At 72.2% G+C, this 53,888-nt stretch carries 55 protein-coding genes; 19 read left to right on the forward strand and 36 right to left on the reverse strand.

All coding sequences use genetic code 11. The features are described from left to right. Positions 1-356: 356 nt before the first annotated feature. Positions 357-1,106, reverse strand: coding sequence for a sulfite exporter TauE/SafE family protein (locus tag MNZ39_RS01835; protein WP_242333590.1), 750 nt, complete (start codon positions 1,104-1,106; stop codon positions 357-359). Between the two features lie 299 nt (positions 1,107-1,405). Here MNZ39_RS01835 and MNZ39_RS01840 point away from each other — a divergent pair, with 299 nt between their 5' ends. The 4 genes from MNZ39_RS01840 (at position 1,406) to MNZ39_RS01855 (ending at position 6,310) form a co-directional block, all read left to right on the forward strand. After that, positions 1,406-2,632 (forward strand): ABC transporter substrate-binding protein, encoded by a 1,227-nt coding sequence (locus MNZ39_RS01840; protein WP_242333594.1) that lies wholly within the window; start codon positions 1,406-1,408, stop codon positions 2,630-2,632. 93 nt (positions 2,633-2,725) lie between these two features. Then, on the forward strand, positions 2,726-3,604 hold the full coding sequence (locus MNZ39_RS01845) for a branched-chain amino acid ABC transporter permease (protein WP_242333596.1): 879 nt from the start codon (positions 2,726-2,728) through the stop codon (positions 3,602-3,604). A 16-nt stretch (positions 3,605-3,620) separates the two neighbouring features. Continuing rightward, entirely contained in the window at positions 3,621-5,582 is a 1,962-nt protein-coding gene (locus MNZ39_RS01850) for an ATP-binding cassette domain-containing protein (RefSeq protein ID WP_242333599.1), read from the forward strand. Positions 5,583-5,593: 11 nt separating this feature from the next. Continuing rightward, positions 5,594-6,310: an ABC transporter ATP-binding protein gene (locus tag MNZ39_RS01855; protein WP_242333602.1), complete on the forward strand. Its 717-nt coding sequence runs from the start codon at positions 5,594-5,596 to the stop codon at positions 6,308-6,310. Between the two features lie 6 nt (positions 6,311-6,316). Here MNZ39_RS01855 and MNZ39_RS01860 read toward each other — a convergent pair whose 3' ends face one another. Continuing rightward, a complete protein-coding gene (locus MNZ39_RS01860) occupies positions 6,317-6,754 on the reverse strand; it encodes a response regulator (RefSeq protein WP_242333606.1) in 438 nt (145 codons plus the stop codon). 316 nt (positions 6,755-7,070) lie between these two features. Between MNZ39_RS01860 and MNZ39_RS01865 the strand changes: the two genes are divergently transcribed. Further along, positions 7,071-9,407 carry a CARDB domain-containing protein gene (locus tag MNZ39_RS01865; protein ID WP_242333609.1) on the forward strand — a complete coding sequence of 779 codons (2,337 nt, stop codon included), beginning with the start codon at positions 7,071-7,073 and terminating at the stop codon, positions 9,405-9,407. 298 nt (positions 9,408-9,705) lie between these two features. Further along, positions 9,706-10,425 (forward strand): MBL fold metallo-hydrolase, encoded by a 720-nt coding sequence (locus MNZ39_RS01870; protein ID WP_242333612.1) that lies wholly within the window; start codon positions 9,706-9,708, stop codon positions 10,423-10,425. Between the two features lie 14 nt (positions 10,426-10,439). Here MNZ39_RS01870 and MNZ39_RS01875 read toward each other — a convergent pair whose 3' ends face one another. Then, positions 10,440-10,742 carry a hypothetical protein gene (locus MNZ39_RS01875; protein WP_242333614.1) on the reverse strand — a complete coding sequence of 101 codons (303 nt, stop codon included), beginning with the start codon at positions 10,740-10,742 and terminating at the stop codon, positions 10,440-10,442. 55 nt (positions 10,743-10,797) lie between these two features. Here MNZ39_RS01875 and MNZ39_RS01880 point away from each other — a divergent pair, with 55 nt between their 5' ends. The 3 genes from MNZ39_RS01880 to senB are packed head-to-tail and all read left to right on the forward strand — an operon-like array spanning position 10,798 to position 13,750. Beyond that, a complete protein-coding gene (locus MNZ39_RS01880) occupies positions 10,798-11,442 on the forward strand; it encodes a TetR/AcrR family transcriptional regulator (RefSeq protein WP_242333617.1) in 645 nt (214 codons plus the stop codon). 54 nt (positions 11,443-11,496) lie between these two features. Further along, complete coding sequence (gene senA, locus MNZ39_RS01885) at positions 11,497-12,777, forward strand: selenoneine synthase SenA (RefSeq protein WP_242333620.1); 1,281 nt, start codon at positions 11,497-11,499, stop codon at positions 12,775-12,777. Positions 12,778-12,802: 25 nt separating this feature from the next. Further along, entirely contained in the window at positions 12,803-13,750 is a 948-nt protein-coding gene (gene senB / locus MNZ39_RS01890) for a selenoneine biosynthesis selenosugar synthase SenB (RefSeq protein WP_242333623.1), read from the forward strand. Between the two features lie 17 nt (positions 13,751-13,767). Here senB and MNZ39_RS01895 read toward each other — a convergent pair whose 3' ends face one another. Beyond that, on the reverse strand, positions 13,768-14,136 hold the full coding sequence (locus tag MNZ39_RS01895; RefSeq protein ID WP_242333626.1) for a DUF4865 family protein: 369 nt from the start codon (positions 14,134-14,136) through the stop codon (positions 13,768-13,770). Positions 14,137-14,338: 202 nt separating this feature from the next. Between MNZ39_RS01895 and MNZ39_RS01900 the strand changes: the two genes are divergently transcribed. Further along, on the forward strand, positions 14,339-15,976 hold the full coding sequence (locus tag MNZ39_RS01900) for an ATP-binding protein (RefSeq protein ID WP_242333629.1): 1,638 nt from the start codon (positions 14,339-14,341) through the stop codon (positions 15,974-15,976). A 16-nt stretch (positions 15,977-15,992) separates the two neighbouring features. Here MNZ39_RS01900 and MNZ39_RS01905 read toward each other — a convergent pair whose 3' ends face one another. Both MNZ39_RS01905 and MNZ39_RS01910 read right to left on the reverse strand, forming a co-directional pair. After that, positions 15,993-16,277 carry a hypothetical protein gene (locus MNZ39_RS01905; RefSeq protein ID WP_242333632.1) on the reverse strand — a complete coding sequence of 95 codons (285 nt, stop codon included), beginning with the start codon at positions 16,275-16,277 and terminating at the stop codon, positions 15,993-15,995. A 109-nt stretch (positions 16,278-16,386) separates the two neighbouring features. Continuing rightward, on the reverse strand, positions 16,387-17,289 hold the full coding sequence (locus MNZ39_RS01910) for a LysR substrate-binding domain-containing protein (RefSeq protein ID WP_242333635.1): 903 nt from the start codon (positions 17,287-17,289) through the stop codon (positions 16,387-16,389). A gap of 168 nt (positions 17,290-17,457) precedes the next feature. On the opposite strand from MNZ39_RS01910, the gene MNZ39_RS01915 reads away from it, so the two are divergent. After that, positions 17,458-17,937 (forward strand): cyclic nucleotide-binding/CBS domain-containing protein, encoded by a 480-nt coding sequence (locus MNZ39_RS01915; RefSeq protein WP_242333638.1) that lies wholly within the window; start codon positions 17,458-17,460, stop codon positions 17,935-17,937. Between the two features lie 170 nt (positions 17,938-18,107). Then, a complete protein-coding gene (locus MNZ39_RS01920; RefSeq protein ID WP_242333641.1) occupies positions 18,108-18,923 on the forward strand; it encodes an alpha/beta fold hydrolase in 816 nt (271 codons plus the stop codon). Positions 18,924-18,945: 22 nt separating this feature from the next. Here MNZ39_RS01920 and MNZ39_RS01925 read toward each other — a convergent pair whose 3' ends face one another. Together MNZ39_RS01925 and MNZ39_RS01930 are read right to left on the reverse strand one after the other, a co-directional pair. Continuing rightward, positions 18,946-19,527 carry a response regulator gene (locus MNZ39_RS01925; protein ID WP_242333644.1) on the reverse strand — a complete coding sequence of 194 codons (582 nt, stop codon included), beginning with the start codon at positions 19,525-19,527 and terminating at the stop codon, positions 18,946-18,948. 127 nt (positions 19,528-19,654) lie between these two features. Continuing rightward, entirely contained in the window at positions 19,655-20,413 is a 759-nt protein-coding gene (locus MNZ39_RS01930; RefSeq protein ID WP_242333647.1) for a DUF554 domain-containing protein, read from the reverse strand. Positions 20,414-20,649: 236 nt separating this feature from the next. On the opposite strand from MNZ39_RS01930, the gene MNZ39_RS01935 reads away from it, so the two are divergent. The 5 genes from MNZ39_RS01935 (at position 20,650) to MNZ39_RS01955 (ending at position 25,206) form a co-directional block, all read left to right on the forward strand. After that, positions 20,650-21,771 (forward strand): branched-chain amino acid ABC transporter substrate-binding protein, encoded by a 1,122-nt coding sequence (locus MNZ39_RS01935; RefSeq protein ID WP_242333650.1) that lies wholly within the window; start codon positions 20,650-20,652, stop codon positions 21,769-21,771. A 66-nt stretch (positions 21,772-21,837) separates the two neighbouring features. Continuing rightward, the gene (locus tag MNZ39_RS01940) at positions 21,838-22,740 is read left to right on the forward strand and encodes a branched-chain amino acid ABC transporter permease (protein WP_242333653.1); all 903 of its coding nucleotides are present in this window, start codon (positions 21,838-21,840) and stop codon (positions 22,738-22,740) included. Continuing rightward, the gene (locus tag MNZ39_RS01945; protein WP_242333656.1) at positions 22,740-23,711 is read left to right on the forward strand and encodes a branched-chain amino acid ABC transporter permease; all 972 of its coding nucleotides are present in this window, start codon (positions 22,740-22,742) and stop codon (positions 23,709-23,711) included. The genes MNZ39_RS01940 and MNZ39_RS01945 overlap by 1 nt, the downstream gene beginning before the upstream one ends. Beyond that, on the forward strand, positions 23,708-24,475 hold the full coding sequence (locus MNZ39_RS01950) for an ABC transporter ATP-binding protein (protein WP_242333659.1): 768 nt from the start codon (positions 23,708-23,710) through the stop codon (positions 24,473-24,475). Before MNZ39_RS01945 ends, MNZ39_RS01950 begins: the two co-directional genes overlap by 4 nt. Further along, on the forward strand, positions 24,475-25,206 hold the full coding sequence (locus MNZ39_RS01955; RefSeq protein ID WP_242333662.1) for an ABC transporter ATP-binding protein: 732 nt from the start codon (positions 24,475-24,477) through the stop codon (positions 25,204-25,206). Before MNZ39_RS01950 ends, MNZ39_RS01955 begins: the two co-directional genes overlap by 1 nt. Before the next feature lie 78 nt (positions 25,207-25,284). On the opposite strand, the gene MNZ39_RS01960 is transcribed toward MNZ39_RS01955, so the two are convergent. From MNZ39_RS01960 to MNZ39_RS02035, 16 genes are all read right to left on the reverse strand, one after another. After that, the gene (locus tag MNZ39_RS01960) at positions 25,285-25,974 is read right to left on the reverse strand and encodes a P13 family porin (protein WP_242333665.1); all 690 of its coding nucleotides are present in this window, start codon (positions 25,972-25,974) and stop codon (positions 25,285-25,287) included. A gap of 131 nt (positions 25,975-26,105) precedes the next feature. After that, complete coding sequence (rarD, locus tag MNZ39_RS01965; RefSeq protein ID WP_242333668.1) at positions 26,106-27,005, reverse strand: EamA family transporter RarD; 900 nt, start codon at positions 27,003-27,005, stop codon at positions 26,106-26,108. After that, positions 27,002-27,949, reverse strand: coding sequence for a DMT family transporter (locus MNZ39_RS01970; protein ID WP_242333672.1), 948 nt, complete (start codon positions 27,947-27,949; stop codon positions 27,002-27,004). The genes rarD and MNZ39_RS01970 overlap by 4 nt, the downstream gene beginning before the upstream one ends. Positions 27,950-28,029: 80 nt before the next feature. Then, positions 28,030-28,662 carry a LysE family translocator gene (locus tag MNZ39_RS01975; protein WP_242333675.1) on the reverse strand — a complete coding sequence of 211 codons (633 nt, stop codon included), beginning with the start codon at positions 28,660-28,662 and terminating at the stop codon, positions 28,030-28,032. Positions 28,663-28,675: 13 nt separating this feature from the next. Continuing rightward, positions 28,676-28,990 carry an AzlD domain-containing protein gene (locus MNZ39_RS01980; RefSeq protein WP_242333678.1) on the reverse strand — a complete coding sequence of 105 codons (315 nt, stop codon included), beginning with the start codon at positions 28,988-28,990 and terminating at the stop codon, positions 28,676-28,678. Further along, a complete protein-coding gene (locus MNZ39_RS01985) occupies positions 28,987-29,703 on the reverse strand; it encodes an AzlC family ABC transporter permease (RefSeq protein WP_242333681.1) in 717 nt (238 codons plus the stop codon). Before MNZ39_RS01985 ends, MNZ39_RS01980 begins: the two co-directional genes overlap by 4 nt. Positions 29,704-29,758: 55 nt before the next feature. Continuing rightward, positions 29,759-30,481: an ABC transporter ATP-binding protein gene (locus tag MNZ39_RS01990; RefSeq protein ID WP_242333684.1), complete on the reverse strand. Its 723-nt coding sequence runs from the start codon at positions 30,479-30,481 to the stop codon at positions 29,759-29,761. Continuing rightward, positions 30,478-31,287: an ABC transporter ATP-binding protein gene (locus MNZ39_RS01995; protein WP_242333687.1), complete on the reverse strand. Its 810-nt coding sequence runs from the start codon at positions 31,285-31,287 to the stop codon at positions 30,478-30,480. The genes MNZ39_RS01990 and MNZ39_RS01995 overlap by 4 nt, the downstream gene beginning before the upstream one ends. Beyond that, complete coding sequence (locus MNZ39_RS02000; protein WP_242333690.1) at positions 31,284-32,330, reverse strand: branched-chain amino acid ABC transporter permease; 1,047 nt, start codon at positions 32,328-32,330, stop codon at positions 31,284-31,286. The genes MNZ39_RS01995 and MNZ39_RS02000 overlap by 4 nt, the downstream gene beginning before the upstream one ends. Continuing rightward, positions 32,330-33,265 carry a branched-chain amino acid ABC transporter permease gene (locus MNZ39_RS02005; protein WP_242333693.1) on the reverse strand — a complete coding sequence of 312 codons (936 nt, stop codon included), beginning with the start codon at positions 33,263-33,265 and terminating at the stop codon, positions 32,330-32,332. Before MNZ39_RS02005 ends, MNZ39_RS02000 begins: the two co-directional genes overlap by 1 nt. 89 nt (positions 33,266-33,354) lie before the next feature. Continuing rightward, the gene (locus tag MNZ39_RS02010) at positions 33,355-34,533 is read right to left on the reverse strand and encodes an ABC transporter substrate-binding protein (protein ID WP_242333696.1); all 1,179 of its coding nucleotides are present in this window, start codon (positions 34,531-34,533) and stop codon (positions 33,355-33,357) included. Between the two features lie 228 nt (positions 34,534-34,761). Further along, complete coding sequence (locus MNZ39_RS02015) at positions 34,762-36,003, reverse strand: DcaP family trimeric outer membrane transporter (protein ID WP_242333699.1); 1,242 nt, start codon at positions 36,001-36,003, stop codon at positions 34,762-34,764. Between the two features lie 208 nt (positions 36,004-36,211). Beyond that, the gene (locus MNZ39_RS02020) at positions 36,212-37,132 is read right to left on the reverse strand and encodes a DMT family transporter (protein WP_374109394.1); all 921 of its coding nucleotides are present in this window, start codon (positions 37,130-37,132) and stop codon (positions 36,212-36,214) included. 104 nt (positions 37,133-37,236) lie between these two features. After that, entirely contained in the window at positions 37,237-37,974 is a 738-nt protein-coding gene (locus tag MNZ39_RS02025; protein WP_242333705.1) for an amino acid ABC transporter ATP-binding protein, read from the reverse strand. Next, entirely contained in the window at positions 37,971-38,702 is a 732-nt protein-coding gene (locus MNZ39_RS02030; protein ID WP_242333708.1) for an amino acid ABC transporter permease, read from the reverse strand. Before MNZ39_RS02030 ends, MNZ39_RS02025 begins: the two co-directional genes overlap by 4 nt. A gap of 15 nt (positions 38,703-38,717) precedes the next feature. Next, positions 38,718-39,497, reverse strand: coding sequence for a transporter substrate-binding domain-containing protein (locus MNZ39_RS02035; protein ID WP_242333711.1), 780 nt, complete (start codon positions 39,495-39,497; stop codon positions 38,718-38,720). Positions 39,498-39,663: 166 nt separating this feature from the next. Here MNZ39_RS02035 and MNZ39_RS02040 point away from each other — a divergent pair, with 166 nt between their 5' ends. Continuing rightward, entirely contained in the window at positions 39,664-40,719 is a 1,056-nt protein-coding gene (locus MNZ39_RS02040) for a methionine ABC transporter ATP-binding protein (protein WP_242333714.1), read from the forward strand. Next, positions 40,688-41,365, forward strand: a complete 678-nt coding sequence (locus MNZ39_RS02045) for a methionine ABC transporter permease (protein ID WP_242333717.1) — start codon at positions 40,688-40,690, stop codon at positions 41,363-41,365. Before MNZ39_RS02040 ends, MNZ39_RS02045 begins: the two co-directional genes overlap by 32 nt. A gap of 99 nt (positions 41,366-41,464) precedes the next feature. On the opposite strand, the gene MNZ39_RS02050 is transcribed toward MNZ39_RS02045, so the two are convergent. The 12 genes from MNZ39_RS02050 to MNZ39_RS02105 form a co-directional block, all read right to left on the reverse strand. Then, positions 41,465-42,259 carry a MetQ/NlpA family ABC transporter substrate-binding protein gene (locus MNZ39_RS02050; protein ID WP_242333720.1) on the reverse strand — a complete coding sequence of 265 codons (795 nt, stop codon included), beginning with the start codon at positions 42,257-42,259 and terminating at the stop codon, positions 41,465-41,467. A 117-nt stretch (positions 42,260-42,376) separates the two neighbouring features. Continuing rightward, positions 42,377-43,537 carry a benzoate/H(+) symporter BenE family transporter gene (locus MNZ39_RS02055; RefSeq protein WP_242333723.1) on the reverse strand — a complete coding sequence of 387 codons (1,161 nt, stop codon included), beginning with the start codon at positions 43,535-43,537 and terminating at the stop codon, positions 42,377-42,379. 143 nt (positions 43,538-43,680) lie between these two features. Continuing rightward, positions 43,681-44,394: an ABC transporter ATP-binding protein gene (locus tag MNZ39_RS02060; RefSeq protein ID WP_242333726.1), complete on the reverse strand. Its 714-nt coding sequence runs from the start codon at positions 44,392-44,394 to the stop codon at positions 43,681-43,683. After that, the gene (locus tag MNZ39_RS02065) at positions 44,394-45,155 is read right to left on the reverse strand and encodes an ABC transporter ATP-binding protein (protein ID WP_242333729.1); all 762 of its coding nucleotides are present in this window, start codon (positions 45,153-45,155) and stop codon (positions 44,394-44,396) included. The genes MNZ39_RS02060 and MNZ39_RS02065 overlap by 1 nt, the downstream gene beginning before the upstream one ends. Continuing rightward, positions 45,142-46,221, reverse strand: a complete 1,080-nt coding sequence (locus MNZ39_RS02070) for a branched-chain amino acid ABC transporter permease (RefSeq protein WP_242333732.1) — start codon at positions 46,219-46,221, stop codon at positions 45,142-45,144. The genes MNZ39_RS02065 and MNZ39_RS02070 overlap by 14 nt, the downstream gene beginning before the upstream one ends. A gap of 4 nt (positions 46,222-46,225) precedes the next feature. Then, a complete protein-coding gene (locus MNZ39_RS02075; protein ID WP_242333735.1) occupies positions 46,226-47,119 on the reverse strand; it encodes a branched-chain amino acid ABC transporter permease in 894 nt (297 codons plus the stop codon). Positions 47,120-47,192: 73 nt separating this feature from the next. Beyond that, a complete protein-coding gene (locus MNZ39_RS02080) occupies positions 47,193-48,341 on the reverse strand; it encodes an ABC transporter substrate-binding protein (protein WP_242333738.1) in 1,149 nt (382 codons plus the stop codon). Positions 48,342-48,463: 122 nt separating this feature from the next. Next, positions 48,464-49,954: a DcaP family trimeric outer membrane transporter gene (locus MNZ39_RS02085; RefSeq protein ID WP_242333741.1), complete on the reverse strand. Its 1,491-nt coding sequence runs from the start codon at positions 49,952-49,954 to the stop codon at positions 48,464-48,466. 59 nt (positions 49,955-50,013) lie between these two features. Further along, on the reverse strand, positions 50,014-50,787 hold the full coding sequence (locus MNZ39_RS02090) for an amino acid ABC transporter ATP-binding protein (RefSeq protein ID WP_242333744.1): 774 nt from the start codon (positions 50,785-50,787) through the stop codon (positions 50,014-50,016). 17 nt (positions 50,788-50,804) lie between these two features. After that, positions 50,805-51,590 (reverse strand): amino acid ABC transporter permease, encoded by a 786-nt coding sequence (locus MNZ39_RS02095; RefSeq protein ID WP_242333746.1) that lies wholly within the window; start codon positions 51,588-51,590, stop codon positions 50,805-50,807. A gap of 40 nt (positions 51,591-51,630) precedes the next feature. Further along, a complete protein-coding gene (locus MNZ39_RS02100; RefSeq protein ID WP_242333749.1) occupies positions 51,631-52,392 on the reverse strand; it encodes an ABC transporter substrate-binding protein in 762 nt (253 codons plus the stop codon). A gap of 224 nt (positions 52,393-52,616) precedes the next feature. Next, a complete protein-coding gene (locus MNZ39_RS02105) occupies positions 52,617-53,882 on the reverse strand; it encodes an MFS transporter (RefSeq protein WP_242333752.1) in 1,266 nt (421 codons plus the stop codon). Between the last annotated feature and the right edge of the window lie 6 nt (positions 53,883-53,888).

Genomic DNA, 53,888 nt, shown 5'->3' on the forward strand with positions numbered 1-53,888 from the left:
GCGGCGGCCGCGCAGGGAACTCCCGCGGCGGAGCGCCGCGCGGTGTGGCCCACGCATGTATCGGCGCCCGGAGCGAGACCAGGTCGCGTCATCGGTTGGTTGGGTCGTAAGCGGACGCTGGGTGCCGGCCGAGAGATCGCCCACGGAACGAACGGACCGGGCACGCTCCGGGCGCCCGGGTGGGCGAGATCGGGCGCCGTGTCCGTGATCGCCCGTAGCCTCGATGGGCGAGGTCGCCGCGGTGTCCGTGATTGCACGGAGCCTCGATGGCGTGCTCGTGCTCCGTGCCCCGAGCGCACTTCACCGGCTCCGGATGTTTGACCGGCGCGCGTGCTCCGGTGCGGGCGGCGGCGCCCTCAGGCGCGCAGCCAGAAGAGCGCCGCCATCAAGAGGCCCGTCGCCACGATCCCTCCGCGCAGCCACGCGCCCGGGACCCTGCGAGCGGCTCGCGCTCCCAGGTAGCCGCCCGCGATCGAGCCCACCATCATGAGCGCCCCCTCGCGCCACAGGACGATCCCGCCGAAGGCGTAGAGGCCCACCGCGATCGCGGAGAGGACCGCGGACAGGAGGTTCTTGAGCCCGTTCATCGCGTTCAGGTTCGTCTGCCCGAGCACCGCGAACAGCGCGAGGAGCAGCACGCCGAGCCCGCCGTTGAAGTACCCGCCGTAGACCGAGACCGCGAGCACGCCCATCGCCGCTCCGCGCGCTCCGGCGCCGCCGCCCGCGCGCGCCGCGCGCAGGAGCCGCGGCGCGGCGGCGAAGAGGGCGGTCGCGGCGAGGAGCAGCCACGGGACGATGCGGCGGAACGCGGGCGCCGGCGTGAGGAGGAGGAGCGCCGCGCCGAGCGCGCCCCCCGCCGCGCCGAGCGCGAGGAGCGCCGGGAACGACAGCCCCGGGGGCGGGCGTAGCTCCTCCCGGAAGCCCCAGGTGCCCGACAGGTAGCCCGGCAGGAGCGCGAAGGTGCCGGTGGCGTTCGCGGCGAGCGGTGCCGCTCCGGTGAGGACGAGCGCCGGCAGCGTGAGGAAGCTGCCGCCGCCGGCCACCGCGTTGAGCGCGCCGGCCACGAACGCGGCGGACGACAGCAGGGCGACCTCACCGAGGCTCATGCGCGTCGCACCCGCGCCTGCGCGCAGCATTCGCGTGCCCCGCCTCCCCTGGGGCGCCCGCGACCCATGGGCCGCCACGGCGGTCGACCGTGAGTCCAGAGCCGTCGCGATCCGTCGAGAACATCCGTGTTCACGCTCGAATCCCTCGCCGTTTTCCCAGGCTCCGATCCCTCGTCGAACCCGCTGCGCGCTCCCGCGCGCCGCGGATCTTTCGTGTTACCGTACCGCGCCGCTGCTGGATTTGCGTCTCCCGAACCCGTTTTTTGCGCTCCTCGCGTTCACCCGCTCCAGGGGATCACATGACGAAGCTCTTCGGAACGCTGCTGCTCTGCGCCCTCTCCCTCCCAGTCTCCGCCGCCGACTCCGTGAAGATCGCCGTCACCGGCCCGTTCACCGGCGGCTCCGCCCCGATGGGCGCGTCCATGCGCGACGGCGCCAAGCTCGCCATCGCCGAGATCAACGCCGCGGGCGGCATCCAGGTCGGCGACAAGAAGCTCAAGATCGAGGCCGTCGAGCGCGACGACGAGGCGAAGAACGAGCGCGGGGCGCTCATCGCCCAGGAGCTCGCCGCCATGCCGGACCTCTCCGGCGTCATCGGCTCCGTGAACACGGGCGTGGTGCTCGCGGGCGACAAGCACCTCCAGGACCGGGGCATCGTGAAGATCATCACCCCTGCGGCGGGCTCCGCCTCGATGACCCAGTGGGCGAAGGGCGCAGAGGGCCCGAAGACGCTCTCCATGTTCCGCTTCGCGGCGCACGACGGCATCCAGGCGGCCATGGTGGTCGAGGAGGCGGTCAACCGGAAGTACACGAAGGTCGCGCTGCTGCACGACGCGACGAACTACGGCGTCTCCGGCCGTGACGACCTCGTCCGCCAGATGAAGCTGCAGGGCGACAAGCTCCAGGTGGTCGCCACCGAGAAGTTCAACATCGGCGACAAGGACATGACCGCCCAGCTCCTCCGCGCGAAGGCCGGCGGCGCCCAGGCGATCCTGATCTGGGGCATCGGACCCGAGATGGCGGCCGTCGCGAACGGCATGGCCAAGCTCGGCATGAAGGTGCCGCTCATCGGCGGCTGGACGCTCTCCATGTCGAACTTCATCGACAACGCCGGCAAGAACGGCAACGGCACGCTCATGCCGCAGACGTTCATCGAGGAGCCCATCACCCCGAAGGCCAAGGCCTTCATCGCGGCCTACCACAAGGCCTACGGCGTCACGCGCATCCCCTCCCCCGTGTCGGCCGCGCAGGGCTACGACGCGGTGTACGTGTTCGCCGCGGCGGTCAAGCAGGCGAAGAGCACCGACAGCCAGAAGATCCGCGAGGCGCTCGAGGACCTGACGGAGCCGGTGAGCGGCGTCATCGCCACCTGGAAGAAGCCCTACTCGAAGTGGGATCCGTCGAACGTCGAGACCCACGAGGCGTTCCGCCGCGAGCAGGTCGTGATGGGGATGATCCAGGACGGCCGCGTCGTGTTCGCGAACGAGCGCGATCGCGCCCGCCTGCAGAAGAACGGCAACATGTAGCCTCCGGCGAGGGGGAGGAGGGCCGCCCTCCTCCCCTCCCCCGTTCTCCTCGTTCTCCTCCGGTCTCCTCCCCGCACCTCGGATCCCGCGCCCGTGCCCGCCTCGATCGTCGCCCAGATGGCCATCAGCGGGGCGCTGATGGGCCTCGTCTACGCCCTCATCGCCTACGGCTTCCAGCTCACCTACGCCACGAGCAAGAGCATCAACTTCGGGCAGGGCGAGCTCGTGATGGTGTCGGCGTTCTTCAGCCTCACGCTCCTCGACCTGGGCCTCTCCTACTGGCTCGTGCTCCCCGCCGGCCTCCTCTTCGGCGCGGCGCTCGGCCTCGTGGTCGAGCGCGCCGGCGTGCGGCTCGCGCTGGAGCAGAAGAGCGAGGGCTGGATCCTGCTCACCATCATCCTCGGCCTGTTCTTCTTCTCGGCCGCGGAGAACATCTGGGGCCGCGACGACCGGCCGTTCCCGACGCCCATCCCCTCCGACTCCATCCACGTGCTCGGCGTGGACGTGACGCCGCTCGAGCTGTCGGTCGCGGTCGGCGTCCTCGCCGTGATGGGCCTCATCGAGCTCCTCAAGCGCAGGACCCTGCTCGGGAAGGCGTTCGAGGCGGTGTCGGTGGATCGCGACGCCGGGGAGCTCATGGGCATCTCCGCGAAGCGGACGGTGATGCTCTCGTACGCGCTGTCCGGCGCGGTGGCCGCCCTCGCCGGCATCCTCGTCTCGCCCATCACCACGGTCGGGCCGACGATGGCCTCGGCGCTCGTGCTGAAGGCGTTCTCGGTGGCGGTGGTGGCGGGCCTCGACTCCGGGTTCGGCGTGGTGCTCGTCGGGACGTTCCTCGGCGCCCTCGAGACGCTCGCGAGCTTCTACGTCGGGAGCGGCTGGCGCGAGGCGCCCGGCCTCGTCCTCCTCATCCTGGCCCTGGCCGTGCGCCCCACCGGCGTGTTCGGCAAGGCCGCCATCCGCAAGGTCTGACGGGAGCGCTCGCGCCATGTGGAAACGGCTGTTCCTCGTCCGCGGTGCCGAGCTCCTGCTGTTCGCGTCCCTCGCGGCGCTCCCCCTCGCCGTGGCGAGCCCGTACGCGCTCGGGCTCCTCACGCTCCTCGCCATCTACGGCATCCTCCTCATCGGCCTCGACGTCACGGTCGGCTACCTCGGCCAGGTGAACCTCGCCCAGGCGGCGTTCCTCGGCCTCGGCGCGTACGCCGCCGCGATCGTCGTCACCCACACCGGCCTGGGCCTGGTCGGCGCGCTCCTCGTCGCGCCCACCGTGTGCTTCGTGCTCGGCGCGCTCCTCGCGCTCCCGGCGCTCCGGCTCGAGGGGCCGCAGTTCGCGCTCGCGACCCTGAGCTTCACGGCGCTCGCGACCACCGCCCTGAACGAGCTCGAGTGGCTGACGCAGGGCGCCCAGGGCTTCAGCCTCTCCCGCCCGCCGCTCCTCGGCCACGCCCTCGGGGCGCGCGCGTTCTACTGGATGTGCGTGGCGCTCCTCGCGATGGTCTGGATCGCGATGCGGAACCTGCTCTCGTCGCAGTGGGGCCGCGCGTTCGAGGCGCTGCGAGACAGCCCCATCGCCACCGACGCGATGGGCGTCGGCACCTACCGCCACAAGGTCGCCGCGTTCGCGTTCGGCTCCGGGCTCGGCGGCCTCGCGGGCGCGCTCTACGCGTTCAACTTCCAGTACCTCCAGCCGCAGAGCTTCGTGTACGAGCTCACGGTGATCCTGCTGCTCGGGGTCGTGCTCGGCGGGAGGAAGAGCCTGTGGGGCGCGTTCGTGGGCGCCTCGCTCGTGGCGCTCCTCCCGAACCTGCTCTCCAACCGGACGCTCTTCCAGGCGTTCTCCGCGCTCGGGCTCGCCGTCGCCCTCGCCGCGGGCGCGCGCGGGCTCTTCCGGCGCACGATGCGGCCGTTCCAGGCGATCGCCCCGGTGGTCGCGACCTCCGCGCTCGTGGTGGGCGGGCTCGTCGTCGAGAACACCGAGGACTGGCGCAAGGCGATCTTCGCCTTGATGCTGTTCTCGGTGGTGGTGGGGCTGCCCGAGGGGCTCATGGGCTTCGCCACCCGCTTCCTCGCGCAGCTCCTCCGCATCGCCCCGCCGCCGCTCCCGCCCCCTTCGCCCCTCGACGAGGTCCTCCCGGCCCGGCTCGCCGACGGCGCCGTGCTCCTCGAGCTGCGCGACCTCCGGCGGCACTTCGGCGGCGTGAAGGCGGTCGACGGCGTCTCCCTCGCGGTGCGCGCCGGGCACGTCCACGGCCTCATCGGCCCGAACGGCTCCGGCAAGAGCACGCTCGTGAACGTGATCTCCGGCCTCTACACGCCGACCTCGGGCGAGGCGCTGCTCAGGGGCAGCCCGCTCCCCCACGGCAGCCTCGTCCGCGTCGCCCGTGCGGGCGTCGCCCGCACGTTCCAGAACCTCCAGCTCTTCACCGGGCTCACCGCGCTCGAGAACGTGATGGTCGCGCTCACGGGCGTGTACCGGGCTCCCCTGCCGTTCGTGCTGCTCGGCCTCGGCCGCGCGGAGGACCGGCGCGCGCGCGCCGACGCCCTGGCGCTGCTCGAACTCGTCGGGCTGCGGGAGCAGGCGCGCACCCCCGCGAAGGACCTCACCTACGGCGCGCAGCGCTTCCTCGAGATGGCCCGGGCCCTCGCGCGGAAGCCCGAGGTCCTCATCCTCGACGAGCCCGCCGCCGGCCTCGCTCACCCGGACGTGGTGAAGCAGGTGGAGGTCATCCGCCGGATCCGCGAGCGCGGCGTGACCATCGTGCTCATCGAGCACCACATGGACGTGGTGACGCAGCTCTGCGACGTGGTGACCGCGCTCGACGGCGGCAAGCTCATCGCGGAGGGCTCGCCCGACGAGGTGAAGCGCCACCCCAAGGTCATCGAGGCCTACCTCGGCAACGTCGGGGACGCCGCCCTGCCCGCGCCGCCCGCCGGCGCACGGATCTCGTGAGGGAGAGCGCGATGCTGCTCGTGGAGGACGTGTACGCGGGGTACGGCCTGAGCGAGGTGCTGCTCGGGACCTCGCTCGCCGTGAAGCCCGGGACGGTGGTCGCGCTCATCGGCGCGAACGGCGCGGGCAAGACCACGACGATGCGCGCCATCTCGGGGCTCATCCGGCCGGCGCGCGGCCGCGTGCTCCTCGACGGGGAGCCCGTCGGCGGCCTCCCGGCGTCGCGGATCGCCCGGCTCGGGCTCGCGCACGCGCCGGAGGGGCGCAAGGTGTTCGGCACGCTCTGCGTGGAGGACAACCTGCTCCTCGGCGCCTACGGCCGGCTGCCGCGCTTCTTCGGCTTCCGCCGCCGGGCGGCGGCCGATCTCGAGCGCGTGTACGGGCTCTTCCCGCGCCTGCGCGAGCGGCGCAGGCAGCTCGCCGGGACCCTCTCGGGCGGCGAGCAGCAGATGCTCGCCATCGGCCGGGCCCTGATGGCACGGCCCAAGGTGATGCTGCTCGACGAGCCTTCGATGGGGCTCGCGCCGGTGATCGTGCAGGAGGTCTTCCGCACGATCCGCCAGCTCAAGGCGGAGGGCATGACGATGCTGCTCGTCGAGCAGTTCGCGAAGACGGCGCTCGAGGTGGCCGACTACGCCTACGTGATGGAGCGCGGCCGCATCGCCATCGAGGGCACCCCCGCCGAGCTGCGCCGCGACGAGCGGCTGCTCGCGGCGTATCTCGGGTAGCGGGCTTCAATCTCCCGAGACGAGCCGCGCGAGCTCGCGCTCGAGCAGGTCGGGCCGGAACGGCTTCGCGAAGGTCCGGTCCGCGTCGAGGGCCGGCTCGTCCTCGAGGTAGGCGCTCGCGACGATCACCCGTCGGTCGCGGTGCTTGGGCTCCGAGCGGAGCCAGTCCAGGAAGGCCCGACCGTCCATCCGCGGCATCGTCAGGTCGAGCAGGATCACGTCGGGCTCGAGGCCCGCCTCGAGCAGCTCGACCGCGTCCTGCCCGTCGGCCGCCTCGACCACGTGGTAGCTCTTGCTCTCGAGCCAGCGCGCGATGAGCTCGCGCAGCTCGTGCTCGTCCTCCACCACGAGCACGCTCGCTCGGGGGTCGAGGCGCGGTTCGTGCTCCTCGACTCCGGCGGTCGAGGTCTCGGCCCCCGGTTGAGCTTCCTGCTGCTGGATCACGGTTCGTCGCCCCCTTCGCCGAACCGTGGCGACTCGACGCGCGCGGCGCAAGGGCAACGGGCGCGGGAACGGGCGCCTGCCTGATCGGGCGGCCACCCTGCTCTGTCGAGCGCTCGCCCGCCTTCTTCCAGCGGTTGTCCGGGGGCAAAGTCGCGCGTCGGGACGGCGCGGCTTTTCGCCGCACGGTGCGCGAACATTGACCCACAGCAAACGCGTTCGGGGTAGGCGTCCGTGAGAGCAGGTACGGTATACGCCGGACACCGACCGTGAACGTCGGCAGGCGCCGCAAGGGCGGCGCGCGAAAGGGGTCTCGACGATGAGCTCTCGATGGATGGTCTACCTCGCGGCGCTGGCGCTCGCCGGCACCGCCTCCGCGGCGCCCGGCGACTTCATCGCCCAGATCGGCAGCTCCGGCGCGGGCGCGGGCCAGCTCGACGCGCCCTCGGGCGCGGCGGTGGACAGCGCCGGCAACGTCTACGTGACCGACACCGCCAACGCGCGCGTGGAGGTCTTCTCGCGCGACGGCCAGTTCCTGCGCGCGTGGGGGAGCCTCGGCAGCGCGAACGGGCAGCTCGACGGCCCGACCGGCATCGCCGTCTGCGAGCCGACCGTCTTCGTCGCCGACACGAACAACAACCGCGTCCAGGTGTTCGACACGGCCGGGAACCTTTCCGCCGTGTACGGGGGCATGAACGCTCCGCACGGCGTCGCGTGCGACGACATGTTCCTGTACGTCGCGGACACCGGGAATCACCGCATCGCGGTCATGATGCTCGCCGACTACGGACAGGACTTCCCGCCGGTCCCGAACGGCGGCCACGGCAGCGGACCGGGCCAGTACGACTCCCCGACCGACATCGCGCTCGGCCCCGACGGCTCGATCTACGTCGCGGACACCGGGAACGACCGGATCGTCGCCTCGCGGAACGGGGTCTTCGACTTCGGCGGGACCGGCACCGCCGAGGGGCAGCTCCAGCGGCCCACCGGCGTGGAGGTGGACGCCGGCGGCAACGTCTACGTGGCGGACAGCGGCAACGCCCGCGTGCAGGTCTTCGCGCCGTCCGGCGCCTTCGAGACCGCGTTCGGCACGCCGGGCGCGGAGGCGGGCCAGCTCGCGTCGCCCTCGGGCATCGCGTTCGACCGGGGCGGGGCCCGCGTCGTCGTCGCCGACTCCGGCAACGATCGGCTGCAGAGCTTCCAGGCCATGAGCTCGGATCTCGCGGTGACCGGGATCGTGGCCCCGGCGGCCGCGAGCACCCTGCAGCAGCTCTCCTACGCGGTGACCGTCCGGAACGTCGGCCCGGGCGCGCAGGGGTACGTCTGGTTGTACGGCTACCTCTCCAGCGATCCGGTCCTCTCCTCCAACGACGTGCAGACCTGCACCTCCGCCCTCGCGACCCTCGACCCCGGCGCCGAGCAGACGCTGACGGCGAACTGCACGGTCTCCGCCTACGCCGCCGCCGTCTCCGGCCCCGCGTACCTCATCGTCAGGGCGGCCTCCGCCGCCGGCGTGCTCGACCCGAATCCGGCGAACGACACCGCCGCGGTGGCGATCCAGGTCAACGCCCCCGATCTCGCCGTCTCCTCCGTCGCGGCGCCGTCCGCCGCCGGCACGCTCCAGACGATCACCGTGAGCGCCACGGTCGTGAACCAGGGGGCCGGGAACGCGAATCCGTCCGCCCTCTCGCTCACCCTCGTCTCTGCCAGCACCGGCACGATGTTGGTGTCGCTCGGCAACTTCCAGGTCGGCGCGCTCGCGGCCGGCGGGCAGCAGACGGTGAGCACCACCTACACGCTCCCGTCCAACCTCACGGAGGGCTCGTACCTCATTCGCGCCACCGCCGACGGCACCGGGGCGGTCCCGGAGAGCGACGAGTCCAACAACTCCACCTCCCGGCCGCTCACCATCGGCCTGCCGGACCTGACCTTCGGGCCGGTCTCGTTCCCCGCCTCGGCCGCGCAGGGCGACACGGTCCCGGTGACCGTCACCATCGTGAACCAGGGCGCCGGGGACTCGAAGGCGTTCAGCGTGAGCATCGTGCTCACGCGCGACGGCAACGTCTGCACGCGCCGCACCACCTGCGACGAGTCGGACGACGACTGGTGGCTCGGCTACGTCTCCGTGCCCGGCCTCGCCGCGGGGGCACAGGTCACGCTGACCATCCCGACGCCCCTCCCCGCGGACTTCGTGCCGCTCTCGTGGCCCGTGATCGGCCTCATCGACTGGGACAACCGGGTCGCGGAGTCGAACAACGGCAACAACATCATCACGATCGGGTCGATCTCGGTCCTCCCTTCCGCGAGCACGATCATCGTCGGCGTGGACATCAAGCCGGGCAGCTCCCCGAACAGCATCAACCTCGGCTCGAACGGCGTCGTGCCGGTCGCCATCCTCAGCAGCCCGATGTTCGACGCGACGACGGTGGATCCGCTCACCGTGACGCTCGCGAGCTCGCCCATCGTCCTGCGCGGCAACGGGACGCCCTCCGCGTCCGCCGAGGACGTGAACGGTGACGGGCTCCTGGACCTCGTCGTGCAGGTCCAGACCGAGGCGCTCCAGCTCACGACGACGTCCACGTCCGCGGCGCTCCAGGGGCGCACTTACCTGGGGCAGGCGATCGCCGGCAACGACGACGTGAACGTGGTGCCGTAGCCACGAACGAGGGCGCGCAGGCCGGCTCGCGGCGACGCGGGCCGGCCTGCGGTCCTCATCCGATCGCCGGACCGTCCGCCCGCCGGCCAGGTCCCCGGTGGAGACCGGACGGCGAGCCCCCTCCGGAGAGCGACGGCTCCCTGCGGACCCTCCGGCGCGTCCGGGGCTCCGCCCCCCGAGCGAAACGAGGCGCTCGACCGTGCTCGCACGGGCGCGCGCCATTACGCGTCCACCGAGCGACGCCTCGCTCCGCGGCCATGAGCGGCCGCCGCGAGGCGGCGGCGAGGGGGAGCGCGAGATGAGCGAGCTCGAGACCCGCATCGACGAGATCGCGGACGGCATCCACCGGATCAGCACCTCCGTCCCGGCCATCCCGGGCGGCTTCACCTTCAACCAGTACCTCGTGGTGGACGACGCGCCGCTCCTGTTCCACACCGGCCTCCGCCGGCTCTTCCCGGCGGTCCGCGCCGCGATCGCCCGGGTCATGCCCGTCGAGCGGCTCCGCTGGATCGCCTTCTCGCACTTCGAGCAGGACGAGTGTGGCGCGCTGAACGAGCTCCTCGCCGCGGCCCCGCAGGCAGAGGCCGCCTGCAGCACGATCGGCGCGATGACCTCGGTCGGCGACCTCGCGATCCGCCCGCCGCGCCCGCTCCCCGACGGCGAGCGGCTGTCGCTCGGCCGTCACGAGGTGGTGTGGCACGACGCGCCCCACGTGCCTCACGGCTGGGACTGCGGGTTCCTCTCGGAGACGACCACGCGGACGCTCCTCTGCGGCGACCTCTTCACCCAGCCAGGCGCGAGCCCCCCTCCGCTCACCGAGGAGGACATCCTCGGGCCCTCCGAGGCGCTGCGCGGCGCGCTCGACTACTGGGCGCACGCCCCCGCGACGCGCGCCACGCTCGAGCGGCTCGCGGCGACCTCACCGCGCACGCTCGCGTGCATGCACGGGGCCGCCTGGCGCGGGGATGGGGCGGCGCTCCTGCTCGCGCTCGCGGAGGCCCTCGAGCGGCCGGCGTGATCGCCGCCGGCGGGTCAGGCCGGGAGCGGCGCGCCGGCCCAGACCTCCCGCACGGTGATCGGCTGGGTCGTGGGCTCCCCCGCGCGCGCGACGCCTGCCCGCGCGAGCACGCGCGCGACGATCGGGTGGAGGGTCGTCTCGACGAAGCGTCGGTGCGCCTCCTGCGACTCCCACACGTCGAGGTAGCGGAGGCCCTTCTCCAGCTCGATCACCACGTGCACGACGAGTCCGGGCGGCGGCCGGTCGCCGAGCTCCGCGCGGATCTGCCGGTAGACCTCCATGCCGATGGGGACGTCCTGCGTGAACGCGTACGCCATGGAGCGCCTTCCTTTCATCCGAAGCGACCTCGGATTAATCTTCGAGGTAGTGACGATGGGACCTCGGCGCAAGCGCAGGCGCTACGACGCGACGCGTCGCCGCGAGGCCGCGGAGCGGACCCGGCACGACATCCTCGAGTCGGCCCAGCGGCTGTTCACGAGCCGCGGCTACGGCGCGACCGCGATGGCGGACGTCGCCCGCGAGGCCGGGGTCGCGCTCGACACGGTCTACGCCTCGGTCGGGCGGAAGCCCGCGCTCATGCGGCTCCTGCTCGAGCGCGCGATCTCCGGCGTCGACGCGCCCGTGCCGGCGGAGCAGCGGGACTACGTGCGCGCGATCCAGGCGGAGCCGGACCCCGCCCGCAAGCTCGCCCTCTACGCCGCCGCGATCCGGCGCATCCACGAGCGGCTCGCGCCGCTCGTGCGCGCGATCCAGGCGGCCGCGGCCGCGCACCCCGAGGTGGCCGAGCTCTGGAGCGAGATCTCGGCGCGCCGCGCGCGGAACATGCGCCTGCTCGCCGCGCATCTCGCCGAGACCGGTGCGCTCCGGCCCGCGCTCGGCGTGGACGAGGCGGCGGACGTCATCTGGGCGACGAACGCGCCCGAGCTCTACCTCCTGCTCGTCGGCGATCGGGGCTGGTCGCCGGAGCGGTTCGAGGTCTGGCTCGCGGACGCGTGGCGCAGGCTCCTGCTCGCCTGACCCCAAGCGAGGGCTCTCCGAGCCCGGCGGCCACAGGCGCGCTACATCTCCCGGATGAGGACGCACCGGCTCGTCGGATCCATCGCCGAAGCCAGGCGTCGCACCCTGGAGCTCGCGTCGGCGCTGTCCGAGGCGCAGCTCCTCGGGCCGCGGCTCGCCATCGTGAACCCGCCCCTGTGGGAGCTCGGGCACGTCGCCTGGTTCCAGGAGCGCTGGGTGCTGCGCCACGCGGCCGGCAGCGCGCCTCTCCGCGCCGACGCCGACGCCCTCTACGACTCGTCCGCCGTCGCGCACGACACGCGCTGGGACCTCCCGCTGCCCGGCTTCGCCGAGACCACGGCCTACCTGCGGGACGTCGAGACGCGCGTGGCGACGCTCGCCGCGCGCGGCGAGGCGGACCCCTACTTCGTCGCGCTGAGCGTCTTCCACGAGGACATGCACTTCGAGGCGATGGCCTTCACGCGACAGACGCTCGGGTACGCACCGCCTCCGCTCTCCGGCGAGGCGCCCGCTGCGCCCCGGGAGACCGGCGATCTGCCGGGGGACGTCGCCGTGCCGGGGGGCGAGCTCCGGCTCGGCGCCGAGCGCGGGGACGGCTTCGTGTTCGACAACGAGAAGTGGGCGCACCCCGTCGAGCTCGCGCCCTTCCGGATCTCCCGGGCGCCCGTCACGCAGGCCCGCTTCGCCGAGTTCGTGGAGGACGGCGGCTACCGCCGGCGCGAGGCGTGGAGCGAGGCGGGCTGGCGCTGGCGCTCGGCGGCGGGGGTGGACGGGCCCGCCTACTGGGAGCGCAGGGACGGGCAGCTCGTCCGGCGCGACTTCGACCGGTGGGTGCCGCTGGAGCCGAATCGACCGGTAGTGAACGTCAGCTGGTTCGAGGCGGAGGCCTTCTGCCGCTGGGCCGGGCGGCGGCTCCCGAGCGAGGCCGAGTGGGAGGCGGCCGCCGCGGGCGAGCCCGGGTCCGACGGTCGCCTCTCGCGCACGAAGCGGCGCTTCCCGTGGGGCGACGCGCCGCCCGACCCCCGCCGCGCGCACCTCGGCGCCCGCCGGCTGCACGCCGTGGACGTCGCGGCGCTCCCCGCGGGAGACAGCGCCTTCGGCTGCCGGCAGCTCGTGGGGAACGTCTGGGAGTGGACGGCGAGCGACTTCGTGCCCTACCCCGGCTTCTCGCCCGACCCGTATCGCGAGTACTCTCAGCCCTGGTTCGGCACGCACAAGGTGCTGCGCGGCGGCAGCTTCGCCACCCCGGCGCGCCTCGTCTCGAACACCTTCCGCAACTTCTACACGCCCGATCGACGCGACCTCTGGGCCGGATTCCGCACGTGCGCCGCATGACGGCATCCCCGAGGCGACGGACCCCGTGAACATCCTCGTCACCACCCCAGCCCCGCGCGGCTCGCACAAGGGCAACCGCGTGACCGCGCTGCGCTGGGCCGGGCAGCTCCGCGCGCTCGGCCACCACGTCGGGCTCGCCGAGGCCTGGACGGGCCAGCGGTGCGACCTCCTCGTCGCGCTGCACGCCACGAAGAGCCACCCGTCCGTCGTGCGGTACCGGGAAGCCAGGCCCGACGCGCCGCTCGTCGTCGGGCTCGCCGGGACGGACCTGTACCAGGATCTCCCCGCGTCGCCCCTCGCCCGCCGCTCGCTCGAGCTCGCGACGCGCCTCACCCTGCTCCAGCCGCTCGGGATGGAGGCGCTGCCGCCCGAGGTCCGGCACAAGGCGCGCACGATCTTCCAGTCGGCGCACCCCGCCAGGCCGGCGCCGGCGCCGCCCGGCGTGTTCAGGGTCTGCCTGCTCGCGCACATCCGCGCGGTGAAGGACGCGTTCCTCGCCGCGGACGCGGTGCGGCGCCTCCCGGCCCGCTCTCGCGTCGAGCTCGTCCACCTCGGCGCCGCGCTCGACCCGGGCGCGGACACGCGCGCCCGGCTCGAGACGGAGGAGAACGGCCGCTACCGCTGGCTCGGCGAGCGCCGCCGCTCCGACGCGCTCGCCACGCTCGCCGGCAGCGCGCTGCTCCTCGTGACCTCGCGGCTCGAGGGTGGCTCGAACGCCGTCTCGGAGGCGCTCGCGTCGCGCGTACCGGTGCTCTCCACGCGCGTGGACGGGTCGGTGGGCGTGCTCGGCCCGGACTACCCCGGGTTCTTCCCGGTCGGCGACGCCGGCGCGCTCGCGGAGCTGCTCCTCCGCGCGGAGGAGGACGCCGCGCTCGCGGCCGCCCTCCGGGCCGGCGTGGAGCGCGCGCGCCCGCTCGTCGAGCCCGCCCGCGAGCGCGCGGCGTGGCGCGACCTGCTCGCCGAGCTCTGGTGAACCCTCCCGGACGCGGGTCAGGCCGGGGGGCTCGGTGAGGCGCCCTCGCCCTGCGACACGGAGGGCATGAGGTCGTAGTCCGGCGGGAACACCAGGTCGCCGTCCTCGACGTACGCGCAGATCTCCGCGCGCTCGACGCGCGGCTCCCCGTACATCGAGATCGCCGTGCGCCAGGCGTCGGAGCGCAGGAACGCCTCGGCGTCGTCCTGCGTCTCCCACACGTAGTTGCCGCCGTACTCGCCCCGCTCCGGCGCGAAGATGAACGCCTTCGCGTGGAGCCCAGGCATCCCGCGATACAGATCGAACGCGCGCCGGATCGCGATCTGCCGGAGCCGCTCCCAGTCCGTGTCCGCCGGCAGGGTGAAGCGAATCGTCGTCGCGAACATGGCTCGTCCCTCCTCCCGCCCTTCTTAGCCGCGCGAGCCTTCGAGGGCACCTCGAGGCGAGACCCCGTCTCCCCCGAGTCGGGCCGCACTCGCCCGGCTCGCCGGTCCAGGATCGACCTGCCTTGCGGCCCTGGAGGGGATCGTCTCGCGGGACCCCTCTCTCTCGTCTGGCTGCGCAGATGGTACGGTCCGTTGAACGGTCATGACGAGGCATGCGCACTCTGCAGCGCCGTCGGCGCCCATCGCGGCGGAGCGCTCGGCGCAGGCGCCGGACCTGCATTCGCCGCCCGTGGAGGAGCCGCCCGAGGTCCACCCGGACGAGCCGCCGACCTGGAGCGCGCACGCGCTCCGGTACGCGTTCGCGGTGGGCTGCGCCGCGGCCCTGCTCGCCGCGAGCGGCGCCCTCGAGGATCTCCTCCACGGCTTCGTCTTCAGCCTCCCCGTCGCGGGCGTCTCTCTCGTCGTGTACTTCCTCGGGCCCGGGCCGGCGCTGGCGTTCACCGCGATCGTCGGCCTCGGCTTCTGGAGATTCTTCCAGGAGCCCTTTCGCTCGCACCAGGAGGTCGCGCGCCTCGCCGCGTTCACCGTCGCGTCGCTCGCCATCGTCGCCGCCGTCCGGCAGCTCCAGCGGACGCAGCGGAGGCTCCTCGAGGAGAAGGACAGGGTGGACCGCGCCGAGCAGGAGCTGCGCCGCAGCAACGCGCTCCTGCGGGAGACGGACCGCCGCAAGGACGAGTTCCTCGGCGTGCTCTCGCACGAGCTCAGGAACCCGCTCGCGCCGATCCGCAACGCGCTGTCGCTGCTCGCGCGCGTGGACCCCTGCGGAGACGAGGCCGCGCGCGCGAGGGCGATTCTCGATCGTCAGGTCGTGCACCTGACGCGCATCGTGGACGACCTGCTCGACGTGACCCGCATCACGCGCGGGAAGATCCTCCTCCGGCGATCGCGCGTCGAGCTCGGCGACCTGGTCCGCCGGACCGTCGAGGACCACCGCACGCTGTTCGCCTCCCGCGAGATCGCGGTCGAGGTCAGCCTCCCGGAGGGCCCGGCCTGGCTCGACGCCGACGCGACCCGCGTCGCGCAGGTGATCGGGAACCTGCTGCAGAACGCCGCGAAGTTCACGGATCGCGGCGGCCACGTCGAGGTCACGCTCGAGCGCGACACGGGCGCGAGGGCGGGGATCCTGCTGCGGGTGCGGGACGACGGCGCCGGCATCGACGTCGAGATGCTCGACCGCGTGTTCGAGCCGTTCACCCAGGCCGACGACAGCCTGCACCGCTCGCGGGGCGGGCTGGGCCTGGGGCTCTCGCTCGTGAAGGGGCTCGTCGAGCTCCACGGCGGGTCCGTGGAGGCCCGCAGCGGTGGGGCCGGCCGCGGCGCGGAGCTCGTGGTCCGCCTGCCGCTCGCGCCGCCGGACGGCGGCAGCCCGCGCCACGAGCCGCCGGCGCCGGTCGCCGCGGTTGGCCCGCTGCGCGTGCTCGTCATCGAGGACAACGTCGACGCGGCGGAGACCCTCCGCGAGCTGCTGCTCATGTGGGGTCACGAGGTCGCGGTGGCCCACGACGGCGCCGCCGGCGTGGAGCGGGCCCGCGCGCTGCGGCCGGAGGTCGTGCTCTGCGACATCGGCCTGCCGGTGATGAGCGGCTACGAGGTCGCGCGCGCGATCCGCGCGGACCCGACGCTCGGCGCGACCTTCCTCGTGGCGGTGACCGGCTACGCGCTGCCCGAGGACCGGCGGCTCGCGGCGGACGCGGGCTTCAGCCGGCACCTCGCGAAGCCGGTCGCGGTCGAGACGCTGGAGCGGCTGCTCGCGGCCGCGCCACGCTCCCGGCAGGCGTAGCCGCGCCCCCGGAGGATCAGCGCCGCGCCGGCCGGTTCGCCTTCCAGGCGACCCACGTGAGCACCGCCGCGACGACCGGCGCGAGCAGCACCACCGCGGTCATCGCGAACAGCGCCAGCACGGCGGCCGCCGCGACCAGCGCCGGCACGCCCACCACCCCAGCGACGATCGCCGCCGCCTGCGCGGCGTCGCGGCGCGTGGCCCAGGCGTCCGGCGTCGCGACGCCCGGTGAGGGGCCGCCGGGGAGCGAGAGCTCGAGGGCTTGCACCGCCGCCACGAGGACCGGCTCGTTCGCGCTCATCGCGGCCTCCCTGCCCGGCGCGCAGACGACGCTGCATCGTTACTCACCCCGCGCCCGCCGCGTGAGACCCGCGCAGGCGAACACCGAAGGGCACTGTGCCCGAGACCTCCTACGGTCGCGCCGGCGGGTTGCGTCGCGCCCACGCCTCGAAGCGGCCGGCGGATCCGTGGAGCTGGCGCGACGCCGTGGCCCACGAGAACGACCGGACGAGGCGCAGGTCCCGCAGCGGCAGCACGCGGAGCGTCCCGGCGGCGACCTCGAGCTGCACGCTCCAGCGCGACACGAACGCGACGCCCAGGCCGGCCACGGCCGCCATCTTCATGGACTGGTTCGAGCCGAACAGGAGCTCCGAGCGGCGCACCAGCCGCGATCCCAGCACGCGCGTCAGCGCCTCCTCGACGACGGCGCGGGTGTTGGAGCCCGGCTCCCGCAGGAGGAGCGGGACCTTCGCGAGATCCGCGGCGCGCGCGATGCCGCAGAGATCGCGCGCGGCGCTGGCCGCGACGGCCACGAGCTCGTCCTCGAGGTAGGGCTCGAGGTGAACGCGCGGCGAGCGCTGGCGCCCCTCGACGATCCCGAGCGGCACCCTCCCCTCGGCGACCCACTCGAGCACGCGCGCCGTGTTGCTCACCTGGATGCGGAACGGCACCCGCCCGTGGATGGCGCGGAAGCCCGCCACGAGCGGGGGCACGACGTAGGCGGCGGTCGTCATGCTCGCCCCGATCACCACCTCCTCGCCGACGGCGGTCTCTCCCTGGAACTCCGTCTCCACGGCGCCGAGGACCTCGTGCACCTGCTTCGCCGCCTCGAGGAGCCGCAATCCCCAGTCGGTCGGCGCCACGCCCTTCGAAGACCTGAGCAGCAGGGCGCGCCCGCACTCCTCCTCGAGGGCGCGGATCTGCGCGGTCACCGCGGGCTGCGAGAGGTGGAGGAGCTTCGCCGCGGCGGAGATCTTCCGCGTCTGCGCGACGACGCGGAACGTCTCGAGCTTCCTGGGGTCGAGCCTGCTCATCGGCGGCGAGCATATCAGGGGACCGCGGTTCCGAGGAGCGGTCCATCAGCGGAGGTTATGGCTCATCCATTCTTGCGACGACGCGTTCGCGGCGGCCGCGCCCATGATGCTCGACGTGGCGCACCGGGCCCCTCCTCCCCCGGCCGCGCCCGCGGAGGAAACCCAGTCATGGCCTGCATCCAGAATCGAGTCGTTCGCGGCGTCGTCTCCCTCGACGAGTCCGCCACCTGCCGGGAGGCCGCGCGCCTCATGGCCGAGCGCGGCGTCGGCTCGGTGGGCGTCCGCCGCGGCGCGAAGCTCGTCGGCCTCGTCACCGAGCGCGACCTGGTCTCCGCGATGGGCGGCGGCGCCCACGCCTGCCACACGACGCTCTGCCAGGTCATGCGGGCCGACCTGCCGTCCGTCTCGCCGCAGGCGACCGACCGCGAGTGCGCCCAGCTCATGCGCACCGGCCACACCCGCCACCTCGCCGTGAAGGAGGGCGGCGAGATCGTGGGCGTCATCTCCATGCTGGACCTCGTCGACCTCGTGGTCGAGGAGAAGCAGTGGAGCATCGACCAGCTCGAGAGCTACATCCGCGGCGGGCGCGCCTGGCAGCTCAGCGAGCCCATCCTGACGATGTTCAGCCACGAGCCGACCGCAGGCTAGACGCGGAGCGAGCAGTGACCCCGGCGGGCCCGCGAGCGCGATCGCGGGCCCGCCGTCGTTCCAGGGGAGCGCGTGATGCGCGACCGGCGTCCTGCGCCCGCGGAGTACCGATCGCCGGGGCCTCGCGCGCCTCCCGTGCTTCCCGGCGGCGGCGGCGCTACCATCGCGCGATGGCGAGCGACGCGGGCGGGTTGCGGCTGTTCCACACGATTCGCGGAGCGGGCGAGCCCGTCGTGCTGGTCCACGGCTCCTGGGGCGACCACCACGGCTGGGACGCGGTGGCGCCCGCGCTGGCCGAGCGGCGCGCAGTCGTCGCCTACGACCGGCGCGGCCACGGCCGCTCCGCCGCCCGCGACCGCCCGGCCACGGTCCACGATCACGTGGCGGACCTCGCCGCGCTCGTCGAGGCGCTCCACCTCGGTCCCGTGCACGTGCTCGCGAGCTCCTACGGCGCGTCGATCGCGCTCCGCACGGCCTCGCTCCACCCCGATCGATTCCGCTCGCTCGCCGTGCACGAGCCTCCCCTCGTGCGTCTGCTCGACGATCACGCCCCGTCCGCGCCGGCCCTGCGCGCGTTCCGCGAGGCGTACCCGCGCATCGAGGCGTTCCTCCGCGCGGGACGGCCCTCCGACGCGGCGCGCACGTTCATCGACGAGATCGCCCTCGGCCCGGGCACCTGGGACCGGCTCCCGCCGCCGGCGCGCGAGGCCTTCCTCCGGAACGCGCCCTCCTTCCTCGCCGAGATCGAGGATCCCGACGCGCTCGACCTCGACCTCTCCGCGCTCCGCGCCTTCCCCGGGCCGGTGCTGCTCACGCAGGGGGACCGCAGCCCGCCGCTGTTCGGCCCGATCCTGGACCGGCTCGCCCCGGCGCTGCCGCATGCGACGCGCCACACCTTCACCGGCGCCGGCCACGTGCCGCACGCGAGCCACCCGCGCGCCTTCGTCGAGCGCGTCGAGGCGTTCTTCGCAGGCGCGGCGGCGTAGCGGCGAAGGTCCCCCGACCGGATCACCGCGCCACGGCGACTGCTGCGAGGCCGCCCGCGGTGGCGCACGCGATCCGAAGTGCAGGGGTGAAACCCCGACGGCGATCTGCCAGCCGCTGGCGAGGCGCAGGCGCAGCGACGGTCGAGACGACGAGCGTGCCGCGCGCCGCAGGGTGCACCTCGTCCGCTGCCCGGAGGGGCGCCGGCTGCGCGCGCCGCGAGGCGACCGCGCCGACGGCCTCCGCCGCGGCCGCGGGTCCGAGCGCGCGGTCCACGACCGCGTCGGCGCCGAGGGCGAGGAGCTGCTCGCAGAGCCCCCGCGCCGCGCCGGCGGCGAGGACCACGATGCCGAGGTCGCGCTCGCCTCCGGCGTGGCGGACGAGGTGGACGAACGACACGGCGTCGCGGCCGGGCAGCGCGGAGTCGACGACGAGCACGTCGAGGTCGAGGAGCTCGTCGAGGAGGAGGCCGAGGCCGCTCGTCGCATCCGCCGCGGCGCGCACCTCGAAGCCGCGCGCCTCCAGGGCCGCGCCGAGGAGCCGGAGCACGTTCGCGTCGTCGTCGAGGAGGAGCGCCCTGGGCCGCCGGATCGTCGTCGCGTTCATGCCCTGCCGACGCGCCGCCGCGCAGCGCTATTCAGCGCGTGAAAACGCGCCGAAATCGCCGTGACGGCGGGCGGTTCCGGAGCGTGAACGGCAGCCACAGCGTGAAGAAACGGCGCGCGTGCGCCGCTCAGGGCACGACGTAGGCGAGCACGGCCGCGACGAACACGCCGGGGAGGAGGTTGCCCACCGGCAGCCGCTTGATGCCGGTGAGATCGAGGCCGATCGCGGCGATGAGCAGGCCGCCGGCCGAGGTGAGCGTCGCGAGGACCGGGACCGTGAGGTAGGCGGCCACGCCGCTCGCGGCGGCCGTGATGCCACCCTGGTAGAGCGCGAGCGGCAGCACCGAGAGTCCCACCCCCGGACCCAGCGTGGAGGCGAGCACGATGGAGGTGACACCGTCGAGCAGCGCCTTGACGAACAGCACGTCGGGCTGGCCGGCGGCGTCCTGGATCGAGCCGATCACGGCCATGGCTCCGACGCAGTACAGCAAGGACGCCGTCACGAACCCCTCGACGAGGTCATGGCCCTGCGGCGCGGCGTGGCCCGCCGTGGCGGGCGCCCGCCGCGCGAAGGACTGCATCCAGATGCCGAAGCGCTCCAGCCGCAGCTCGAGCTGGAGCAGCTCGCCCGCGATCCCTCCCACCACCAGCCCGCCGATGACGACGAGCGGGTTGGGGTGGAACGGCCCGGCGCCCGCGTGGGCCAGCTTCGTCGCGTCGACGCGCGGATCGAGGGCCATCTGCAGCCCGACCCCGAGCACCGACAGCCCGATGGCGGCCATGGCGGTCGAGCGGACGCGCTCCGGGATCAGCCGGCCGAAGAGCAGCCCGACCCCGGTCCCGGCGACGATGGCGCCGACGTTGACGACGGTTCCGATGCCCTGCATTCGTTCTCCTGAGCCGCCGGGCCGCGACGTGCCGCCCGACGCAGTGCGCCGCAACCTACAAGAAACCCTCCTGGCGGGCGATGCGGAACCAACCCGCCCCGGGCTCGGGCGCGAGGGGATGACGACCCCCGGACCCCGCGACCGCCGGTCGGAACGGGCCCCCTCACGCGTTTCCGCTACCGGAGGGCGCCCGACTGGTGCTGAGATGTCGCCTCCCCGGGTTCAAAGGAGGACACATGACGAAGCCGATGAGACTCGCTGTCGCGATGTCCCTGCTCGCATTCGGATCCGCCCGCGCGGCGGACACGGTCAAGATCGGGCTGATGGCCCCGATGACCGGCTCCTGGGCCAGCGAGGGCCAGGAGATGAAGCGCAACGTCGAGCTGCTCGCCGCGGAGCAGAACGCGCGCGGGGGCCTGCTCGGCAAGCAGATCGAGGTGGTGCTGGAGGACGACGGCGGCGATCCGCGGACCGCGGCCCTCGCCGCGCAGCGGCTCACCACCCGCGGCGTCGTGGCCGTCATCGGCACGTACGGCTCGGCGGTGACCGAGGCGACCCAGAACATCCTCGACGAGGCCGGCGTCATCCAGGTGGCGAACGGCTCCACCGCCGTACGGCTCACCGAGAAGGGGCTCAAGCACTTCTTCCGGACCTGCCCGCGCGACGACGAGCAGGGGCGCGTCGGCGCCGCGACCCTCGAGAAGCTGAAGGCGAAGAAGGTCGCGCTGCTCCACGACAGCTCCGCCTACTCGAAGGGGCTCGCGGACGAGATCGCCGCGATCCTCAAGAAGCGCAACATCCCGATCGCCTTCTTCGACGCCCTCACGCCCAAGGAGCAGGACTACTCGGCCATCCTCACGCGCCTCAAGGCGGCCGGGCCGGACGTCGTGTTCTTCACGGGCTACTACCCCGAGGCCGGCCTGCTCCTGAAGCAGAAGAAGCAGATGGGCTGGAAGGTCCCGTTCATCGGCGGCGACGCGATCAACAACCCCGACCTCGTCAAGATCGCCGGCAAGGACGCCGCGGCCGGGTTCCAGTTCCTCTCGCCGCCCGTCCCGAAGGACCTCGACACGCCCGAGGCCAAGGCCTACGTGGCGAGCTACCAGAAGAAGTATGGCGAGGCCCCGAGCTCGATCTACGGCGTCCTCGCCGGCGACGGCTTCCGCGTCGTCGCGAAGGCCATCGAGGCGACGAAGTCGACGGACGCCGACAAGCTGCGGGCGTACCTCGTCGGCCAGCTCAAGGACTTCCCGGGCTTCACCGGCAAGATCGCCTTCAACGACAAGGGTGACCGGGTCGGCGAGCTGTACCGCGTGTACGCGGTGGACGCGGCCGGCAACTTCGTCCTGCAGAAGTAGTCCTGCAACCCGGAGCGGGGCCCCGCCGCAAGGGGCCCCGCTCGACCTCCGGAGCCGACAGACTTCATGGAGCAATTCTTCCAGCAGGTGACGAACGGGCTCGCGGTCGGGAGCATCTACGCCCTGATCGCGCTCGGGTACACGATGGTGTACGGCGTGCTCCGGCTCATCAACTTCGCGCACGGCGACCTCTTCACCTACGGCGCGTACCTCGGGATGACGCTCCTCACGTCGTTCCTCCTCCACGATCACCTCGGCCTCGCGCTCGCGCTCGTCGTGCTGGCGGTGATGGTGATGGGGCTCGTCGCCGTCATCGGGGTGATCCTGGAGCGGGCCGCTTACCGGCCGCTGCGGGAGTCGCCGCGCCTGTCGGCGGTGGTCTCGGCGCTGGGCGCCTCGATCTTCCTCCAGAACGCCCTCATGCTCGTCTACGGCGCCCGGTACCAGGTCTACCCGGACGTCCTCCCGCAGACGACGGTCTCGTTCCTCGGCCAGCAGATGCCGGTGATGCGCCTCGCGGTCGTGCTGGTGTCCGTCACCATCATGGCGGCCCTCTACCTGTTCGTGCAGAAGACCAAGGTCGGCACCGCCATCCGGGCCGCCGCCATCGACCAGGGCGCGGCGCGGCTCATGGGCATCGACGTGAACAAGGTGGTCACGATCGTCTTCGTGATCGGCCCCGCCCTCGGCGGCGGGGCGGGCCTCCTCGTCGGGCTCTACTACGGCCAGATCAGCTTCACGATGGGCTGGATCTACGGGATGAAGGCGTTCACCGCCGCCATCCTGGGCGGGATCGGCAACATCCCCGGCGCGATGGTGGGCGGGCTCCTGCTCGGCGTCGTCGAGGCGCTCGGCGCGGCCTACCTCTCCATCGCCTGGAAGGACGCGTTCGCCTTCCTCGTGCTCATCCTCATCCTCATCGTGCGTCCGTCCGGCCTGCTCGGCGAGCGCGTGGCGGAGAAGGTCTGATGGCGGCCCGGACCACCACCCGCCTCGCGGTCGGGTACGCCCTCGCGGCCGCGTTCATCGTGGCGGCGCCCCGCTTCCTCGACGCGTACTGGCTCGACGTGCTGAACAGCGTCGGGCTCTACGTCCTCCTGGCGCTGAGCCTGAACCTCATCCTCGGCGACGCGGGGCTCTTCAACATGGGGCACGCGGCGTTCTACGCGGTGGGCGCCTACACCGCCGCGATCCTCAACACGAGGTACCAGATCCCGATCCTCTGGACGCTCCCGGCGAGCGCCGTGGTGGCGGCGGTCTTCGCGGCGCTGGTGGCCCGTCCCGTCGTCCACCTGCGCGGCGACTACCTGCTCGTGGTGACCATCGGGCTCGGCGAGATCGTGCGGATCGCGCTCGTGAACGACGTGTTCGGGCTCACTGGCGGGGCGAACGGGATCTTCGGCATCTCCCGCCCGATGGTGTTCGGCTACAAGATCCGCCGCCCGCACGAGTTCCTCTACCTGATCTGGGCCTTCGTGGCGGTCACCGTGCTCCTGTTCCACCGCCTCGAGCAGTCGCGCTTCGGCCGCGCCCTCAACTACCTCCGCGAGGACCCCGTCGCCGCCGAGGGCAGCGGCGTGAACACCGCCCGCTACCGCCTGCTCGCCTTCGCGCTCGGCGCCGCCTGGGCCGGCATGACCGGCACCCTCTACGCCGCGAAGATGACCATCATCTCCCCCGAGTCGTTCGGGTTCTGGGAGTCGGTGGTCCTCTTCCTCATGGTGATCCTCGGCGGCTCGGGCTCCATCCCCGGCGTCATCGTGGGCGCGGTGCTCGTGGTGGTGCTCCCCGAGGTGTTCCGCGGCTTCGCGAGCGCGCGCATGCTCGTCTTCGGCCTCGTGATGATGGTGATGATGGTCGTCCGGCCCCAGGGGCTCCTCCCGTTCCGGCTCCTCCGCTTCAAGGAGTCCGACGTGCGCCGGGCAGGAGCGTCGTCGTGAGCGCGCTGCTCGAGGTCCGCGGCGTCACGAAGAGCTTCGGCGGGCTCACCGCCGTGAGCGACGTCACGTTCGACGTCCAGGCAGGCTCGGTCGTCGGCCTCATCGGGCCGAACGGCGCCGGGAAGACCACCACCTTCAACCTCATCACCGGCAACTACCGCGCCGACCACGGGACGATCCGCTTCCAGGACCGGGCGATCGACCGGATGCGGACGCACAAGATCGTGCAGGCGGGGATCGCCCGCACCTTCCAGAACGTCCGGCTCTTCCAGCAGCTCTCGGCCGTCGAGAACGTCCTCGCCGGGCGCCACTGCCGCACGCGGAGCGGCGCGCTCGGCGCGCTCCTCCGCCCGCCCTGGCAGGTCCGCGAGGAGCGCGAGGCCGCGGCGCGGGCGGTGGACGAGCTCGCCTTCGTCGGCCTGCGCGGGCGCGCCATGGAGCTCGCGAAGAACCTCGCCTACGGCGACCAGCGGCGCCTCGAGATCGCCCGGGCGCTCGCCGCGGACCCGCGGCTCGTGATCCTGGACGAGCCGGCAGGCGGGATGAACGAGCAGGAGACCGAGGAGCTCATCGGCCTCATCGGCCGGATCCGGGCGCGCGGCATCACCATCCTGCTCATCGAGCACGACATGAGCCTCGTGATGCGGGCCTGCGAGCACATCGTGGTGCTCGAGTACGGACAGAAGATCGCCGAGGGCTCCCCGGCCGCGATCCAGGCGAACCCGCGGGTCATCGAGGCGTACCTCGGCACGGAGGAGGTCTAGTGGACGCGCCGCTCCTCGAGACGCGCGGCCTGCGGGTCAAGTACGGCAACGTCGAGGCCCTGCACGGCATCGACCTCGCCGTCCGGCAGGGCGAGATCGTCAGCATCCTCGGCGCGAACGGCGCCGGGAAGTCCACCACCCTCCGCGCCATCAGCGGCCTCCTGCGCCCCTCGGGCGGCGAGATCCGCTACGACGGCAAGCCGGCGGCCGGCATCCCGGCGCACGAGCGGGTGCGGCTCGGGATCGCCCAGGCGCCGGAGGGCAGGCGCATCTTCGGCACGCTGACCGTGCGGGAGAACCTCGTCCTCGGGGCGTTCACCCGCTCCGACAAGGACGAGATCGCCGCCACCGCCGCCTGGATCTACAAGCTCTTCCCGGTCCTCGAGACGCGCCGGCTGCAGCTCGCCGGCACCCTCTCCGGCGGCGAGCAGCAGATGCTCGCCATCGGGCGGGCCCTGATGGCGAAGCCGCGCGTGCTCCTCCTCGACGAGCCGTCCCTCGGCCTCGCCCCGCTGCTCGTGAAGGCCATCTTCCGCACGCTGCGCGAGATCAACGAGCAGACGGGCGTGACGGTGGTGCTGGTGGAGCAGAACGCCCGCGCGGCGCTCAAGCTCGCCCACCGCGGCTACGTGATGGAGGTCGGCCGGATCGTGCTCGAGGGCCCGGCCGCGACCCTCGCGTCCGATCCGAAGGTGCAGGCGGCCTACCTCGGCGGGAAGACCGGCGCGTAGAGCTCCTGGAGCCGCAGGCGTGGACCTTGCGCGCGGTGGAGCAGGCAGCGGCCCCCGCGTCGAAGGATCGCCTCCCAATCAATAGCGGAGCGCCACGCCGAGGGCCGCGCCGGGGGCTCCGCGTCCCGGCGCGATCGGGAGCAGGGCCGGCATCGCCGTGACGGGCGGCGGCAGTGCCCGCAGCGCGCGCTCTGCCTCGCGGTGGCGCCGGCCGGAGAAGGTGAACGGGAGGATCACTCCCCCCACCCGGGAGCCGAGGATGAGCGCCGCGCCCGTCCCCAAGAGCACGGACCCGCTGCGGCTGGGCTGCGAGGTCCCGAACGCCGAGAGGACGCCCGCGAAGAAGAGCGTCGAGCCTGCAAAGTCCGCCGCCGCGAGCCACGCGCCGCGCGGGTCACGCGACGCGAGAGAGCCGAGCCCGTATCCCGGGTAGAGGTTGAGGAGCGGGGCCCACCAGCGGATCCCCTCCTCGAGCCCGTCGAGCAGCCGGGCCCGCTCCGCGTGCGTGAGCCGCACGAAGCGTGCGTCGCTCGCGATGACGCTGCCCGCGTCGTACGGACTCTCGGCGCGGAGGGCGGCGACGAGAGCCGGGACGGCGTCCGCGCCGTCTCGCTCGAGCGTCAGCGCGGCAGTGCTCTCGGCGTCCCCCTGCGTCGCCTCGGGCTCATCGTCCCAGGCGCCCGTCGGTGGCTCGGGATCGTGACGCGGTTCTGCCGGCGTCGAGGCGGAGACCAGGAGCGCGGCGATGCAGGGCAGGACGGCGTGCATGCGACCGATCGTACCGCACGCGATGCAGGTTCGATCCGCCTTCGAGCACGCCCCGAGCTCGGCGGCAACGCTCGGGAGGATTCTCCCTGGCCGGCGAGCGTCTCTTCACGGGGCCCGACGGTCGCGTCCCGTCACCCCGCCTGACGCCGAGCCAGCGCGAGCGCCTCGAACGAGTAGATCGCGAGCGAGAGCCAGATGCAGCCGAAGGTCAGGGCGTGCGCCGCGGAGAACGGCTCCCGGAAGACGAGCACGGCGATGGCGAACTGGACGGTCGGGTTCACGTACTGGAGGAGCCCGATCGTGGAGAGCCGGAGCCGCTGGACGCCGAGGGCGAACAGCATGAGCGGGATCGCGGTCACCACCCCGCTCGCGGCGAGGAAGATCGTCACGCGTGCGCTCGCGCCGAGGTGGCCCGCGTGCGCGGCCCCCAGCGCCGCGAGGTAGATCGCCGCGACGGGCGTGAGGAGCGCCACCTCCCCGAGGAGCCCGGCGGTCGCGTCCACCCGCACCCGCTTGCGGATGAGCCCGTACAGCCCGAAGGTCAGCGCGAGGGCCAGCGCGACCCACGGGAACGTCCCGGCGCGGACGACGAGCGCGACCACGCCCAGGGCCGCGAGGATCACCGCGATCCGCTGCGCGCGCGTGAGCGGCTCCCGCAGAAACACCACGCCGAGGACCACCGAGACGAGCGGGTTCACGAAGTAGCCGAGGCTCGCCTCCAGGACGCGCCCCGCGTTCACGGCCCAGACGTAGACGAGCCAGTTGGCCGAGATGAAGAGCGCGCTCGCGGCGAGGCTCGGAAGCGTCCCCGGCGCGCGGAGCTGCCGGAGGACGTCCGCCCAGCGCCGCTTCAGCGTCACGAGCGCCGCCACGAACAGCGTCGAGCAGACGATGCGGTAGGCTAGGATCTCGGGGGCGGGCACGCCGGCGAGGGCGTGGAAGTAGAGCGGGAACAGCCCCCACATGAGATACGCGGCCGCGGCGTAGCCGACCCCAGCCGCGCCGCGGGACCCTTCCGCGGGGACCGTCACCGGGACGCCGCCTCGACGCGCGAGAGGAGCAGCACGGCGCCGAGGATGAGCGCCCCGCCCGCGGCGCGCACGAGGGTCACCTGCTCGCCGAGCAGGACGGCGGCGAGGACGAGCGTGGTCACGGGCTCGAGGGTCGAGTAGACGGAGGCCCGCACCGGACCGAGCCGCTCGAGCCCGGCCAGGAAGAACGCGACGGCGAGCACGGTGCAGATCACCGCGATGGCGAGGACCGCGGCCCAGCCCACCGGCGTCCGCGGCAGCTGCGGGCCGCGCAGCAGGACCACGCCCGCGAAGACCACCGCCGCGGCCGAGCTGACCACCGTGGTCGAGGCGGTCGGCGTGATGCCGGCCGGGAGCCGGCCGCCGGTGAGGATGTAGACCGAGTAGATGAGCGCCGCGAGCACGCCGAAGAAGATCCCGAGCGGCGACCCGTCCACCGCCCGCCCGATGGTGAGCAGGCTCCCGAGGAGCGCCATGACGATGGCGACGAGCTGCGCGCCGGAGAGCGGGTGGCGGAGGACGACGCGCGCCAGGATCGCGACGAGGGCCGGGTAGAGGTACAGGAGCAGCGCCGCGAGCCCGGCCGACGCGAGGCTCACCGCGGTGAAGTACGAGAACGCCTGCCCGGCGTACCCGATCGCCCCCATGCCGACGAGCATGGCGAGCCCCTTGCCCCGCGGGACCCGGGCGCCGCGGAGCGCGAGCACGATCCACATGAGGGCGGCGGCGATCGTGAAGCGGAGCAGGAGGAGCGTCGAGGTGTCCACGCCCGACGCGTAGGCGAGGCGCGCGAAGATGGGCAGCGTGCCGAAGCTCACCGCGGACGCCGCCACGTAGGCGACCCCCAGCGCCGTGCCGCGCCCGCGCGGAGGCCGCGCGGGGGCGCCCGGCGGCACGGCCGCCGCGGGGTCCATCACCGTTCGCTCGGGCTCGGTCGCGGGCACGGCGCGAGGACATATCAGCCCGCGCGGAGCGGGGCAAAGGGCGCGGATCGCGACGGGCTCGGCCCAGGCGAGCAACGCCGTCACCGCGCGAGCGCGCTCAGCGCGCCGAGGCCCACGTAGATCGCGCCGCTCAGGTAGCGCTCCCTGCGCGCGAACGCGGGGTTCCGGCGCAACCAGCCCCCGAGCCCACCGGCGACGAGCACGTAGCCGCTGTCGGTGACGACGGCGAGCGCCACGAAGAGGAGGCCCAGGGCCAGGACCTGCGCCGCCATCGACGCGCGCGCGGGATCCGCGAACTGGGGCAGGAAGGCGAGGAAGAAGAGCGCCGTCTTGGGGTTGAGCGCGGCCACCAGGAAGCCCTGGCGGAGGATCGAGCGCGGCGCGGCGGGCGCCGCCCCTGCGTCCGCGGCCCCCAGCGAACCGCCGCGGTCGAGCACCCGGCGAACGCCGAGGAGCACGAGGTAGGCGGCCCCGAGGTACCTCACGAAGGAGAAGGCCACCGGCGACGACGCGAGCAGCGCCGCCAGGCCGAGCGCGGCCGCGGCGGCGTGGACGGTGTTCCCGAGCCCCACCCCCAGCACCGACAGGAACCCGGCGCGCCGGCCGAGGCTCATGCTGCGCGCCACGATGAACAGCACCGCCGGGCCGGGCGTGAGCGTGAGGGCGAGCGTGGCGGCGACGAAGAGCGCGAGCTTCTGCGGGGGGATGACCATCGCGGCGCGCTCGTCAGGCCAGGGCCTGCAGGGTCCACAGCACCGCCATCCCGACCGCGATGGTGAGGACCACGTTCCGCGTGCGCCACGCGACGAGGGCCGCGACGACGCCCGCCACGAGCCGGAGGTTCCCGGGGCGCAGGTCGAGCGCGCCGTCGCGCACGAGCAGCTCCGGGAAGACGATCGCCGAGAGCACGGCGGGCGGGACGAAGCGCAGCGCGTGGGTGACGATGGGCGGCAGCTCCACCTTCCCGAGGAGCAGGATGAAGGAGAGCCGGATCGCGAAGGTGACGAGCCCGGCGACGGCGAGGGCGGGCAGCCAGCTCATGCCCGCCTCGCGTCCACGAACAGCCCGACGAGGATCCCCACCAGCGCGGCGAGCACCAGGCCGAGCTTGTAGGGCAGCCCCACCACCATGACCGCGAGGAGGCCGGCGGCGATCGCGGCGGCGGCGGCCGCCACGTCCTTCAGCGCCGGGATGACGAGCGCGATGAAGGTGAGGGCGAGGGTGAAGTCGAGCGACCAGCTCCGCGGCACGGCCGCGCCGAGGAACACCCCCGCGGCGGTGCTGGCCTGCCAGGCGGCCCAGAGGGTCACGCCGGCCCCGAGGAAGTACCAGTGGAGGTGCGGCGCGACGTCGGGCCGGTCGCCGTCGCGCGCGTAGCGCGAGGCCGCGACGGCGTAGGCCTCGTCGGTGAGGAGGTAGGCGAGGAGCACCTTCCAGCCGGTCCCGAGGTGCTTGAGGCGCGGCGCGACCGAGGCGCTGTACAGCGCGTGGCGCAGGTTCACGACGAACACCGTCACGACGAGGACCACCGCCGGCGTGCCCTCGCGGATGAGCTGCGTCGCGATGAACTGCGCCGACCCGGCGAACACCACCGACGACATCGCCTGGGCGGTGAGCGCGGGGAGCCCCGCGCCGAGCGCGAGCAGGCCGTAGATCATCCCGAAGGGCGCGACGCCGAGCAGGATGGGGAGCTCGTCGCGGCAGCCGGCCAGGAACTCCCGGCCCTGCGCCGAGCGTGGTGAGGCGATGGACATCCCCGGAAGATAGCCTCCCGGCGCGCGCGTGGACACACCGCGCGCGCGTGGCCCGTCACTCCCCGAGATACGCCTTGCGGACCTCCGGCGAGGCGAGCAGCTCCTTGCCGGTCCCCTGCATCACGACGTTGCCGGTCTCGAGCACGTAGGCCCGGTGCGCGAGCTGGAGCGCCTTGTGGGCGTTCTGCTCGACGAGGAGCAGCGAGACGCCGGAGGCGTTCACCTCGCGCAGCACGCTGAAGATGCGCTCGACGACCTGCGGCGCGAGCCCCAGGGACGGCTCGTCGAGCAGCATCAGCTTGGGCCGGCTCATGAGCGCGCGGGCGACGGCCAGCATCTGCTGCTCGCCGCCCGAGAGCGTGCCCGCCACCTGGTTGCGGCGCTCGGCGAGGATGGGGAAGAGCGAGAACTGCCGCTCGGCGTCCTGGGCGATCCCGGCCCGGTCGCTCCGGAGGTACGCGCCGAGGTCGAGGTTCTCGCGCACCGTGAGGTTGAGGAAGATCCCCCGCCCCTCCGGCGCGTGGGCCATGCCGCGCGCCACGAGCGCGTGCGAGGGGAGCCGCGTGACGTCCTCCCCCTTGAAGTGGATCGCGCCGGTGCTCGGCTTGAGCATCTTCGACACGGCGCGGAGGGTGGTGGTCTTGCCCGCGCCGTTCGCGCCGATGAGCGCCACGACCTGGCCCTGCGAGACCTCGAGGGAGACCCCGCGCAGCGCCTCGATGGCGCCGTAGTGGACCCGCAGGTCCTTCACCTGGAGGATGAGGCCGTCGCCGCTCATCGCGCGCCCTCCGGGGTGATCGCGATGTGCTTCTCCTCGAGGTACGCGTCGCCGAGGTAGGCCTCGATCACCTTCGGGTTCTTCCGGATGGCCTCGGGCTTGCCCTGCGCGATGGTCACGCCGTGGTCGAGCACGAGGAGCCGCTCGGAGACGCCCATCACGAGCCGCATGTCGTGCTCGATGACGAGGATCGAGATGCCGAACCGATCGCGGATGTTGCGGATGAGCTGCATGAGCTCGACCTTCTCGGCGGCGTTCATGCCGGCCGCCGGCTCGTCGAGGCAGAGCACCTTCGGGCCGGTCGCGAGCGCCCGGGCGATCTCCAGCCGGCGCTGCTCGCCGTAGGGCAGGTTGCGGGAGATCTCGTCGCGCCGGTGCGAGAGCCCCATCACCTTCAGGTACTCCTCGGCGCGGGAGAGGATGCGGGACTCCTCGGTGCGGTGGCGCGCGGTGAGGAACAGCGCGTCGAAGAAGCCGCTCGTCGCCCGCGCGTGGCAGGCGACCCGGACGTTGTCGAGCGCGGTGAGCTGCTTGTAGAGGCGGATGTTCTGGAAGGTGCGGGCGACGCCCTTCCCGCAGATCTCGTGCGGGCGCTGGGCGTTCACGAGCTCGCCGGACACCCGGACCTCGCCCTCGCTGGGCGTGTAGACGCCGGTGATGGCGTTGAAGGCGGTGGTCTTGCCGGCGCCGTTCGGGCCGATGAGGCCGACGAGCTCGCCGGGCTCCATCACCAGGCTGAACTCGGAGAGGGCCTTGAGCCCCCCGAACCGCATGGTGACCGACTTCGCCTCGAGGGGCGCGCTCATACGACCCCCTTGGTCGAGTCGTCGCGGACCTCGGTCGGCGAGGCGCCGGCGGGTCCCGTCGCGGCGAGCTGCCGGGTCCGGAACAGCCGGCGGACGATGGCGAGGTCCCAGATCTCCCGCGTCCCGAAGATCCCCTGGGGGCGGAGCAGCATGAGCGCGATGAGGAGGATCGCGTAGACGACCATGCGGTAGGCCTGGAACTCGCGGAGCAGCTCCAGCGCGATGGTGAGGGTGCAGGCGGCGACGATCGAGCCCGTGATGGAGCCGAGGCCGCCGAGCACCACCATCACCACCACCTCGATGGAGCGGACGAAGGTGAACATGCGCGGCGTGGCGAGCAGGATGGCGTGCGAGATGAGCGCGCCGGCGAGGCCGGCGTACGCGGCCGAGATGACGAACGCCCGCACCTTGTAGCCGGTCGTGTCCACGCCCATCGCCTCGGCCGCGACCTCGTCCTCGCGGATGGCGAAGAGCGCCCGGCCCTGGGTCGAGACCGCGAGCCGGCGCGCCATCACCACCGTGGCGATGGCCGAGACGCCCACCCACACGAGGTTGGTCCGCGGGGGCAGGCCGGAGAGGCCCGTCGCCTGCCCGAGGGTCTTCATGTTCTCGATGACGGAGCGGATGATCTCGCCGAACCCCAGCGTGACGATGGCGAGGTAGTCGCCGCGCAGGCGCAGGGAGGGCATGCCCACCAGGAAGCCGGCGAGCGCCGCGGTGGCCATGCCCGCGCTGAGCGCCAGGGCGAAGATGGCCTGATCGGAGAAGGCCTGCGGGACGAAGGGGAGGTCCACGCCCACGAGCCCGGTGGTGATCTTCGCGGCGGTGTACGCGCCCACCGCCATGAACCCGGCGTGCCCGAGCGAGAACTGCCCGGTGAAGCCGTTCACCACGTTGAGCGAGACCGCCAGCACGACGTTCACGCCGACGCTCACCAGGATGAGCGCGTAGTCGGGCGGCGTCACCGACTGGATGGCGAAGAGGACGGGCAGCCCCAGGAGGAAGGGCAGGATCGACCGGAACACTGCCTTCGCGCGCGCCACTATACCTTCTCCACGGTGACGCGGCCGAAGAGGCCGGCTGGGCGGATCAGCAGCACGAGGATGAGCACCGTGAACGCGATGGCGTCGCGGTAGGACGAGTCCGTGTAGCCGGCGACGTACTCCTCGGTGAGCCCGAGCAGGAGCCCGCCCGCCATGGCGCCGGGGACGCTCCCGATGCCTCCCAGCACCGCCGCCACGAACGCCTTGAGCCCGGAGATGAGGCCGAAGAGCGGCTCGATCTTGGGGCGCGAGGAGGCGTTGATGATGCCGGCCGCCGCGGCGAGCGCGCTGCCCAGCATGAAGGTCCAGGAGATGATCCGGTTCACGGGGATCCCCATGAGGCCGGCGACCTGCGGATCGAAGGAGACGGCGCGCATCGCGGTGCCGAAGCGCGTGCGGTAGACGATGAACTGGAGCACGAGCATCAGCCCGAGCGCGACCCCGAGCCCGAGCAGATCGATCTTGGGCATCGTCGCGCCGAGGACCTCGATGGAGCGCTCGCCGCCGAAGTCGATGAGCGGCGGGAAGAAGCGCGGGCTCGGGCCGGGCGGGAACTGCACCGGGGTGCGGATCCAGGGCGACAGCTGGAACCCGTACTCGAGCAGGAACGAGACGCCGATGGCCGTGATGAGCGCGGTCAGCCGCGCCCGGTGGCGGAGCGGCCGGTAGGCGAAGCGCTCGATCACGAACCCGAGCAGCGCGCACGCGATCATCGCGCCCAGGGTGACGTACGCCGCCCGGAAGAACGACGGCTCGCCTCCCCCGCCGACGATCCCCAGGTAGTAGCCCGAGAACGCGCCCACCATGTAGACGTCGCCGTGGGCGAAGTTGATGAGCTTCAGGACGCCGTACACCATCGTGTAGCCGAGCGCGATCAGGGCGTAGATCGTCCCGACGGAGAGGCCGTTCACGAAGTGCTGAAGGAACTCGGTCACGCGGGCCACCCGGGGAAATGGGGTGCGACACCATAGAGAAGGGAAGGGGCCTCGATCAACCCCTCCCCTTCTCTACGGAAGGCGGAGCCCTACGGCTCGACGGTCGTGACGTACTTCGGGGTGTTCTTCTCGATGCCGATCACGACGGCCGACTTCACGGCGTTGTGATCCGCGTCGAGCGTGATGTTGCCCGCCACGCCGTGGAAGCCCTTCGTCTGCTCGATGGCGTCGCGGATCGAAGGGCCCGTGAGGTCCTTGGCGCGGTTCATGGAGTCGATGGCGACGAGGGCCGCGTCGTATCCGAGGGCGGCGAGCGCGTCCGGCACGGAGCCGTAGGTGTCCTTGTACTTCTTCACGAAGTTCTGGACCCGCGGGTCCGGGTTCTCGTGGGTGTAATGGTTCGAGAAGTACGAGCCGTCGAGCGCGCCCTGGGCGATCTCGTACAGCTTGGCCGAGTCCCAGCCGTCGCCGCCGGCGAGGGGACCCTTGAATCCCAGCTCGCGGGCCTGGCGGCCGATGAGCGCGACGTCGGTGTAGTAGGCGGGGACGTAGATGAGCTGGGGGTTCTTGTTCTTGATGGCGGTGAGCTGGGCCTTGAAGTCCTGGTCACCGGCCTTGAAGCTCTGGTCGCTCACGACCTCGCCGCCGAGCTCCTTGAACTTGGCGGAGAAGTAGTCGGCGAGGCCGACCGAGTAGTCGTTCCCGACGTCGCGGAGGATGGCCACCCGCTTCAGCTTCAGGTTCTCGTGGGCGAACTTCGCCATCACGGTGCCCTGGAACGGATCGATGAAGCAGACGCGGAAGACGTAGGGCCGCGTCTTCGTGCCGTCCTTCGTGACGCGCGGGTTCGTCGAGGTGGGGGAGATCTGCGGGACCTTGTTGGTGTCCGCGATCGGCGCGATCGCGAGCGAGCGGCTGGAGGCCACCTCGCCGAGGAGCACCGCGACCTTGTCCTGCACGATGAGGCGCGTCGCGGCGACCGCGGCCTCCTCGGGCTTGCCCTGGTCGTCATACGTCTTGAGCGCGAGCTTCTTGCCCTTCACGCCGCCGTTCGCGTTCGCCTCGGCGATCGCGAGCTTGATGGCGTTGTCCGTCGACTCGCCGAACGTCGCCTGCTCGCCGGTGAGGGACGCGACGTGCCCGATGAGGATCGTGTCCGACGGTGCCGCCGCCTGCTGCTGACCCGCAGCGGCGGGTTCCTGCTTCTTCTCGCAACCGGCTACGGCCAGGACCAGTGCCGAAACCGCCAACGCTCGCGCGAAACGCATGGGAGCCTCCAGGGGTGAAGAAACGGAAGCTTCCGTCATACAGAACGCATTTGTCATGGGCAATGTGCAACGCGCTTCCCGGCCCGCGGCGCCGTCCCGGGCGGTGCTCGTTTCGCGGGCACCCTCCTCACCCCCGGTTCTTTGCGCACCGCGCCGAGGTGACGACGAAAACGAGGGGGGCGGCGGCCTCGCTCGGCCACCGCCCCCCTCGGAAACCACCCGCCCCGCCTAGAAGAAGGTGTAGCGAGCGAGCGCGTTGACGCGGTGCTGCGTGCCCACGTCGTTGGACGGATCGGCGAGGGCCGCGGCGAAGACGGTCCGGCGGCCGTACGCGTACTCGAGGCCGAGCTCGACGTTCTTCACCGGGCTGTAGAACGAGTTCACGTAGCCGGCGTCGATGCGCTTGTTCGACAGGGGATCGCCCAGCTCGGCCGCGAGCGCGTCGTCCTTGTCGAAGAACGTCTGGGTCCAGATGAGGTTCGAGCGGAAGGTGGGCGACCAGTTGTGGGTGAGGCCCACGTGGTACGCGACCGCGCTCCACATCTCGATGTCGTTCCCCACGAACGCGGCGCCCTGGAACAGCGTCGTGAACATGTAGCGGCCGATGCCGTCGCCGCCCTGGACCGACCACACCACGCTGTCCAGCTTGCCGAGCTTCACGCTGCCGGAGACGCCGGCGCCCCAGGCCCAGCGGCTGTCGTGCACGCCGGCCGCGGTGCGGCCCTGGTACTCGAAGGTCACGGCGCGCAGGTTCAGGTGGCCGAGCGAGAACGGGACCGTGAGGTTCGCGGAGACGTCCGGGTAGCGGTCGAACTCGCGCCCGACGGTGAGCGTCCCGGGAGCCTTCTCCGTGTTGAGCACCAGGCTCTGCGGGTTCTCGAGGGCGACCGCGAGGGTCGGCCCGCCGAAGTTGGCGGTGTAGCGGACGCCGGGCGAGCGGGTCAGCGCGAACGCGCCGTGCGGGTTGAAGTCCACGGTGTCGGGGAGCGACCCGAGATCCATGAAGTTGGCCCAGGTCTGGCCGACCAGGAAACCGGCGTACTCGCCGTAGGCGTGGCGGATGCGGAAGTTCGTGCCGTTGGTGGTCGCCTCGGTGGAGTAGTTGAAGGCGGACGGCGAGTTGAAGTCGCCCTCGACGCGGACCACGAGGTTGCCGTGGTCGGTCGGCGTGGTGGTGGTGAGGCCGACGCGCGACGTGCGGGCGGTCACGTACAGGCGGTCCTTGTCGCGCTCGCCGCGGTCGAGCGGCTGGAACTCGAGGAAGGACGCCCAGTCGTCGCCGCGGATGTCCTCGTCGGCGCCGCTGAAGTCGTAGGTGGCGTCGAGCTCGACGAAGCCGTTGAGCTTGAGCGTGGTGTTGGTGCCGGGGATCTTGAACTCACCGGGCTTCGCGTCCTGGGCGTGGCCGGCGGCGGGCATGGCGAGCGCCGCGCTCACCAGGGCGATCGCCCTGAGCTTCGAGAAGTTCATCGTGCCTCCATTACGTTGGGTGATGCACCTCAGTACCGGGCTGCAGAGTGCGCGGCATTGAAGCACAATCGGAGGCTCCCGTTCACCCGCCTCGCGCTTTTTTCTCGAGGGCAAGCAACCGCGCGTCACGACGACGACGCGCCGCGCAAGTGAAAGCCGAGGGTTGCGTGCGATCAAGGACGGCGCGTCAGCGCGCCGCGACCCGGCCTCACGCCTGTCCGGCGGAGCCCGGCGCCATCGGGGACGCCGAGGAGGCGGCGGCGCGCACCGGCGCTCCGGTCGCGAGCCAGGAGCCGGCGAGGATGAGCAAGAACCCGATGACCGTGCCCGCCGTCAGCGGCTCACCCAGCACGGCGACCCCCGCGGCTACGGCGACCGCCGGATTGACGTACGCGACCACGGTGGCCCGCACCGGCCCGACCTCGGCGATGAGCCGGAAGAAGAGCACGAAGGCGAGCGCCGTGCAGAGCACCCCGAGCACGACCACCGAGAGGATCGCCTCGATCGACGGCAGCGCGGCGGGGAGCTGGGCGATCCCGAACGGCGCGTACCCCACGGCGCCCAGCACGAGCGACACCGCCACCACGTCCAGGGTCCGCACGTCGGTGAGGCGCCGGGACACGACCATGGGGCCCACCGCGTAGCCGATCACCACGAGCACCATCTCGCCCACCGCGCGCAGGTCTCCCCCGCGCACGTCGAGGCCGAGCAGCGCGACCACGCCCGCGAGCCCGACCCAGAGCCCGGCGAGACGGCGTCCTCCGAGCGGCTCGGGGACCCCGCTCAGGCGGGCCAGCACGACGCCGACCAGCGGCACCGACGCGACGAGGAGGCCCGCGAGGGAGCTCGGCAGGTGGCGCTCGGCGTCGGAGAGCAGGAGCCACGGGACCGCGAGCTCCGCCACGGTGAACAGCACGATGGGGCGCCAGCGCGGCAGGAGGGCGCGCAGGTCGCCCCGGGAGAGGAGCACCACCGGCAGGAGGACGAGCGCGCCGATGGCGGTGCGCAGGAAGACGAGGCTCGCCGGGGTGATCTCCCGGACCGCGACCTTGATGAGCAGGTACGGGATCCCCCAGATCACGCACAGCGCGACGAACAGCAGCCAGCCTCGACGGGACAAGGGTGCCACCCTCCTCGCCTCCGGGACCCCGGACGCTCGAGGCACGTGTACCGGAATCCGGGCCTCGACGCTCGCGCGGAGATGCACGGGGCCCGTGCACGGATGCACGCCCGTCAGGTCCGCTTGACCCGCTGCAGGAACTGCCGCGTCCGCTCGTGGCGCGTGCGCTGGAAGACGTCCTCGGCCGCGCCCTCCTCCACGATGCGCCCCTCGTCCATGAAGATCACGCGCTGGGCGACCTCGCGCGCGAAGCCCATCTCGTGGGTGACGACGAGCATCGTCACGCCGTCGCGGGCGAGGCCGCGCATCACGTCGAGGACCTCGCCCACGAGCTCCGGGTCGAGCGCCGAGGTCGGCTCGTCGAAGAGGATGACGTCGGGCTCGAGCGCGAGCGCCCGGGCGATGCCGACCCGCTGCTGCTGGCCGCCGGAGAGCTGGGACGGGAAGTAGGAGAGCCGGTTCGAGAGACCGACGCGCGCGAGGACCCGCTCGCTCGCGGCGCGGGCCTCGGCGCGCGGGAGCTTCCTCACCACGAGGAGCCCCTCCATCACGTTCTCGAGCGCGGTCTTGTTGCGGAACAGGTGGTAGTGCTGGAACACCATGGCGGTCCGCCGCCGCAGCGCCGCCGCCTCCGCCTTCGTGGCCCGGTGGGCGTCCACGGTGAGATCGCCGACGCGGATCGTCCCGCCGTCCGGGCGCTCGAGGAAGTTCACGCAGCGCAGCAGCGTGGACTTGCCGGAGCCGCTCGGCCCGAGGATGACGACGGACTCGCCCTCGTGGACCTCGAGGCTCACGCCCCGCAGGGCTGGCACGCCGTTGAACGCCTTCGTGACGTCGCGGAGCTCGATCATGCCGGCGAGAGCCCCTCGTACCGCCTCACCCGGCGCTCCAGCACCGCCATGCCCCGCTCGATGCCGATGCAGATGACCCAGTAGACGAGCGCGGCCACCAGGTAGACCTCGAAGAACTGCAGCCCGCGCGCCGCCTGGATCTTCGCCTCCCCCATGAGCTCCACCACCGACACGAGGAAGGCGAGCGAGGTGTCCTTGAGCAGCGCGATGACGGTGTTCCCGAGGCTCGGCAGGGCGATGGTGAGCGCCTGGGGGAGCACGATCCGGCGCATGCCTTGCCAGCGCGTCATCCCCACCGAGAGCGCCGCCTCCATCTGCCCCCGGTCGATCGCCTCGATCGCCGCGCGGAAGGTCTCGGAGGCGTAGGCCCCGACGTTCAGCGTGAACGCGAGGTAGATGAAGGCGATGGCCGGGATGCTGCTCACGTCGAGGGACCAGCCGTAGCGGTCGCCGAGGTGGTTCAGCACCTTCGGCAGGCCGTAGTAGGCGAGGTAGATCTGCACGAGGAGCGGCGTGCCGCGCATGAACGAGACGTAGAGCGCCGCCACGTGCCGGAGCACCGGGACGCGGGAGATCCGGACGAGGGCGGTGGCGAGCGCGAGCGGCAGCGCCAGGCTCATCGACACCACGGTCACGTTCAGGGTGACCGGCAGCGCCCGCAGGAGCGCGGGCACCACCGACACCATGAAGGGATAGTCGAGCAGCGGCTCCATGCCGGCGGCGTCCACGGGCGGGAGGGAGCGCTAGCGCGTGTAGTCGGCGCCGAACCACTTCACGGAGAGCTTCGCGAGCGTGCCGTCCCGCTTGGCCGCGGCGATGGCCGCGTCGAGGCGCTTCACGAGCGCCTCGCCCTCCGGCCCCTTGCGGACCACGAAGTGCGAGGGGACGAGCGCGAGCGGCGCCCCGACCAGCTTCACGGGGAGCGCGAGCTTCTTGACGTTGTACCCCACCGTCAGGCGGTCGTTCACGGTCGCGTCGAGGCGGCCCGCGACGATGTCCTGGAGGACGGTGGTGAGGGTCCCGTCGTAGTACTTGATGTCGATGGGCGGGGTGTGGCTCGCGTTGTAGGCCTCGAGCAGCTTGCTGTAGTTGCTGCCGACGCCGGTGCCGACCTTCAGGCCCGCGAGGCTCTCGAGCCCGGAGAACGTCCCGGCGCGCCCTTCCTTGACGATGATCTGTGCGCCGGAGACGAGGTAGTCGTCGGTGAAGAGGTACTTCTTCTCGCGCTCGGGCGTCTTGCCGATCTGGTTCGCGACCAGGTCGAACTTCCGCGAGTCGAGCCCGAGGAAGATGCTGTCCCACGGCGTCGGGGCGAACACCGGCTCGAGCCCGGCGCGCCGCGCGATCTCCCGGACGACCTCGACGTCGTAGCCGGTGAGCTTCCCGTCGGCGTCCTGGAACGTGAACGGAGCGTAAACACCCTCGGTGCCGACCTTGAGGGTCTGGGCCGGCGCCGCACGGGCGACGCCGGCGAGCGCGAGGAGTGCGGTGGCGAGGAGCGGGATCGTCCGGACGGCTCTCATGTGGGAGGTCTCCTTCCGTGATAACGGATGCTCATCCTATAGGGGAGATCGAGGCGCCGGGCAACGCGCCGATCGCCCCGCGGAGCCTGCCACGCCGGCCGGCCTCGCGCCGCGGGGGCTCCTCCAGTATAACGGACACCCCGCGTCCAGCCCCCCGCGAAGCACGATGATCGAGCTCCGAGACCTCACGAAGACCTTCCACGCCGAGGGCGGCCCCGTCCACGTCCTCAAGGGCGTCTCCCTCGCCATCCCCAGGGGCGAGGTGTTCGGCGTCATCGGCCGCAGCGGCGCCGGCAAGAGTACGCTCGTCCGCTGCATCAACCTCCTCGAGCGGCCCACGTCGGGTCGCGTGGTGGTCGAGGGCCGGGAGATCACCGCGCTCCGAGGCCGGGCCCTGCGCGAGGCGCGCCACGCGATCGGGATGATCTTCCAGCACTTCAACCTGCTCTCCTCGCGGACCGCCCTCGACAACGTCGCCCTCCCCCTCGAGCTCGCCGGCCGCTCGCGCGCGGACGCGCGCGCCGCCGCGGCGCCGCTCCTGGAGCTGGTCGGGCTCGCGGGCAAGCACGGCCGCTACCCCGCCGAGCTGTCCGGCGGGGAGAAGCAGCGGGTCGGCATCGCGCGGGCGCTCGCCTCGGAGCCGTCGGTGCTGCTCTGCGACGAGGCCACCTCGGCGCTCGACCCCGAGACCACGCAGGCGATCCTCACCCTGCTCCGCGACATCAACCGGAAGCTCGGGCTCACCATCGTCCTCATCACGCACGAGATGCCGGTCATCAAGGAGATCTGCGACCGGGTGGCGGTGCTGGAGCACGGCGAGATCGTGGAGCTCGGCCCCGTCTTCGACGTCTTCACCTCGCCGACCGCCGAGGTGACCCGGCGCTTCGTCCGCGACCTCGTGGACCGGGCCCTCCCGGCGAACCTCGTCGCGCGCCTGGCGGCGCCGCCCGAGGCCGGCGGCAACCCGGTGCTCCGGATCGTCTTCCGCGGGCCGTCGGCGAACACGCCCGTGATGGCCGAGGTCGTCCGCCGGTTCGGGATCCTGCTCAACATCCTGCAGGCGCAGGTCGACTACATCCAGGGTGAGCCGTACGGGAACATCATCGTCGAGGCGATCGGGCGCGCCGAGGACGTCGCGGCCTCTCTCGAGTTCATCCGCAGCAAGGACCTGAAGGTGGAGGTGCTCGGCCATGTCGCCGGCGATGCTCGGGCTGTTGCTTGACGCGTTCCTCGAGACCCTGCTCATGGTGGCCGTGTCGTCCACCCTGGCGGCGCTCGTCGGCGTGCCGCTGGGCGTCGTCCTGGTCGCCACGAGCCCCGGCCACATCCGGGAGCACCCCCTGCTGAACCGGGTGCTGGGCGCGGTGGTGAACGCCGGCCGCTCGACGCCGTTCATCATCCTGCTCGTGGCCATCATCCCGTTCACGCGGCTCCTCGTCGGCACCTCCATCGGCACGGCGGCGGCCATCGTGCCGCTGACGATCGCGGCCATCCCGTTCGTGGCCCGGCTCGCCGAGGCGGCGCTCCGCGAGGTGGACCCCGGCCTCATCGAGGCAGCGCAGGCCATGGGGGCCTCGCCGATGCAGATCGTGACGAAGGTCCTCGTCCCGGAGGCGCTCCCCGGCCTCGTCGCGGCCCTCACCATCACGGTCGTGAACCTGATCAGCTACTCGGCCATGGCCGGCGCCGTCGGCGGCGGCGGGCTCGGCGACCTCGGCATCCGCTATGGCTACCAGCGCTTCCTGCCGGAGGTCATGCTCGCGGTGGTGGTCGTCCTCATCGTGCTCGTGCAGGGGGTCCAGTCGGTCGGAGATCGCGTGGCGCAGCGGCTCAACAAGCGGCTCGTGCGCTCGCGGCCGAACGCCTAGGCGCCGCGCGGAACCGCACCGCGCGCCTTCGACGAAGAGAGGCCCGCCCCCAACCCAGGGGACGAGCCTCGGCTCCGCCGGCGAAAGGTCCGCTCGGCCCTACCAGCCCGGGACCACGACGCCCGGCCACTTCGTGTCGATGAGCTTGCGCACCTCCGCCGAGTGGTAGGCGGCGACGAGCTTCTTCACCCAGGGCTTGTCCTTGTCCGCCTGCCGCACGACGAGGAGGTTCACGTACGGCGAGTCCTTCGCCTCGCGGGCGATGGCGTCCTTGGCCGGGTCGAGCTTCCCCTGGATCGCGTAGTTCGTGTTGATGACGGCGGCGGACACGTCGGGGAGGAAGTTCGGGAGCTGGGCGGCGTCCGCCTCCACGATCTTCACGTTCTTCTTGTTCTCGACGATGTCGATCGCCGTCGGGGTGATGCCGCTGCCGGGGCGGAGCTTCAGGACCCCGTTCGCCTGCAGGAGCAGGAGCGCTCGGCCTCCGTTCGACGGATCGTTGGGGATGGCGATCTTGGCGCCCTGGGGCAGCTCCGCGAGCGCCTTGATCTTGCGGGAGTACACGCCCATCGGGAAGACCACGCTCTTCGCCACGCCGACGAGCTTGTAGCCGCGCGCCTTCACCTGCTCGTCGAGGTACGGCTGGTGCTGGAACGAGTTGGCGTCCAGGTCGCCCTGGTCGAGCGCCGGGTTCTGCTGGGCGTAGTCCGAGAGCTCGATGACCTTGAGCTCGATGCCGTCCTTCGCGACGAGCGTCTTCACCAGCTCGGCGATCTCGGCATGAGGCCCGTTCTCCACGCCGAGCTTGATGACCTGCCCCGCCGCAGCGGGGCGGGCGCCCAGCGCGCAGAGCGCGAGCACGGCGGCGGCGAGGGTGCGGATGGTGCGCTTCATGAGTTCCTCTCCTGGGCGGCCGGGGCCGCGCGTCGATGCGACCCCGTCTTCCTAAATGACGGACGTGCGTCCGGTCAAGCGGATAACGCCGGGGGCTCCGCGCGCGGCTCCCCTCGGCTAACGGCGGAGCGCGAGGAGCGCGATGACGCCGGCCACGAGCCCCCAGAAGGCCGACCCGATCCCGAACAGCGAGACCCCGGAGGCGGTGACGAGGAACGTGAGGAGGGCCGGCTCCCGATCCGACTCGTCACGCACCGCCGCCGCGAGTCCAGCGCCGATCGTGTTCACGAGCGCGAGCCCCGCCACCGCCATCACGAGCTCCTTCGGGAACGCCGCGAACACGGCGCCCACCGTGGCGCCGAAGAGGCCGGTGAGCAGGTAGAAGCCGCCGGCGGCCACGGCGGCCACGTAGCGCCGGTCCTTGTCCGGGTGAGCCTCGTGCCCCATGCAGAGGGCCGCCGTGATCGCGGCGAGGTTGAACGTGTAGCCGCCGAAGGGCGCGAGGAGGACGGTGGTCGCGCCGGTCCAGCCGATGAGGGGCGACACGGGCGTGTCGCCGTACCCGGCCGCGCGCATCACGGCGACCCCCGTCACGTTCTGCGAGGCCATGGTGACGACGAAGAGCGGGATCGCCACGCCGACGAGGGCGCTCGTGCTGAAGGTCGGCGCCGTGAGCACCGGGCGCGTGAGCTCGAGGTGCACGCCCGACAGCCCGAGCAGCCCCAGGGCCGCCGCCACGGCGACGCCCACCGCGAGCACGCCCACCACCGCGTAGCGGGGCCAGAGCCTGCGGCCGACGAGGTACGCCGCGACCATGGCGAGCGCGAGGCCGAGCTGCGTCCTCATCGCCACGAAGGTGTCCATCCCGAACCGGAGCAGGACCCCGGCCAGCATCCCGGCGGCGATCGGCATCGGGATGCGCGACATGCCGCGCTCGAACCAGCCGGTGACGCCGAAGAGGAGCAGGAGCGCGCCGCAGACGAGGAAGGCGCCGACGGCGGCCGACATCGGCAGGCCGGCCGCGCTGGTCGCGAGGAGCGCCGCCCCGGGCGTGGACCAGGCGGTGACCACCGGCACGCGGTAGCGCAGCGACAGGCCGATGCAGGTGAGCCCCATCCCCAGCCCGAGCGCCCACATCCAGGAGGCGATCTCCGCGGGGCCGGCGCCGCAGGCCCTCGCCGCCTGGAACACGATCACCGCGGAGCTGGTGTAGCCGACGAGGACGGTGACGAAGCCCGCGACGACGGCGGACGGCGACAGATCGCGGAGGAGTCGCATGGCCCGGCAATGTAGCCCAGCGGGGCGCCGGCGCGGATCGCGAGACGTCAGCGAGCGAAGCGGGCCCGGCGAGCGGGGGTGGGGGCCCCGGCGACGGCGATCAGCCGTCGAGGGGGCGGGGGACCAGCCCCCGCTGAGACGTCTTACGCGTGAGCCTCGCCGAGGTACGCGTGGCGCACGCGATCGTCCTTCAGGAGGTCCTTGCCCGGCCCGTGGAAGGTGATGCGGCCCGTCTCGAGGACGTAGCCGTAGTCGGCGATCTCGAGCGCCGCCTTCGCGTTCTGCTCGACGAGCAGCACGGTGACCCCCTCCGCGTTGATGGCCTTCACGATGTCGAAGATCATCTTCACGATGAGCGGGGCGAGGCCGAGCGACGGCTCGTCCATCATCAGGAGCCGGGGACGGGTCATGAGCGCGCGCCCCACCGCGAGCATCTGCTGCTCGCCGCCGGAGAGCGTGCCGGCCTTCTGGCTCACCCGCTCCTTCAGGCGCGGGAAAAGCCCGAACACCTTCTCGCGGTCGGCGGCGATGCCCGGCTTGTCGGACCGCGAGTAGGCGCCGAGCGTCAGGTTCTCGTCCACCGTGAGGTTCGGGAAGACGTGGCGGCCCTCGGGGACGAGGCACACGCCGCGGGACACGATGTCCTTGGTGGGGAGCCCGGTGAGCACCTCGCCGTTCCAGGTGACGGTCCCGCGCGACGGCTTCACGAGCCCGACGATGGACTTGAGGGTGGTGCTCTTGCCAGCGCCGTTCGCGCCGATGAGGCTCACGATGGAGCCGTCGGGCACGTCGAGCGCGATGCCCTGGAGCGCGTGGATGCCGCCGTAATGAGCGGAGAGCTGCTCGACCTTCAGCATCACTGGGCTCCCAGGTACGCTTCGATGACCTTGGGGTCGTTCTGGATCGCGGCCGGATCGCCCTGGGCGATCGTCTGCCCGTACTCGAGGACGTAGATGCGGTGGCAGACCCCCATCACCACCTGCATGTGGTGCTCGATGAGGAGGATGGTCAGGCCGAACTGATCGCGGATCCGCCGGATGAAGTGCATGAGCTCGAGGGACTCCTGCGGGTTCATGCCGGCCGCGGGCTCGTCGAGCAGCAGCATCGTCGGCCGCGTCGCGAGGGCGCGCACGATCTCGAGGCGCCGCTGCTTCCCGTAGGGGAGGCTCGTGGCGAGCTCGTCCGCGTTCGACTCGAGGCCCACCTCGCGCAGCAGGTCGAGGGCGAACGCGCGGGCCTCGGCGTCCCGGCGGCGATAGCCCGGCAGGTGGAGCGTCGCCTCGAAGACGTTGGGGCGGAGCCGCAGGTGGCAGCCGACGAGGACGTTCTCGAGGACCGACATCTCCTTGAAGAGCCGGATGTTCTGGAACGTCCGCGCGACCCCGCGCCTGGCGATCTCGTGGCGCGGCATGCCGGTGATGTCCTCGCCGGCGAAGAGCACCCTCCCCTCCGTGGGCGTGTTCATCCCGGTGATCACGTTGAAGGCGGTGGTCTTCCCGGCGCCGTTCGGCCCGATGAGGCCGACGATCTCGTCCTTCTCGATGCGGACCTCGAGGCGGGAGACGGCGGTGAGGCCGCCGAACCGCATGGTGACGCGCTCGGTGCTAAGCAACGCCATGCGTCCCCCCGTCGGTGCCGGCCGGCCCGCTCCTCCGCCACGGCAGCCTCGCCCTCGACAGCATCGCCCACGAGAACTCGCGGCTGCCCATGAGCCCGCGCTGCCGGAAGATCACGACCGCCATCAGCAGCGCCGAGAACACCACCATGCGCAGGCCCGGGCGCGCGTCGAGCTGGAAGACGCCGAGGTCGAGGGGGCCGTCCAGGAAGCGGAGCGCCTCCATGAGGATCGTCACCGCGATGGAGGCGATCACCGAGCCGGTGATGGAGGCCATCCCGCCGAGCACGACCACGAGCAGGATGTTGAACGTCAGCATGAAGGTGAACATCTTCGGGTCGATGGTGGTGAGCAGGTGGCCGAGCAGCGCGCCGCCCACCCCCGCCATGAAGCTCGAGACGGTGAAGCTCACCACCTTCGTGCGGAACACGTTCACGCCCATCGCCCCGGCGGCGATCTCGTCGTCCCGCACCGCCTTGAGCGCCCGCCCGTAGGCCGAGCGCGTGAGGAGGATCATGAAGAGGACCGCCAGCGCGGCGCAGCCCCAGACCTCCCAGGTCCCGGCGAACTTGGGCAGCCCCTTGAGCCCCAGGGCGCCGTTCGTGATCCGCTGCGCGTTGGTGAGGACCACGCGGATGATCTCGGCGAAGCCGAGGGTGGCGATGGCGAGGTAGTCGTCCCGGAGGCGCAGCGCCGGCGCCGCGATGACGAACCCGAGCCCCGCCGCGACGAGCCCCGCCACCACGAGCGCCGGGATGAAGGGGATCGAGAGGTGCGCGAGCCACGGCGCGATGGGCTCGAGGAAGAAGTTCATCTCCTTCTGCTCGGCGGTCATCGTGAGCAGGGCGCTCGTGTAGGCGCCGACCGCCATGAAGCCCGCGTGGCCCAGCGAGAAGAGGCCGGTGAACCCGTTCACGAGGTTCAGGGAGAGCGCCAGCACGACGTAGATGCCGCACAGGTCGAGGACGCGCAGGGCGAAGGCGTCGAAGGTGGCGTCGGCGATGCCGAGGAACACGGCGAAGGCGGCGACGGCCGCGAGCGTGTAGAGGTGCGTGCGCTTCGGCTTCATGGCGTCACACCTTCTCGACGTGGCGCCCGCCGAGGAGGCCCGAGGGCTTCACCAGGAGGACGACGATGAGGAGCACGAACGCGAACGCGTCGCGGTAGCCGGTGAGGGTCGGCAGGAACGCGACGGTGAGGAGCTCGATCCCGCCGAGCAGGAAGCCGCCCAGCACCGCCCCCTGGATGCTGCCGATCCCGCCGATGACCGCCGCGATGAAGCACTTGAGGCCCGGCATCGTGCCCATGAGCGGGTTCAGCTGCGGGTACTTGTAGGACCACATGATGCCGCCGACCGCGGCGAGCAGCGAGCCGGCGCCGAACGTGAACGAGATGATGCGGTTCACGTCGATCGCCTGCAGGCGCGCGGCGTCGAGATCGGTCGAGACGGCGCGCATCGCCATGCCGGTCTTCGTCCGGTGCACGACCCAGAGGAGGATCGCCAGCACCACGAAGGTGAGGACCGGGATGACGACGCTCACCGACATGACCGAGACGCCGCCCAGCCCGAGCTTGACGTTCATGACGTCGGGGACCAGGACGCCCTTGGGGCGGCCGCCGAACACGACGATGCCGACGTTCTCGATGAGGAACGAGGCGCCGATGGCGCTGATCATCACCGAGATGCGCGGGGAGTCCCGCAGCGGGCGGTACGCGACGCGCTCGAGCACCACGCCGAAGAGCGCGGTGACCAGGATGGCGAGGAGGAAGGCCGCCCACCACGGCAGGAGGAACGTCGCCACCGCGTAGAACGCCAGGTAGGCGCCCAGCATGAAGACGTCGCCGTGGGCGAAGTTGATGAGCCGCAGGATGCCGTACACCATCGTGTAGCCGATGGCGATGAGGGCGTAGAGGCTGCCCAGGGACAGGGCATTCGCCAGGTGCTGCAGGAAGAGCGCGAGTGTCATGACGCCTCGGGGCCTCTGCGGCGGGCGCGGGAGGCTGCACCCGCCCCCCGGCCGCCGCGATGAGCTCCTGGCCCTACGGCTGAACCGTGGTCAGGTAGGTGAACTTCCCGCCCTTGACGACCTTGATGACCGCGCTCTTCGTGGCGTCGCGGTTCTGGTCGAACGTGATGTGGCCGGCCGCGCCCGGGAAGCGCTGCGTGGCGGCGAGCGCGTCGCGGATCTTCGCGCCGTCGAGGCTGCCCGCCTTCTCGATGGCCGAGCGCACCACGAGGTAGCCGTCGAAGCCGAGCGCGGTCACCGCGGCGGGCTCCTTGTTGTACTGCTTGCGGTACGCGTCGAGGAACGTCTTGCTGGTCTCGGTGATGGGCACCTCGGTCGCGAAGAACGTCGAGAACACCGCGCCCTCGACCGCCTGCTTGCCGACGTCCACGAACTCGGGGGTCTCCCAGGTGTCGCCGCCGAGGAAGGGCGCGGTGATCCCGAGCTCGCGCGCCTGCTTGATGACGAGGGCGCTCTCCGTGTAGTTGCCCGGGGCGAAGATCACGTCGGGGTTCATGGACTTCGCGGTGGTGAGCTGGGCCGTGAAGTCCTGGTCGTTCGTGTTGTAGTTGAGCTCCGAGAGGATCGCGCCCTCGTCGCCGGTGAGCTTCTTGAAGCTGTCGGAGAAGAACCGGGCGAGGCCCACCGAGTAGTCGTTCGAGACCTCGCGGATGATGACCGCCTTCTTGGCCTTGAGGTCCTTGAAGGCGTAGTTCGCCATCACCGTGCCCTGGAACGGGTCGATGAAGCAGACGCGGAAGTAGTACTCGTTGCCCTTCGTGACGAGCGGGTTCGTCGCGGAGAGCGCGATGGCGGGCACCTTCTTGTCCTTGACGATCGGGCCGGCCGCCATGGACAGCGACGAGCCCCACGAGCCCAGGACGGCGGCGACCTTGTCCTGATCGACCAGCCGCTGGGCGGCGTTGGCCGCCTCGACCTTGTCGGACTTGTTGTCCGAGACGACGAGCTCGATCTTGAGCTCCTTGTCGCCGACCTTCACGGTGGGGAACATCTCGTTCGCGAGCTTGATCCCCTCCACCTCCATCGCCCCGCCGGCCGCGTTCGCGCCGGTCATCGGCTCGAACACGCCGATCTTGACGGTGGTGGGCGTCGAGGACTTCTTCTGGCAGGCGCCGAGCGAGACGAGCGCGAGGGCGCCGAGGACGAGACCGAGGGTGCGCATGTTGTTGCCTCCTGCCGAAGTCGAGACGCCGCTGCTCGGGTCTCGGTTGGGTACCGCCGGGATGAGGACCCGCGCAGGGTTGCACGCCGGCTCATGGCGGGCAAGGCGCGCGGGACCGCGCGTCAGTTCACGTAGTACTTCACCGAGAAGTCGAGGCGCTGATCCTCGCCCCGCTCGCCGGCGAGCGTCCTCCGCTGCGCCCAGATGCCCTCCACGCCGACGTCCACGCCCTTCACCGGCGTGAAGATCGGGCCGACGTGGAGCTGCTGCACCGAGCGGTTCACGCCGTACCGGCCGCCGTCGAGGCCGGTCGCCTTCGCCACGTCGGTGTAGGAGCCGTCGAGGTCCCGCGTAGCGCCGTAGACGAAGTTCACGCGCACCCAGCCCGCGGGCTTGAGCTGGTAGCCGGCGATGACGCCGACGGCGCGCTCGGTCCGGATCCGGCCGGCCGCCGCGTCGTAGAGGGCCCCCTCGATGTAGTTGAGGTAGCGGCCGATGCCGTCGCCGCCCGTGACCTGCAGCGCGAGCCAGTCGGAGCCGCGCACCTTGAACGAGGCGCTCGCCGCCGCGCCCCAGCCGCGCGCCGCGGCCTTCGTGCCGTCGCCGTCGTCGAAGCGGAGCTCCTGCGTCATCGCGCGGGCGCCGAGCGCGCCCCACTGGAACCCCTTGTCCCAGCGGACCACCACGTCCGGCACGCGCGAGAGGCTCGTGGGGATGGGGAGGCCGTAGTCCGGGTTCGGGCTGTCGGCGGGGCCGGCGCGGGAGTCGAGCACGTAGCTCGAGGAGTTCTCGAGCGCGACGGTGAAGCCGCCGGCCGACTGCGTCGCGTAGGTGTAGCGGATGACCGGCTGGCGGATGAAGGTGGCGCCCGTGGGGCCGTTGTAGTCGACGGTCTCCGGGTAGTTGTCCACGTCCATGAACGTGGACCACGTCTGGCCGACGAGGAGGCCGCCGAAGACGCCGTAGAGGTGGCGGACCCGGAAGCCGTAGCTGCTCGTCTGCTGCTGGGTGAAGAGGTTCTCCGGCGCGCCGTACTGGGCGGTGTTCCCGGTGCGCGGCTCGTTGTTGAAGTCGCCCTCGATCTTGACGCCGAGGACGCCGTACCGCGTCGGCGTGGCCGCGTCGATGCCGAGCCGGGAGGTGCGGGCGGTGAGGTAGTCCCGGTTCGTGCGCCGCCCCGCGGCCGTCCCCTCGAGCGGCAGGTACGGAGCGAAGGTCGCGTAGTCGATGTCCGAGTTGTCGGGGCCGAACGCGTGCACCCAGTTCAGCTCCGCGAACCCGTACAGCCGGAGCGAGAGCTCCGTGCCGGGCACCCGGAACGAGCCGGGGACGTCCCCCGCGACCACCGCGTCCTTCTGCTGGATCTCGACCACGTCCACGCGCTCCGCGAGCGCGGCCACCTGCTCCGCCGCCGGGGCGGGCGGCGGGGTGTAGGAGGCGGGCGTGGGCGCGGCCGCCCTCGCCTTCAGGGCCTCGAGCTCCTCCGCGAGCCGCTTCACCTCGGCCCGCAGGGCCTGGACGTCGTCCGGCCGGGCCGCCTCCTCGGCGCGGGCGGCGCCGCCGAGCAGCAGGGTCAGGAGGGAGATGCCGAAGATCGTGTTGCGCGTGCTCATCCGTGTCCTCTGCGAAAGCTCCCGCTCGCGGGCGAAGCGCCCGAGTGGAGATGTCACTGTCAGTGAGATATCTGGCCCAGGAACGCCCGGATCCGGTCGTTGCGCTGGCGCTCGAAGAACTCGTCCGCGGGGGCGTCCTGCAGGAGCTCCCCGTGGTCGAAGAAGAGGATCCGGTCCCCGACCTCGCGCGCGAACCGCATCTCGTGCGTGACGACGATCATCGTCATGCCGGACCGCGCCAGGTCCTTCATCACGTCGAGGACCTCGTTGATCATCTCGGGATCGAGCGCGCTCGTCGGCTCGTCGAAGAGCAGCACCTTCGGGTTCATCGCGAGCGCGCGGGCGATGGCCACGCGCTGCTGCTGGCCGCCGGAGAGCTGGAAGGGGTACTTGTGGACGTGGTCGGCGAGGCCGACGCGCGTGAGCAGCTCGAGCGCGGCGCGGGTCGCCTCGGCGCGCGGCGTGCCCCGGACCCGCCGCGGCGCGAGCGCCACGTTCTCGAGCGCCGTGAGGTGCGGGAACAGGTTGAACTGCTGGAACACCATGCCGACCTCGCGGCGGATGGCGTCGAGGTTGCGGACGTTGTCGTCGAGCTCGATCCCGTCCACCACGATGCGCCCGGAGTCGTGCTTCTCGAGGCGGTTCAGCGTCCGGAGGAAGGTGGACTTGCCGGAGCCGGAGGCGCCGATGATCACGGCCACCTCGCCCTCGAAGAAGCGCGTCGTCACGCCGCGCAGCACGTGAGCCGGGCCGAAGTGCTTGTTCACGCCCTCGGCGACGATGAGCGGCGGCCGGTCGGTGGCGAGCGAAGGAGCGGAGTGTACGAGCGACATGAGGTCCGTCCTGCCGCTCAGCGCCGCTGCTCGAGGTCGAGCCGCTGCTCGATCGCCCCGGAGATCCGGGTGAGCACGGTGGTGAGGACGAGGTAGATCGTGGCGGTCGTGGCGAGCGTCGGCACCGGCTCGAAGGTGGCGGCCTGGAGCCGGTTGCCCACGTTCGAGAGCTCCACCACCCCGATCACGTAGGCGAGCGACGAGTCCTTGAGCAGGGCCACCACGTTGTTCACGAGCGGCGGGAGCGCGATCTTGAACGCCTGGGGGAAGACCACGTCGCGGAAGGTCTGCAAGGGGGACAGGCCCAGCGCGCGGGCGGCCTCGGTCTGCCCCTTCGGCACCGCGACGATGCCGGCGCGGATCGCCTCCGCGTTGTAGGCGCCGACGTTCACCGCCAGCGCGACCACCGCCGAGGTGAAGTCGGAGAGCTGGAGGCCCGGGACGATCGCCGGCAGCGCGAAGTACACGAACAGCACCTGCACGAGGAGCGGCGTGCCGCGCACGGCCCAGACGTACAGGTCGGCCGCCCAGCGGATCGGCGGGAACGGCGCGAGCTTCGCCACGGCGGTGAGGACGCCGATGGCGATCCCGGCGAGGCCGGAGGCGAGCGTCAGCCAGACGGTGACGCGCGTGCCGCTCGCGAACTCGTCGGCGACCGGGCCGACGGGGTCCGGCATCCACGAGAGCGGCTTCGCCACGCCCCACATGAACAGCACGAGCACCACCGCCGACGCGGCGATGGTCGCGGTGCTGCGCTGCTGGCGCGTCCAGCGCGCGGGCCAGACGCCGAGTGCGACGTTCATGGGACCGGCTCGAGGGCGGTGCCGTCGGAGCGACGCCGGCTCACCGGCAGCGGACGTCCTCGTTCAGATACTTCCTGGAGATCTTCTCGTACGTCCCGTCGGCCATGATGTCCGCGAGGGCCTTGTTCAGCGCCGCCTGGAGCGAGCCGTTGCCCTTCTTCACGGCCATGGCGATGCGCTCCACGAAGACGAAGTCGCCGATCTTCAGCCCCGCGCCGCCGGCGGACTCGACCGCCGCCTTGGCCACGAAGCGATCGGTCACCCATGCGTCGACCCGCCCGGCCGCGAGCGCGGAGCGGGCGTCGGTGTCCTTGGGGAAGTTCTTGACCTCCTTGAGGCCGGGGATCTTCTGGACGTGCGCGAGGTAGGTCGTGCCGGTCTGCACGGCGACGACCTTCCCGGCGAGATCCTTCACCGTGCGGATCGCGGGGTCCTTCGCGACGATGACGCCGCCCGAGCAGTAGTGCGGATCGGTGAACGTGACCGCCTTGGCGCGCTCCTCGCTCACGCCGAACGAGGCGATCACCATGTCCCAGCGATCCTGCCGGAGCCCGGCGAGCAGCGCGTCGAACGACAGGGCCCGCCACTCGATCGCGACGCCCAGCTTCTTCGCGAGGGCCTCCGCGACGTCGATCTCGAAGCCGGTGAGGGTCGGCCCGCGGAAGAAGTTGAAAGGAGGGAACGCGCCCTCCGAGGCGACGACCATCGTCCCCGACGCCTTGATCTCCTCGAAGGTGCGGGCCTGGGCGGGCAGCGCGGCGAGGGTCAGCGTGAGGGCGAGGAGCTTCATGGGGGTCTTCATCGCGCGGTTCCCTGGAGTCGGAGTTGCGCGGACCCTCCGCGCCGGACGCACACGAGGTCTCGGTGGGGGGCGAGCGGGGCGCGCCCCTGGACCTCGGCGCGGGGTGGTAGCCCGCGTGGGGCGCGCTTGTCAATCGGTCGCGGGACGCCGGACGCCCGGCCCGGCGCGTCGAGCCGGACGAGGCGGCCGCGGGCGGTCGGCGGCGGGCGGCCGGGCCGCTTCGGTCACGCCGTGCGCACGGGGGAGAGCTCGACCTCGGGCCGGGCGCGGCCGCGCCCGATCGCGAGCGCCAGCAGCGCGGCGGCCATGCAGATCGCGCCGGAGGCGAGGAACGCCAGGCGGTAGTCGCCGAGCTCCGTCCGGACGAGGCCGGCGCCCAGCGCGGCCAGCGCGGCGCCCACCTGGTGGGACGCGAACACCCAGCCGTACACGATGGGCGCGTCGTCCTTGCCGAACGCGTCGGTCGCGAGCCTCACGGTCGGCGGCACCGTCGCGATCCAGTCGAGCCCGTAGAACACGCTGAACAGGCCGAGCCCGTCGCCGTGGTGGAGCGCGCCGGGGAGGAAGACGAGCGAGAGCCCGCGCAGCGCGTAGTAGGTGAACAAGAGGCGCCTGCTGTCCCACCTGTCCGTGAGCCAGCCCGAGGCGGTGGTGCCCACGAGATCGAAGAGCCCCATCGTCGCGAGCAGGCTCGCCGCGCGGACCTCGGGGATCCCGTGGTCGAGGCAGGCGGGGATGAGGTGCGTGCCGACGAGGCCGTTCGTGCTCGCGCCGCAGACGAAGAACGTCGCGGCGAGCAGCCAGAAGTCGCGGTGCCGCATCGCCCGGCCGAGCGTGGTGACCGCGAGCACCGCGGGGTTGCCACGCCGCGAGGGGGGCGGCGGCGCCTCCGTCGCGCCGACGGGCAGGAGCCCCACCGCGGCGGGCGACTCGCGCACCACGGCGAGGACGAGCGGCACCATCGCCAGGGCGGCGACCGCCACGGCGCGGACGGCCCAGCGCCACCCCTCCGCCTCCGTCAGGTGGGCGAGGAGCGGCAGGAACAGGAGCTGCCCGGTGGCGGTGCTGGCGGTCAGCGCCCCCATCACGAGCCCGCGGCGGGCGTGGAACCAGCGCGCCACCACGACCGCGCCGAGCACGGTGGCCGCCATCCCCGAGCCGACGCCGACCAGGACGCCCCACAGGACCACGAGCTGCCACGCCGCCCGCATCTCCGTGGCGAGCAGGAGGGCGCCCGCGAGGAGCGTCATCGCGACGGCCATGGTCCGGCGGAGGCCGATCCGCTCGGCGATCGCGGCGGTGAACGGGCCCATGAGGCCGTACAGCAGGAGGTTCACGCCGATCGCGCCGGAGATCGTCGCGCGCGACCACCCGAGGTCGTGCTCGAGCGGCACGATCACCACGCCGGGCGTCGCGCGGATGGCGGCGGCGACGAGGAGCACGCCGAACGTCGCGCCGAAGACGTACCAACCGTGATGGAGCCGCCGCATCCTGGT

The organism is Anaeromyxobacter sp. SG66 (assembly GCF_022690805.1).
Taxonomy (GTDB): domain Bacteria; phylum Myxococcota; class Myxococcia; order Myxococcales; family Anaeromyxobacteraceae; genus Anaeromyxobacter; species Anaeromyxobacter soli.

What these genes read in the sequence shown, in the direction of transcription:
- MNZ39_RS01835 (WP_242333590.1), bottom strand. Translation starts at nt 1,106, where the DNA reads ATGAGCCTCGGTGAGGTCGCCCTGCTGTCGTCCGCCGCGTTCGTGGCC.
- MNZ39_RS01840 (WP_242333594.1), top strand. Translation starts at nt 1,406, where the DNA reads ATGACGAAGCTCTTCGGAACGCTGCTGCTCTGCGCCCTCTCCCTCCCA.
- MNZ39_RS01850 (WP_242333599.1), top strand. Translation starts at nt 3,621, where the DNA reads ATGTGGAAACGGCTGTTCCTCGTCCGCGGTGCCGAGCTCCTGCTGTTC.
- MNZ39_RS01855 (WP_242333602.1), top strand. Translation starts at nt 5,594, where the DNA reads ATGCTGCTCGTGGAGGACGTGTACGCGGGGTACGGCCTGAGCGAGGTG.
- MNZ39_RS01865 (WP_242333609.1), top strand. Translation starts at nt 7,071, where the DNA reads ATGAGCTCTCGATGGATGGTCTACCTCGCGGCGCTGGCGCTCGCCGGC.
- MNZ39_RS01870 (WP_242333612.1), top strand. Translation starts at nt 9,706, where the DNA reads ATGAGCGAGCTCGAGACCCGCATCGACGAGATCGCGGACGGCATCCAC.
- MNZ39_RS01875 (WP_242333614.1), bottom strand. Translation starts at nt 10,742, where the DNA reads ATGGCGTACGCGTTCACGCAGGACGTCCCCATCGGCATGGAGGTCTAC.
- MNZ39_RS01880 (WP_242333617.1), top strand. Translation starts at nt 10,798, where the DNA reads ATGGGACCTCGGCGCAAGCGCAGGCGCTACGACGCGACGCGTCGCCGC.
- senA (WP_242333620.1), top strand. Translation starts at nt 11,497, where the DNA reads ATGAGGACGCACCGGCTCGTCGGATCCATCGCCGAAGCCAGGCGTCGC.
- MNZ39_RS01895 (WP_242333626.1), bottom strand. Translation starts at nt 14,136, where the DNA reads ATGTTCGCGACGACGATTCGCTTCACCCTGCCGGCGGACACGGACTGG.
- MNZ39_RS01900 (WP_242333629.1), top strand. Translation starts at nt 14,339, where the DNA reads ATGACGAGGCATGCGCACTCTGCAGCGCCGTCGGCGCCCATCGCGGCG.
- MNZ39_RS01905 (WP_242333632.1), bottom strand. Translation starts at nt 16,277, where the DNA reads ATGAGCGCGAACGAGCCGGTCCTCGTGGCGGCGGTGCAAGCCCTCGAG.
- MNZ39_RS01910 (WP_242333635.1), bottom strand. Translation starts at nt 17,289, where the DNA reads ATGAGCAGGCTCGACCCCAGGAAGCTCGAGACGTTCCGCGTCGTCGCG.
- MNZ39_RS01915 (WP_242333638.1), top strand. Translation starts at nt 17,458, where the DNA reads ATGGCCTGCATCCAGAATCGAGTCGTTCGCGGCGTCGTCTCCCTCGAC.
- MNZ39_RS01920 (WP_242333641.1), top strand. Translation starts at nt 18,108, where the DNA reads ATGGCGAGCGACGCGGGCGGGTTGCGGCTGTTCCACACGATTCGCGGA.
- MNZ39_RS01925 (WP_242333644.1), bottom strand. Translation starts at nt 19,527, where the DNA reads ATGAACGCGACGACGATCCGGCGGCCCAGGGCGCTCCTCCTCGACGAC.
- MNZ39_RS01930 (WP_242333647.1), bottom strand. Translation starts at nt 20,413, where the DNA reads ATGCAGGGCATCGGAACCGTCGTCAACGTCGGCGCCATCGTCGCCGGG.
- MNZ39_RS01935 (WP_242333650.1), top strand. Translation starts at nt 20,650, where the DNA reads ATGACGAAGCCGATGAGACTCGCTGTCGCGATGTCCCTGCTCGCATTC.
- MNZ39_RS01940 (WP_242333653.1), top strand. Translation starts at nt 21,838, where the DNA reads ATGGAGCAATTCTTCCAGCAGGTGACGAACGGGCTCGCGGTCGGGAGC.
- MNZ39_RS01945 (WP_242333656.1), top strand. Translation starts at nt 22,740, where the DNA reads ATGGCGGCCCGGACCACCACCCGCCTCGCGGTCGGGTACGCCCTCGCG.
- MNZ39_RS01960 (WP_242333665.1), bottom strand. Translation starts at nt 25,974, where the DNA reads ATGCACGCCGTCCTGCCCTGCATCGCCGCGCTCCTGGTCTCCGCCTCG.
- MNZ39_RS01975 (WP_242333675.1), bottom strand. Translation starts at nt 28,662, where the DNA reads ATGGTCATCCCCCCGCAGAAGCTCGCGCTCTTCGTCGCCGCCACGCTC.
- MNZ39_RS01980 (WP_242333678.1), bottom strand. Translation starts at nt 28,990, where the DNA reads ATGAGCTGGCTGCCCGCCCTCGCCGTCGCCGGGCTCGTCACCTTCGCG.
- MNZ39_RS01985 (WP_242333681.1), bottom strand. Translation starts at nt 29,703, where the DNA reads ATGTCCATCGCCTCACCACGCTCGGCGCAGGGCCGGGAGTTCCTGGCC.
- MNZ39_RS01990 (WP_242333684.1), bottom strand. Translation starts at nt 30,481, where the DNA reads ATGAGCGGCGACGGCCTCATCCTCCAGGTGAAGGACCTGCGGGTCCAC.
- MNZ39_RS01995 (WP_242333687.1), bottom strand. Translation starts at nt 31,287, where the DNA reads ATGAGCGCGCCCCTCGAGGCGAAGTCGGTCACCATGCGGTTCGGGGGG.
- MNZ39_RS02010 (WP_242333696.1), bottom strand. Translation starts at nt 34,533, where the DNA reads ATGCGTTTCGCGCGAGCGTTGGCGGTTTCGGCACTGGTCCTGGCCGTA.
- MNZ39_RS02015 (WP_242333699.1), bottom strand. Translation starts at nt 36,003, where the DNA reads ATGAACTTCTCGAAGCTCAGGGCGATCGCCCTGGTGAGCGCGGCGCTC.
- MNZ39_RS02025 (WP_242333705.1), bottom strand. Translation starts at nt 37,974, where the DNA reads ATGATCGAGCTCCGCGACGTCACGAAGGCGTTCAACGGCGTGCCAGCC.
- MNZ39_RS02035 (WP_242333711.1), bottom strand. Translation starts at nt 39,497, where the DNA reads ATGAGAGCCGTCCGGACGATCCCGCTCCTCGCCACCGCACTCCTCGCG.
- MNZ39_RS02040 (WP_242333714.1), top strand. Translation starts at nt 39,664, where the DNA reads ATGATCGAGCTCCGAGACCTCACGAAGACCTTCCACGCCGAGGGCGGC.
- MNZ39_RS02045 (WP_242333717.1), top strand. Translation starts at nt 40,688, where the DNA reads ATGTCGCCGGCGATGCTCGGGCTGTTGCTTGACGCGTTCCTCGAGACC.
- MNZ39_RS02050 (WP_242333720.1), bottom strand. Translation starts at nt 42,259, where the DNA reads ATGAAGCGCACCATCCGCACCCTCGCCGCCGCCGTGCTCGCGCTCTGC.
- MNZ39_RS02055 (WP_242333723.1), bottom strand. Translation starts at nt 43,537, where the DNA reads ATGCGACTCCTCCGCGATCTGTCGCCGTCCGCCGTCGTCGCGGGCTTC.
- MNZ39_RS02060 (WP_242333726.1), bottom strand. Translation starts at nt 44,394, where the DNA reads ATGCTGAAGGTCGAGCAGCTCTCCGCTCATTACGGCGGCATCCACGCG.
- MNZ39_RS02065 (WP_242333729.1), bottom strand. Translation starts at nt 45,155, where the DNA reads ATGGCGTTGCTTAGCACCGAGCGCGTCACCATGCGGTTCGGCGGCCTC.
- MNZ39_RS02070 (WP_242333732.1), bottom strand. Translation starts at nt 46,221, where the DNA reads ATGAAGCCGAAGCGCACGCACCTCTACACGCTCGCGGCCGTCGCCGCC.
- MNZ39_RS02075 (WP_242333735.1), bottom strand. Translation starts at nt 47,119, where the DNA reads ATGACACTCGCGCTCTTCCTGCAGCACCTGGCGAATGCCCTGTCCCTG.
- MNZ39_RS02080 (WP_242333738.1), bottom strand. Translation starts at nt 48,341, where the DNA reads ATGCGCACCCTCGGTCTCGTCCTCGGCGCCCTCGCGCTCGTCTCGCTC.
- MNZ39_RS02085 (WP_242333741.1), bottom strand. Translation starts at nt 49,954, where the DNA reads ATGAGCACGCGCAACACGATCTTCGGCATCTCCCTCCTGACCCTGCTG.
- MNZ39_RS02090 (WP_242333744.1), bottom strand. Translation starts at nt 50,787, where the DNA reads ATGTCGCTCGTACACTCCGCTCCTTCGCTCGCCACCGACCGGCCGCCG.
- MNZ39_RS02095 (WP_242333746.1), bottom strand. Translation starts at nt 51,590, where the DNA reads ATGAACGTCGCACTCGGCGTCTGGCCCGCGCGCTGGACGCGCCAGCAG.
- MNZ39_RS02100 (WP_242333749.1), bottom strand. Translation starts at nt 52,392, where the DNA reads ATGAAGACCCCCATGAAGCTCCTCGCCCTCACGCTGACCCTCGCCGCG.
- MNZ39_RS02105 (WP_242333752.1), bottom strand. Translation starts at nt 53,882, where the DNA reads ATGCGGCGGCTCCATCACGGTTGGTACGTCTTCGGCGCGACGTTCGGC.